Genomic DNA, 57,671 nt, shown 5'->3' with positions numbered 1-57,671 from the left:
GCCCATGCCTGCGGCATCACCATCGCCGCCGCCAGGCCGTCGAGTACACAGGGTGACCATTCCTATGCGTATCGTTTTCCCGTGCCCCTCACGCCTCCCCAAGACGACGGCTGGATCGCTTTCGTCGACGAGTCCGAGTCCAATCCGCAACTCGATCCAGACGTGTACATCCTCGCCGCAGCGCTCGTTCACGGGACGGCTTGCGAGAAGATCAGAGCCTGGATGGGCGGGCTGCGCCTCGACGGACAACGCAAGCTGCACTGGGCCAAGGAATCCGCGAGCAGACGCGACGAGATCATCCACGCCGTCGAATCGCTCGACGTGCTCTATCTGGTCGTGCTGCTGGAAGACATCTCCGGATCGACATCGGAGCGCCGGCGGCGCAGATGCCTTGAGCGCCTCTTATGGGAGTTGATCCAGTCAGGCGTACGCCATGTGGTGCTGGAGGCGCGAGAGCGGACCCAGAACAAGCGCGACCTCGATCTCCTGACCGTGCTCGCTTCCCGCCACAGGATCACGGCGAGACCGCGAGTAGATCACCTTGCGGGTCCGGCGGAGCCCTTGCTGTGGCTGGCGGACGTGCTGGCAGGCGCACTGGTAGCGAGCCGGTGCGGAGATCCGGGCTACTGGGAACGGCTGGCCGTGTCCGTAGAGATGCATCGGCTCTGAAGGATGCCCGAAAAGACGCAAGCCCGGGACCCCACCGTCCGGAGGGACCTTCCCGGGCTCACTTCCAACCGCTTCGCAAAGCGGCGGCCTCGGACGCGATTCTACCCTCCCCGTCCGCAGACAACCGCCGATCGTGAGCAGGCGGCACCGGGCTAGCCCAGGGTGGTGTCGCCGAGGGAGGCGAGGAGGGTGCGCAGGGCGGCGGCGAGGTGATCGCGCTCCTGAGGGTCCAGCGACGCCAGCAGGCGGGCCTCGTTCGCGACGTGCGGCTCAAGCACCTCGTCCACGAGCGCGAGGCCGCGCTCGGTGAGCCTCACCCGGATCGACCGCCGGTCGCCGGAGTCGGGGATCCGTTCGACCAGGCCCCGGGCCGCCATGCGGTCGATGCGGTTGGTGATCGCGCCGGAGGTCACCATGGCCGCCCTGTTCAGCGCTCCCGCCGTCAGCTCGTACGGCGGGCCGGACCGGCGCAACGTCGCGAGCACGTCGAACTCCCAGCGCTCGAGGCCGTACGCGGCGAAGAACTCCTTCAGCTCCCGGTCGAGCAGCCGCGACAGCCGGCTGATCCGGCCCATGATCCCCATGGGCCATACGTCCAGGTCGGGCCGTTCCCGCGCCCACTGCGTCATCAGCAGATCGACGGCATCGTCCATGGCGATCCCTAAGCGGTAAGTATCTCAACGTTAAGTAGTTTGACGTCTATGCGAGTCTCATGCTGTTATTTCAACGTTGAGATTATCAACGAGGAGCAATCTTCATGAGCATGTTCGCCACACGCCGGTCCGGTTCTGCCGGAACGCTGGCCCTCACCGCGCTGACGCCGCTCGCCTGGGGCTCGACGTACGCCGTGACCACGGAGTTCCTGCCGCCCGACCGCCCGATGTTCACCGCGGTGATGAGAGCGCTGCCCGCCGGGCTGGCATTGCTGGTCATCGGCCGCGTGCTGCCGCGCGGCGTGTGGATCTGGCGGGCCGTGGTGCTCGGCGTGTTGAACATCGGGGCGTTCTTCCCGTTGCTGTTCCTGGCGGCGTACCGGCTGCCCGGCGGCGTCGCGGCCGTGCTCGGCGCGATCGGGCCGCTGTTCGCGCTCGTCTTCGCCGCCCTGCTGCTCTCCGAGCGTCCGACCGTACGCAAGGTGCTCGCCGGCCTCCTCGGACTGCTCGGGGTCGGGTTGGTCGTCCTGCGCGCCAATGCGCAACTCGACATGGTCGGCGTGCTCGCCGGGCTGGCCGGGGCCGCGTCCATGTCCGCCGGGACCGTGCTGACCAAGCGCTGGGGCCGTCCCGATGGGGTCGGAGCCCTCGCCCTCACCGGATGGCAGCTCACCGCGGGCGGGCTGCTGCTCGTCCCGGTCGCCCTGCTCATCGAGGGCGCGCCGCCGGCGCTCAGCGGCGAGAACCTGCTCGGCTACGCCTACCTGGGCATCGTCGGCACCGCCCTCGGCTACTGGATCTGGTTCCGCGGGATCTCCCGGCTCCCCGCGACGTCCGTCGCCTTCCTCGCGCTGCTGAGTCCGGTCTCCGCCGCCGTCATCGGCTGGGCGGCCCTCGGTCAGGCCCTCAGCCCGGTGCAGCTGCTCGGCATGGTCCTCGCCCTCGGCGGCACCCTCCTCGGCCAGGCCCCGGCCGGGCCCTCCCGGCGCGCCGCGGCCCCGCCCGAGCCCGTACGGCCCGCGGCCCGGACGGCCTGTCCGTCCCGCTGACACGAACGAGCCCCATACGCGGGGCGACCAGCGGGACGTGGGAGGATTTTCCCGGCCGTGCCATGCGCGAACTGCGCCATGCGCTACCTGTGCCCATGCGCGAACTGTGCCCATGCGCGAACAGAGGACGACCGGAGGACGACCGCGATGCGCGACGAGAAGATCAGCGATTTCCTGTCCCGCCTCGCCGATCGGGTGCCCGCGCCGGGCGGAGGCGCCACCGCGGCCCTGCACGCCGCGCAGGCCGCGGCCCTGCTGGGCATGGTCGCGCGCTACACCACCGGCGAGAAGTACGCCGAGCACGCGGCCGTGATCGAACAGATCACCGGCGAGACCGACGAACTGCGGTCGAGCGCCCTGCGCCTGGCCGAGGACGACGCGGCGGCGTTCACGACGGTCACCGAGGCGTACAAGCTGCCCAAGGACACCGACGAGGCGAAGGCGGCCCGATCGGCCGCCATCGCCGAGGCGCTGGTGGGGGCGGGCAAGGTCCCCGCCGAGGTGGTCGCCGTCGCGAGGAGGGCCGTCGGCATCGCCGAGGAACTGCTGCCCATCGGCAACCGCAACGTCGTCTCCGACATCGCCGCCGCCACCGAGGCCGCCCGGGCCGCGGCGACCACCGCCCGGGTGAACATCGAGATCAACCTCGGGGGGATCAAGGACGAGCGGGTCCGCGCCGAACTGGCCGCGGAGGCGGCCGGGGTGGACGAGGTCGCCGCGCGGGCCGAACGGGTCACCGCCGCCGTCCGCGAGGAGATCGCCAAATGAGCGCCCGCGTCCTGTCCGGCAAGGAGCTCGCGGCGTCGATCCGGTCCGAGGCCGCCGAGCGGGCCGCCGCGCTCGCCGCGGCCGGCACGCCGCCGAAGCTCGCGGTCGTCGTCGCCACGGCGGACGAGTCCAGTGCCTGGTACGTCCGCTCGATCGCCCGCGCCGCCGAGAAGGCCGGCATCACCTGCGACATCGTCGACCTCGGCGCGGAGGCGGTCCCCGGCCTGATCCGCGACAGGCTGGCGGCGCTGAGCGACGACGACACCGTGCACGGGATCATCCTCCAGACCCCGCTCCCGCAGGGAGCGAAGCTGGAGGACCTGGCCGGCGCGATCGCGTTCGAGAAGGACGTCGACGGCGCCAACCCGCTGTCGCTGGGCCGCCTGGCCGCGGGCCTGCCCGCGTTCGCCCCGGCGACCGCCGAGGCCGTCGTGGCGATCCTCGACCACCACGAAATCGACCTGGTCGGCAGCCACGTCGCCGTGGTCGGCCGGTCCACGGTGGTCGGCAAGCCCGCCGCCCATCTCCTGCTGGACAGGAACGCCACCGTGACGGTCTGCCACTCCCGTACGCGGGAGCTGCCCGCCGTCACCTCCGCGGCCGACGTGGTCGTGGCCGCGGTCGGCCGCGCCGGGCTGATCACGGCCGAGCACGTGCGGGCCGGGGCGGTGGTCGTGGACGTCGGCACCAACCCCACCGAGGACGGCGGCCTGGTCGGCGACGTCGACGCGGTCGCGGTGGCGGGCAAGGCCGGGGCGCTCACGCCCGTGCCCGGCGGGGTCGGCCCGGTCACCACCGCGCTGCTGCTGCGGCACACCGTAGATGCCGCCGTGCAGGCCGCCGAACGCGGCTGAGGCACCCGGGACCGTCAGAGCGCCTCGTCCGGCACACCCGCCGCGACGACGGGCGGGGTCGAGCTCGACGGGGTGCGCGCCACCACCGGAGCCTTCCAGGCCACGGTCACCAACGGCGGCACCAGCAGCGCCAGCGTCCAGGTCAGCCCGAGCGCCTCTGCGACGCGGCCGACGAGCGCCGGAGCGAGCAGCATGGCGGAGTACGTCATGGTGGTGAGCCGGGCGACCGCGGCGGTCGCTCCCGCGCCGCCCTCCTCCGTGCCCGCGTGCCCGGCCGCGCTGAAGATCAGCGGCAGCGGCGTCGCCAGCCCGAGACCGGCGAGGGCGAACCCGGCGACCGCGAGGATCGGCGTGGGGGCCACGACCACCGCCGTCAGGCCGGCGGCCGCCAAGGCAGCGCCGCTCCGCACCAGGACACGTGCCGGGTGCCGGGCGGACAGCCGGTCGCCCACCAGCCGTCCTGCCGTCTGCCAGGCGGTGAAGGCGACGAGGCCCAGCGAGGCCGTGCCCAGCGAGGCGCCGAGGTCCTCGTGCAGGAACACCCCGCTCCAGGTGATGACGGCCCCTTCGCAGGCCAGCACCGCCGCGCCCATCGCGCCGAGGAGCAGGACGCGGCGCGCCCAGCCCGCTCGCCGTCCGCGCCGTCCGGCTCCGTCGTCCGTACGCGCGGGCGAGGGCCCCGCGGAAGGCTCCTCGGCGGGCAGTCGCCCGCCCACCACCAGGACGACGGCCGTCACGGCCGCTCCCAGGATCAGGTAGTGCGTGGTGAGGGACATGCCCGCCTGCGCCGCGGCCCCACCGGTGAGCGACCCGGCCACGGAGCCGATGCTCCAGGCCGCGTGGCAGCCGTTCATGATGGGACGGTGCGCCGCCCGTTCGACCATCACCGCCTGCGCGTTCATCGCCGTGTCGAGCAGCCCGTTCGCGGCGCCGACGAGGAGCATGGCCGCGGCCAGGTGGACGGGCCCGCCGGCGAGGCCCACCCCGAGCAGGGCGAGGGGAAGCGCGACCGCGGCGATCCGCACGACCCACGCACTGCCGATCCGCGCCGCGAGGCGCCCGGCGACCTGCGTGGCGGCGAGCGCCGCCACGCCGACCAGGGCGGTCAGGAGCCCGAGCAGCCCGGCCGTCAGAGCGTGCTCCGTCTTCAGCGACGGTGTGCGGACCGCGAACGCGGCGATCAGGGCGCCGTTCACGGCGAACACCGCCGTCACCGCCGCGCGTGCCCGTCGCACGGCTCTGCCCTCCCGGCCCTCTCGTCGTCGCTCCCGACCGGCGTCCCGGGCCACCTCGGACATGCGTCCCGCCTTCCCGTACGGCGCCTCCCGACGGGCGCCTCCCGGAAGGACGACGGCGCGGAGGCGGATTTTCGACATCCGGGCGGGATCGGATGTCGATTTCGGCGACGCACCGCGTCGTAGAGGAGAGCGGCCGCGCGGGGCGGCCCGTGTCCGGAGGAGGAAGCCGTTGAAATACCTGCTGTTGATCTGCGCCGAGGAGTCGGTCGAAGTCACCCCCGAGCAGGCCGATCCCGAGCCGTGGATCGAGGAGACGGAGCGCCGCGGAGTGCGGCTCGACGGGCATCGCCTGTGCCCGGTCGGCGACGCCACGACGGTGCGAGCCGGACTGGTGACCCAGGGGCCGTTCGCCGAGACCAAGGAGCAGATCGCCGGCTTCGACATCATCGAGTGCGCCGACCTGGACGAGGCCATCGAGATCGCCCAGAAGCATCCCGTGGCGTCGTTCGGCTCGATCGAGGTGAGGCCGTTCTGGCCGGAATGAGCGGCGCCGACGTCACCCGGGTCGTCGAGGAGGCGTTCCGAGAGGAGTGGGGCCGCGTCGTCGCCACGCTCATCCGGCTGACCGGCGACTGGGACCTGGCAGAGGAGTGCGCCCAGGACGCCTTCGCCCAGGCACTCGCCCGCTGGCCCCGGGACGGCGTGCCGCGCCGTCCCGGGGCGTGGCTCACCACGGCGGCCCGCAACCGGGCGCTGGACCGGCTCCGCCGGGCCACGTCCGAGACGGCACGCCTCCGCTCGATCGCGGCCACGCCGGCTGCCCCCGATCCGGAGCCGGTGGAGGAGGACCACGTGCCCGACGACCGGTTGCGCCTGATGTTCACCTGCTGTCACCCGGCCCTGCCGCTGGAGGCGCAGGTCGCCCTCACCCTCCGTACGCTCGCAGGGCTGACCACGGCCGAGATCGCCGCGGCGTTCATGGTGCCGGAGACGACCATGGCGCAGCGGCTGGTCAGGGCCAAGAAGAAGATCCGCAACGCCGGCATCCCCTACCGGGTGCCGCCCGCGCACCTGCTGGCCGAGCGGACTGCGGGGGTGCTCGGCGTGCTGTACGTCCTGTTCACCGAGGGATACTCGGCCAGCGGCGGGCCGAGCCCCGCCCGGCCGGAGCTGACCGCCGAGGCCATCCGGCTGGCCCGGGTGCTCGCCGGGCTGATGCCGGGCGAGCCCGAGGCGCAGGGGCTGCTCGCGCTGATGCTGCTGCAGGACTCGCGGCGCGCGGCCCGGTTCGACGCGGCGGGCGACATCGTCACCCTGGAGTTCCAGGATCGCGCGCAGTGGGACCACGACGAGATCGAGGAGGGGCTGCGGCTGCTGGACGACGCGCTGGCGCGCCGCCGCCCCGGGCCCTACCAGGTGCAGGCGGCCATCGCCGCCTGTCACGCCACCGCCCTCGACCCGGACGACACCGACTGGCCGCAGATCGCCGGTCTTTACGCACAGCTCGTACGGCTGGCGCCGTCTCCGGTGGTCGAGCTGAACCGGGCGGTGGCCGTGGCGATGGCCGACGGCCCCCTCGCAGGTCTGCGACTGGTCGACGAACTGCGGGCGGGCGACGCGCTGGCCGGGCACCACCTGCTCGCCGCGACCCGTGCCGACCTGCTGCGCAGGCTGGGCCGTACGGCGGACGCGGCGCAGGCCTACGAGGAGGCCCTGGCGCTCGCGCCGACCGACGCGGAGCGCCGCTACCTCGCCCGCAGACGTGCCGAGACCGGTGGGACCTGACAGGCGGCGCGGTCGTGCGGCCCCTGCCTGCCGGGCACCTGCCGCCGGCGGAACACCACCGAACCTCCTGTGCGAGATGCGTCCGTGGGCGCTACCGCAGTTGGTCGCGGCGGCGGGTCAGGGAGACGATCTCGGCGGTGTTACCCGCCAGGTCGATGGCTTTGTCGTAGGCCGCGCGCGACTCCCGGCCACGGCCCAGCCGGCGCAGCAGGTCGGCGCGGGTGGCGTGGTAGGCGTGATAGCCGGCCAGCCTGGGCTCGAGACGGTCGACGGCCGCCAGTGCCACCTCAGGGCCGTCGATCTCGGCGACCGCGATGGCCCGGTTGAGGGCGATGATCGGCGAGGAGTCGAGGCGGACGAGCTGGTCGTAGAGGGCGAGGACCTGCGACCAGTCGGTGTCGCGCATGTCGCGGGCGGAGGTGTGCACGGCGTTGATCGCCGCGAGGATCTGGTAGCGACCCGGAGCCACCCCGGCGGCGGCAGCGGCGAGGCGCTCGCGCACCAGCCGGTGCCCCTCGGCGATCAGCTCCGCGTCCCAGGCCCCACGGTCCTGCTCGACGAGCGTGACCAGTTCGCCGCCGGCCGAGACCCGGGCGGGGCGGCGGGCCTCGGTCAGGAGCATCAGCGCCAGCAGCCCGGCCACCTCACCGTCGTCCGGCAGGAGGGCACGGATCAGGCGAGTGAGCCGGATCGCCTCGGCGGTCAGCTCGTGCCGTACGGGATCGGTGTCGGGGCCGGTGGCCAGGTAGCCCTCGTTGAAGACGAGGTAGAGGACGGCGAGGACGCCGGAGACGCGCGCCGGGAGATCCTCCGCCGACGGCACCCGATAGGGAATGCGCGCCGCCTTGATCTTGGCCTTCGCGCGGGTGATCCGCTGCCCCATGGCGCTCTCGGCCACCAGGAAGGCGCGGGCGATCTCGGGCATGGTCAGGCCGGCGACCATGCGCAGCGTCAGCGCCACGCGGGTCTCCATCGCCAACGCCGGGTGACAGCAGGTGAAGATCAGCCGCAGCCGGTCGTCGTCGATGGCGCCGACAGGCTCGGGCGGGTCATCGCCGTACGACATCTGAGCCTCCTTCTGCTTGTCGTCGCGTTTGTTCTCGCGCCGGATCCGGTCGATGGCTCTGTGGTTGGCGGTGGTGGTCAGCCAGGCGCCGGGGTTGGGGGGCACGCCGTCGGCCGGCCACCGCTGCACGGCGGTCGCGAACGCCTCGGCGGCCGCCTCCTCGGCGATGTCGAGGTCACCGAAGCGCCTGGTCAGGGAGGCGACCACCCGGGCCCACTCCTCGTGGTGGGCCCGGGTGATCGCCTCGCGGACGTCGACGTCGTTCACAGGAACGGCCGCACCTCGATCTTCCGGTCGCAGACCTTCGACGCCTCGGCGGCGAGCTTGAGCGCCACATCCAGGTCGGGGGCCTCCCACACCCAGACGCCGGCGAGGTACTCCTTCGACTCCAGGAAGGGCCCGTCGGTGACCATCGCCTCCCCGCCCCGGTTGTCGATGACCGTGGCCGCGTCGGTGTCCGCGAGTCCGCCCGCGAAAACCCAGTAGCCCTCGGCGATCAGTCGTTCGTTGAACGCGCTGATGGCAGGCTGCCTGTCCGTGCTGCCGGGATTGCTCTTGTCGTCGATCACGGAAACCAGGTAGCGCATCTGAAGATCATCTCCTGCGGTGTAGGACCAGCGTGGTTCGGTGGTCAGGGACTTCACGCCGTCGGCGCGTACTGCGGGCGCCCGGCCGGCCGGTAGACCTGGATCGTCACGCCCTTGGAGTCGACGCGCGACTCGACCAGGTCGAGCGCGAGATCCGGGCCGGCGTCGGGGAACAGCCGCGCGCCCTGGCCGACGACCACCGGGACGATGATCAGAGTCATCTCGTCGACCAGATCGTTCTCCAGCAGCCACCGGGTCAGGATGCCACTGCCGTGCACCTGCAACTCACCCCCCGGCCGGGCCTTCAGTTCTCGTACGGCGGCCGCGACGTCTCCGGACAGGACGGTCGTGTCCGACCACGCCGGATCGGTGAGCGTGGTCGACGCCACGTACTTGGCCCGTGTGTTCAACGCTTCCACGACGCCCTCCCAGCCAGGGGCATCCCGGACCGTCAAGGTCCCCCACGAGCCGGCGAACAGCTCGTAGGTCCGCCGGCCGAACAGGAACGCCTCGGCGCGCCGGTAGGTCTGGTTGATGAACGCGTGGGTCTCGTCGTCGCCCTTGCCCAGGGCCCATCCGCCGCGCTCGAATCCGTTCCTGCGGTCCTCGTCCGACACGCCGCCGTTCCCCTGCGTCACTCCATCGACGGTTACCTGGGTCACGGTCGTCAGCTTCATGATCGCGGTTCCTCTGCCTTGGCGCCGCCCCTTGTGGGCGGCCTCACCCCTGCTACGAACGCCACCGCCGCGATCCGACACCGCCTCCCGGATTTCTTCGAAAAGCTTTCTCTCCTCGGCCCCGGGGGATTCAGAGCAGGTCGTCGGGGAGTGGGACCCCCTCCTTGGCGGCGATCTCGCGGACGGCCGCTTCGCAGGCGGACCAGCGCCGTCCGTCCTTCGTGCGTACGACGTTGCGGGGCGGCTGCGGGCACGGCTGGTTGCCGGGGGTGTGCCATGTGCAACGCCGCGCGGACGCGCTTGCGGGGTTCAGGTCGCCGGGGAAGGGCTCGAAGCGCTCAGCGGACATGGCGGAAGCGTAAAACCCGATCTCCGCGGCGGGAAGATCCGTCGTTCATGGGGTGGTCATTGCGGCGTCATGCCGTGGACGGAAGATCGGTTTAGAGATTGTCTACCTTCAGGCCCGTTATTGCTTGGAGGTACAGAATGCGCAAATTTGCGCACATTGTCGCCGTGGCAGCGGTCGTCGCCGCGGGCTCCGTGGCCGTCGGCGGGACGGCATGGGCCGAGACGCCCCCCGGTGACAGGCCGGCCGAACCACCCGGCTACCAGACCACCGTCCCCGGCGAGTCGGTCGAGGCGGCCCGCACCGACCGTGTGATCGCCCCCGGCGTCGTGCTGACGTCGTTCGACACCTTCGGCCGTACGGGCTGGACCCGCGCCCACGTGCTCAACGCCGACCTGGCGGACGACCGGGTGGACGTGGGCATGGTCGGCGGCACGCTGACCGAGACGCGGGCGCTGTCGAAGTCGGCGGACGCCGCGGGAGCCGTGGCCGCGGTCAACGGGGACTACTACGACATCAACCAGACCAACGCGGTCATCGGCCCCGAGGTCAGGGACGGCCAGGTGCGCAAGGCGACCGCCCAGCCCGCCACGGTCGCCTCGGTGGGCGAGGACAAGATCGCCCGGCTCGCGAGCACGCTGCTGGAGAGCACGGTGACGGTGGGCGGCACGGACCGTCCGGTCGCCTCGCTCAATTCGGCGTCCCTGCCCGCGAACGCCGTCTCGGTCTTCACCGACCAGTGGGGGCCGGGCCTGCGCACGCTGATCGGCCACGGCACGCCCGTCACCGAGCTGGTCGTCTCCGGCGGCGCCGTCACGGCGGTGAACGACGCGGTCACCACGACCTCGGTGCCCGCCGGAGGCCTGGTGGTCGTGGGCGTGGGGAGCGCGGCGGCCCCGCTCGCCACCGCCAAGGCCGGCGACCCGGTGACGCTCACCACCGGCCTGCGCACCGACTCCCCCGCGAAGCTGCGCACCGCGCTGGGCAGCGGAGCGGTCCTCGTGCGGGACGGCCAGGCCGTCGACTTCCCGCCCTCGACGGGCAACGACGCGCCGAAGCCGCGTACCGCGATCGGCTGGCGCGACGGAGGCAGGCGGCTCCTGCTCGTGACCGTCGACGGCTCGGCCAACTTCTCGGCCGGTCTGAGCTTCGACGAGACGGCCAAGCTCCTCGTGCGGCTCGGCGCCGACGAGGCGTTCATGCTCGACGGCGGCGGCTCGTCCGATCTCGTCGCCCGCACGCCCGGCGACCCCGGGGTGAGCGTGGTCAACACCCCGTCGGACGGTGGTGAGCGGCCCATCCCCAGCGGAGTCGGGCTGTTCGCCGCGAAGGGATCGGGATTGCTCAAGGGCATCGCGGTGCGGACGAGCGCGCCGCGCGTCTTCCCCGGGCTCACCGTCGGCGTCTCCGCCGCCGGGTACGACGAGTCGTACGCCCCGGTCGCCCTCGACGGCGGCAAGGGCGACCCCGTCCGTTGGAACGCCGGGAAGCTCGGCACCGTGCGCGACGGCGTGCTGCACGCCGAGCGTTCCGGGGAGGGCGAGATCGAGGCCCGCTCGGGGCGGGCGCACGGCGCGGCGGACGTCCGCGTGCTCGGCGATCTGTCCGCCGTCGCGTTCACCACCACGAGCCTGACCCTGGACGCCGGCGGCTCGGCCGTCGTGGGGGTCGCCGGCACCGACGCCGACGGCTTCGACGCGCCGATCGCCGCCCGCGACGTCGACCTGGACTACGACACGGCCGTGGTGAAGGTGGAGCCGCGCGACGACGGGTCGTTCACGGTCACCGGGCTGGAGGCGGCCGACGGCCGCGGCGCCGTGATCACCGCGACCGTCCAGGGCAAGGTCGCGCACCTGCCCGTCGCCGTCGGGCTGAAGCGCGGGTCGCTGGCCGAGTTCGACGGCGGCGAGCCCTGGGGCGTCTCGACGGCCAAGGCCACCGCGTCGGTGGCGGGCGTCGACGCCGCGGACCGTCCCGGCGCGGCGGCAGGCAACCAGGCCCTCGCGCTCACCTACGACTTCACCGGCACCTCCGGCACCTCGGCGGCGTACGCGGTGGCCAAGCCCGGGCCGCTCACCCTGCCGACCGGCACCAGGCGGCTCGGGCTGTGGGTGTACGGCGACGGCCGCGGGCACTGGCTGCGGGCCACGCTGCGGTCGCAGGGCACGACGAACGTCCCCTTCACCTTCGCCACCGTCGTCGACTGGACCGGATGGAAGTGGGTCGAGGGCGCCCTGCCCACCGGCTTCACCGAGCCGATCACGCTGCTCAACGTGTACGTGGTCGAGACGTCCAACCTCGCCAAGGACGCGGGACAGCTCAGGTTCGACGGGCTCACCGCGCTGGTCGGGCAGGATCTCGCCACCGGCGACACCCGGACCCCCGATCCGTTCGTCCTTGAGCAGGCCGACATCGACCGTTCGCGCTGGCGGTTCGCGATCATGTCCGACCTGCACGTGGGCGCGGCCGGGGGCACGACGTCGTTCGCGGCGCAGCAGGCGGCCGCCGCGCTGAAGCAGGCCGTCGCCGCGAAGCCCGACTTCATCGTGATCAACGGCGACTTCGTGGACAACAACACTCCGGCCGACTTCGCACTCGCCCAGGAGATCCTCAAGGCCAACGTGCCGGCGGACCTGCCGGTCTACTGGACGCCGGGCAACCACGAGTCCGGGGCCACGGCGACGGGGACCCTGGACAACTTCCTCGCCACCGGGCGGCCGGCCCACCAGGCGTTCGACCACAAGGGCACCCGCTTCGTCCTGCTCAACACCACGCTGGGCGGGCTGCGGACGTCCGACTGGTCGCAGGTGCCGGAGCTGCGGCAGGACCTGGACGCCGCGGCGAAGGACAGGTCCGTGAAGTCCGTCGCGGTCGTCTTCCACCACCCCCTCCGCGACCCCTCGGGGGCGGGCGCGTCCCAGTTCTCCGACCAGCGTGAGGCGGACCTCGTCGAGAAGTGGCTCGCCGACTGGCGGGAGTCGTCGGGCAAGCCGGTGGCGTTGTTCACCGGCCACGCCCACACCGCCGCCGCGACCAGGTCGGACGGCGTGCTGGAGGTCACCACGCCGCCGGTGGGCAAGACGCCCTACAGTTCGCCGGACAAGGGCGGGTTCTTCGGGTGGGAACTCGTCGGCGTCGATCCCCGGCCCGGCGAGGTCGAGGCGGGCCGTCCCAGCCCGGAGACCCGTGACTGGGTCGTGGCGCGGACGAACCCGCTGATCGACAAGATCTCCCTGTCGGTGCCCGGCACGCTCGCCCCGGGCGCCTCGGCGGAGGTCTCGGCGACGGGCAGCACCAGCGGCGCGAACCTGACGCTCCCGCTGGCGTACCCGGCCAGCGTGACCTGGAGCGGCGACCGCGCCCTCGCGGTGGCCGAGTCGGCCGCGGACGCGAAGAAGGCGGCACACCGCCACGGCGTCGTCGCGGTGCTCGACCTGTCCACGCACACGCTCACCGGTGTACGGCCCGGCCAGGCCACCCTCACGGTCACGTCGGGAGGGCAGACCGCCTCGGCCACGGTCACCGTGGCCCAGCAGGCCCGATAGGAGGAGCTCAGTAGGCCCGATGAGAGCGGCGGGCCGGTCTCCCTCATCGAGAGCGACCGGCCCGCCGTTCCCGCATCCACGGCCGCGGCAGGCGTGGCAGCGATCCGCGGCGATGGCCGCGGCTCGCCCATCCGCTACATTTCGCTCTGCTGTCGCAAGAACGGACTCCCCATGAACGTCGTCCTGTGGGTCATCGCCGGCCTGCTCACCCTCGCCTTCCTCGTCGCCGGGGTGATGAAGCTCGCCCAGCCGAAGGACCGGCTGGCCCTGTCCGGCATGGCCTGGACCGAGGACTTCCCCGCGGGCGCGGTCAAGGGCCTCGGCGCTCTCGAGGTGCTGATCGCCTTCGGCCTCGTCCTGCCCGCCGTCACGGGCATCGCCCCGGTGCTGACGCCGCTCGCCGCGCTCGGCATCGCCCTGCTCATGGCCGGAGCGGTCGTCGTCCACGTCCGTCGCGCGGAATCCCAGGTCATCGTCGTCAACCTGGTGATCCTGGTGCTGGCCGCCGCGGTCGCCTGGGGCCGCTTCGGCCCGTACGCCTTCTAACCCCTGCTTCCTGACCCGTGCTTCCTAGCCCCTGCTTCGCGACCCGAAGGTTCTGCGCAGCAGGGCGCCCGACAGGAGGCGGAGGGCGAAGGGGAGGTCGTCGACCAAGTAGCGGCGGGCGAGCCGCTGGGGCTCGCTGATCAGGCGGAACAGCCATTCGAGCCCGTGGTCGCCCATCCAGCCCGGGGCCCGGCGCACCGAACCTGCGGCGAACGCGATGGCCGCACCGCACCCCACGAACCAGGCGCCCGGCAGGTCGGCCCGCAGCTCCGCGACGAGCCGGTCCTGCCGGGGGAACCCGAGACCCACGAAGACCAGGGATGGCCGCGCGGCGACGAGCCGCCCCCGCACCTCCGCCAGCGCCGCCGGGCTGGACTCGAACCCGTACGGCGGCGCATGGACGCCCGCCACGACCAGACCCGGATGCCGCCCGCACAGCGCGTCCCGCGCCGCCTCGGCGACGCCGGGCGGTCCCCCGATCAGGTAGACGGGCAGGCCGCGGGCCGCGGCCGCCCCGGTCAGCGACCAGATCAGGTCGGCTCCCGTCACCCGTTCCGGCAGCGGACGCCCGAGCAGGCGCGACGCCCAGACCAGCGGCATGCCGTCGGCCACGGCGAGTTCGACCGCGTCGATCAGCGCGCGCAGGGAGGGGTCGCGGGCGGCGGCACGGCAGATGTCGACGTTCGGCGTGACGACGTGTCCGCCCGTGCCACGCTCCAGCGCGGCCATCACCCGCGCGACCACCTGTGCCTCGGTGAGCCGGTCGAGCAGCACTCCGCCCACCCGAACCCTGTCCCTCCGAGCCCTGTCCACGCGAACCCTGTCCACGCGAGCCCTGCCCGCCCGCGCCAGGGCCGCCTGTGCCGCGGCCACCTGGGTTCCGGCCGCCTCGGACCACAGCCACACCGGCGTCGCCGGGTTCACGGCCGCCGTACGCGCCGGCGAGGGCTCGGCCATCAGATGCCGTGGCCGTGACGGTGGAGGGCGTGCAGCACGGCGCGCGGGCTGACCAGCCCTCCGGCGACCGCCAGCGCCACCGCTGCCCTCGGCTCACCCGGCCTGGCGGAGAAGGCGCGCAGCGACCAGCGGGCGGCCTCGCGCCGCCGGCCGAGGGCCGCGTGGCAGAAGGCGAGCTGCCCGTAGACACGGGCCGCGCCCCGCGGTTCCGCCGCCAGCCCGGGATGCCGGGCGAGCATCCACTCCAGCCCCGCGATCCGGTCGGCCCAGCGTCCCACGTAGTGCGAAGAGCCCCAGCGCACCCGCACGAGCGGCCGGTCGACGTGGACGATCGGATGCCGCCAGGCGGCCCGCAGCGCGAGGTCCCAGTCCTCGTTCTGACCGGACGGCGCGCTCTCGTCCACCCATGTCCAGCCCCGGCGGAACAGGAACGTCGAGGAATGCACCATCATCATGCGCGAGCGGGTGAGGTGCCGATGGGTCACCCGGCCGGTGCCGGCCAGCCGCGGCACCCTGCGGTCGCCGTACTCGACCTCGACGGCGCAACTCGCGAAGCCGGCGTCGGGCTCCTCCACCAGCGCGGCGATCTGGGCGGCCAGCTTGCCGGGCAGCCAGAGGTCGTCGTCGTCGCAGAAGGCGACGAAGTCCGTGCCGAGCACCGAGATCCCGGTGTTGCGCGCGCCCGGCAGGCCGGCGGCCCGCCGGTTGCCCAGCACGCGGACGCTCCGGACCGCTCCCCCGGCCGCCGATCCGGCCTCCGAATCGGCAAGGCCAGACACCTGCTGGGCGACGAGGGAGGCGGGCACACCGTCGGCCACGACCACCACCTCGACGGGGCCGGCGTACTCCTGGGCGAGCACTCCGGTCAGCGCGGCCCGCAGCGGGCCGGGCCGGTCGCCCCGCGTGGGGACGACCACGCCGACGGACGGCCTCATCGCCGGGTTCCCGGGCGGTAGGCGAGGCGATAGCCGTAGAAGAGAAGAAGGGGGAGGGTGATCGCGGTGACCAGCCACCGCTGGGGCCGGGGCAGGGGCGCCGGACGGTGGCGTATCTCGATCGGCCCCACCGAGAAACGCATCGGGTTGCCGGAGACGGTGTGCGCGACGCCGAGCAGCGCGTGGCGGTCGTCCAGGAAGGCGAGCCCGCCGGTGGGAAGCCCGAGCCGCGCGGCCAGGCGCCCCAGGGTCGCGTGCGGATCGCGCACCAGGTCCTCGTGACGCACCCGGACGACCTCCACGCCCTTGCGGCGCAGCACTTCGAAGGCCAGGTTCTGGGCCAGCCAGTGGACGGCGGTGCGCGCGGGCGTCCAGCGGGTCATCGGCCGCCCGTCCTCGGGCCTGCGCACCCTGCGCCGCCACGACGCGGCCACCGCCCGCGGATCGCGCACCACGTGCACGACCCGCATATCCATGATCGCCGCCAGGCAGTACGCCAGGGAGGCGTGCTTGCTGGAGTCGACGACGACCCGGGCGTCGGCCACCTCCGCCGCCGCCGCGTAGATGCGCGCGTACGACCGGACGTACTCGGCCAGTTCGGCCTCACGTGTCGCGAGCCCGAGGGCGAGGACGGGCACGCGGCGGGTCCGGTCGACGCGGGCGCGCAGGCCGGGCAGCCACCCTGCCTGGCTCTGCCGCCACTGTCCGAACGCGCGGGCGCCCACCTTCGTCCAGAACGGGCACTGGGAGAACCGCTGCCCGCAGCCGCACGGCTCGTCGGCGCGTACGCCGCGGTCCCACAGGTGGACGACCTCGCCGAGCGGCGCCACGCCGGGCACCTCGCCGAGGAGGCGTTCGAGCAGGGTGCTACCGCTGCGTCCCAGGCCGCCCACGAAGATCACCGGCTGAGCGTCGGCCACGTGTCCTCCACGGATGGATGCGAAACGTGACGACCCTAGCGCGGAGCGTAATGCGACGGCCTCCAATCGCCAAAGGATCTACGAGCCCGCCTGCGGCAGAACGGGACGGCCGGGGGCGGGTGAAGCCTCAGGAGGAGCGCAGCTCGACGCAGCACTCCCCCGCGGTCGGCCCACGGTCTCCACGGGGGCCTGCAGGGCGGGCACGGGCAGCGCCGCCCCATGAGCTGGAGCGCTGCCTTGTGCCTCGCCCTCGCAGGCCGCCTGAGCGGGACCTCCCAGGTCCTTGCGGAAGCCCCGGTCAGCGGGCGTCGACGATCATCCCGGCGCCGACGGTGCCGTTGGTGGCCTCGTCGATCAGGATGAAGCCGCCGGTGAGGCGGTTGCGGGCGTAGTCGTCCACGAACAACGGCTGGGTCGTCCGCAGTGACACCCGGCCGATCTCGTTCAGGCCGAGAGCGGTGGCCGACTCGTCCCGGTGCAGGGTGTTGACGTCGAGCCGGTAGTGCAGGTCCCGCACGAGGGCCCGGGCCGTACGGGTGGTGTGCTTGATGATCAGCTTGGAGCGCGGCTGGAGCTTCAGGCCGTCGGCCATCCAGCAGATCATCGCGTCGATCTCCTGGGCGGCCTGCGGCTGGTTGTTCGGCCGGCAGATCATGTCGCCCCGGGAGATGTCGATGTCGTCGCCCAGGCGCAGCGTGACCGACATCGGCGCGAACGCCTCCTCCACCGGGCCGTCGAAGGTGTCGATCCCGGTGATCGTCGTGGTCAGGCCGGAGGGCAGGTGCAGCACCTCGTCGCCCGGCTTGAGCACGCCGCCCGCGACCTGCCCGGCGTATCCCCGGTAGTCGTGCAGCTCCTGGCTGGTCGCGCTGTGCGGGCGGATGACGTACTGCACAGGGAAGCGCACGTCGACCAGGTTGCGGTCGGAGGCGATGTGCACGTTCTCCAGGTGGTGCAGCAGCGAGGAGCCCTCGTACCACGGCATGTTCTCGGAACGGGAGACCACGTTGTCGCCGTGCAGCGCCGAGATCGGGATGAACGTGAGGTCGGACGCGTTCAGCTTGCTGGCGAACGCGGTGAACTCCTCGCGGATCTCCTCGAACCGGGCCTCGGAGTAGTCGACGAGGTCCATCTTGTTGACCGCGAGCACCAGGTGCGGCACCCGCAGCAGCGTGGTCAGGAAGGCGTGCCGCCGCGACTGCTCCAGCACGCCCTTGCGCGCGTCGATCAGGATGATCGCCAGGTCGGCCGTGGAGGCGCCGGTGACCATGTTCCGGGTGTACTGGATGTGCCCGGGGGTGTCGGCGATGATGAACTTCCGCTTGGGCGTGGCGAAGTAGCGGTAGGCCACGTCGATCGTGATGCCCTGCTCGCGCTCGGCCCGCAGGCCGTCGGTGAGCAGCGACAGGTCGGTGTACTCCGTGCCCCGGTCGCGGGAGGTGCGCTCGACCGCTTCGAGCTGGTCTTCGAAGATCGCCTTGGAGTCGAACAGCAGCCGCCCGATCAGCGTCGACTTGCCGTCGTCGACGCTGCCCGCCGTCGCGAAACGAAGGATGTCCATCAGAAGTAGCCTTCCTTCTTGCGATCTTCCATGGCGGCCTCGGAGGCCCGGTCGTCGGCGCGGGTGGCGCCGCGCTCGGTGATCCGGGTGGCGGCGATCTCGTCGATGATCTGGTCGATCGTGGTGGCGGTCGAGGCGACCGCGCCGGTGCAGGTCATGTCGCCGACCGTGCGGTAGCGGACGACGGCCTCGAACGTCGGCTCGTCGTCGCCCCGCTGGACCACCTCGGAGTCGGCCAGCAGCATGCCGTCGCGCTCGAAGACCGTCCGGCTGTGGGAGAAGTAGATCGACGGGATCTCGATGCCCTCACGCCGGATGTAGTGCCACACGTCCAGCTCGGTCCAGTTCGACAGCGGGAACACGCGGATGTGCTCGCCCCTGCTGATCTTGGTGTTGTAGAGGTTCCAGAGCTCGGGGCGCTGGTTCTTCGGGTCCCACTGGCCGAACTCGTCGCGGAAGGAGAACACCCGCTCCTTGGCCCGGGCCTTCTCCTCGTCGCGCCGGGCCCCGCCGAACACCGCGTCGAACTCGTGCTCCTCGATGGCGTCCAGCAGCGTCGTGGTCTGCAGCCGGTTGCGGGAGGCCCGCCGCCCGGTCTGCTCGACCACCCGCCCGGCGTCGATCGACGCCTGGACCGACGCGACCACCAGCCGCGCGCCCAGCTCGGCGACCCGCCGGTCGCGGAACTCGATGACCTCCGGGAAGTTGTGCCCGGTGTCGACGTGCATCAAGGGGAAGGGGATCGGCGCCGGCCAGAAGGCCTTCTCGGCGACCCGCAGCATGACGATCGAGTCCTTGCCGCCGGAGAAGAGCAGACACGGGCGCTCGAACTCGGCCGCGACCTCACGCATGATGTGGATCGCCTCGGCCTCGAGCACGTCGAGCTGCGACGTGGTGTAGTCACGCTGAAGCATGGGGACTTCCTTTACGGAGTCTGGCGATGCAGGTCACGGATTCCGGCGAGCAACGTTGGCGCCAGATCCGGTAGGGAGACCAGGATATCCGGCAGCCAGGGGTCCCCCTGGTTGTAGGTCAGGGGTGAGCCGTCGATCCTGCTCGCGTGGGCCCCCGCCGCGACCGCCACCGCGACCGGCGCGGCCGAGTCCCACTCGTACTGGCCCCCGGCGTGCACGTACGCCTCGACCTCTCCGGTGAGGACCGCGGCGATCTTGGCACCGGCCGAGCCGATGGGGACGAGTTCCCCGCCGTGGCGGGCGGCCAGCTCACGGACGAACTCGGGCGGACGGGTGCGGCTGACCGCGATGCGGAACGGCTCGCGCACCTTCTCCGGCAGCTCGGGCGGCGCCGTCGTCGTCAGCGTGCGCCCCTGGGCGGGCAGGGCGACCGCTCCGGCGGTGAGGGCGCCGCGTTCCCACAGGGCCACGTGGACGGCCCAGTCGGCGCGTCCCTGCTCGGAGAACTCACGGGTGCCGTCGAGGGGGTCGACGATCCAGACGCGCTCGGCCGACAGCCGCCGGGGGTCCATCCGCTCCTCGCGGGTCGCCTCCTCCGACAGCACGGCGTCGTCCGGCCGCAGCCGCCTCAGGGCGTCCATGAGGAACTCGTGGGACGCACGGTCCCCGGCGTCCTTCAGCGCCCGGCCGTCCTCGAACCCGAGACGGGCGCGCAGCTCCAGGAGCCGCTCCCCCGCCTCCGTCGCCAGCTCACCGGCGAGGGAATGGTCGTCCCGCATCGTCATTTCTCAGTACGCTCCCGCCCCGCGTGCGACCGCAGACCACGTCTTCCATAAGATCTGCAGATCCAGCATGAGAGACCAGTTCTCGACATAACGCAGGTCCAACCGTACCGATTCCTCCCAGGAGAGGTCAGACCGGCCGTTAACCTGCCAGAGCCCGGTCAGCCCGGGCCGGACCACGAGCCTGCGGCGCACGTCGTCGCCATACCTCGCGACCTCCTCGGGCAGCGGCGGGCGCGGCCCGACGAGCGACATGTCACCCCGCAGCACGTTGATGAGCTGCGGCAGCTCGTCGAGCGAGTAACGCCGTAGCGCGGCGCCGAGCGGAGTCACCCGCGGATCCCTGCGCACCTTGAACAGCACGCCGTCGACGTCGCTGACCAGCTCGATCTTGCGGGCCTCCGCGTCCCGCCGCATCGTGCGGAACTTCAGGATCGTGAACTCCACGCCGTCCCTGCCGACCCGCCGCTGACGGAACAGGACGGGCCCCGGGCCTGTCGCCCGCACGGCCACGGCGACGACGGCCAGCAGCGGGGCGAGCACGACCAGCGCGGCGGCGGCGACCAGCCGGTCGAACACGCCCTTGACCAGCCGGCGCCCTCCCGCCAGCTCGGGATGCTCCACATGCAGCAGCGGGAGCCCGGCGACGGGACGGATCGCGATCCGCGGGCCGGCCACCTCCATCAGCGCGGGCGCCACCACGAGGTCGGTGCGCGTCCGCTCCAGCCGCCAGGCCAGCCTGCGCAGCGCCGTGCCGTCGAGCTCGGGGCAGGCGAGCACCGCCACCGTGTCCGCCCGGACCTGCTCGACCACCAGCGGCACGTCGGTGAAGTCGCCCAGCACCGGCACGTCCGCGACCCGGCCGGCGGCGCCGGCGGGCACGCACGCGGCCACCACCTCCATCCCGTGGTAGCGCTCCCTACGGAAGGTGCCGACCAGCTCGGCGATCGCCGCCCGGTGGCCCACCACCACGACCCTGCGCATGCAGCCCTCGCCCCTGGCGCGCCTGCGGTGCAGCCGCCGCCGCAGGCCGTACCTCGCCCCGAGGGTGAGCACGGTGGCGAGCGGCAGCGCGATCAGCACGTAGCCGCGGGCGATCTCGGTCTTCGACGCGTACGCCGCGATCGCGACACCGGCGATCAACGTGAAGCCGCCCCGCGCGACCCGGCGGAACTCCTCGGCCCCCACGCCGATCAAGCGCGGCTCGTACGCCCGGCTCAGAACCAGGATCACCGCCCAGACGGCGGGCAGCGCGGCGCTCGCGATCACATAGGGCATCACGTACGGAGTAACCTCGCCGAACCGGATCACCACGGCGGTGACCCCCGCGAGAAGGGCGCCCACGATGTCGCAGACGGCCGCGGTGAGCCGATATCGGACGGCCCACTCGGGAGGCCGCGGCATCGGATGGGCGGGCGAGTCCCGGGACGTGCCGACGGCGACCGAGGACGTGTCACCGTCCAGCACCATCGCCCCCCGTAATCCTGTCAATACCGACGGTGATGAAATGCTAGCGGCCTCACCCCGGAGTCTCAGGGAGATTCGTTGAAAGCCGAAACGTACATATCGGTTGATGTCGAGGCGGACGGCCCGATTCCGGGGCCGTACTCGATGGTCAGCTTCGGCATGACCGTGGCCGGCCGCATGACCGGGCGGCGGTTCGAGCGGACCGACCCGGAGTCCCTGACGTTCTACGCGGAGTTACGGCCGATCAGCGACGACTGGGTGGCGGAGGCGCTGGCGGTGAGCGGCCTCGACCGGGCGACGCTGCTGCGTGAGGGACGCGACCCGGCCGAGGCGATGACGGAGGCGGCGGCCTGGGTGCGCGAGGTGTGCGGCGACGACCTGCCGGTGCTCGCGGCCTTCCCGCTGTCGTACGACTGGATGTGGATGTACTGGTACTTCCTCCGCTTCACCGGACAGTCGCCCTTCGGCCACTCCCGGTGCATCGACATCAAGACGCTGTACGCCGCCAAGGCCGTGGTGCCGGTGGCCTGGGCGACCAAGCGCCAGATGCCGCGCGAGGTGCGGGCGCGGCGCCCGCACACCCACAACGCGCTCGACGACGCCATCGAGCAGGCGGAGCTGTTGCAGAACCTCATGCTGTGGCCGGGCGCCGCCCGCGAGCGCGATGCGAGCGGCGTCGGCGGCGCGGCCTCGCCGGATCTCAGCGGGGAGGCTTCGCCGGATTGAGGTCGGCGGCGTGGAAGCGGTTCTGCGTCGCCTCCAGACCGGCGGTCATCAGCGACTCCACCATGTCGGCCGCCCGGTCCACGAGGAACGGCAGGTCCTTGCGCTCGGCCGTGGCGAAGTCGCGCAGCACGAACGTCGCCGGGTCCATGCGGCCCGGCGGGCGGCCGATGCCGAACCTGATCCGCGGGTAGTCGCGCGTGCCGAGCGACTTCGTGATCGACTTCAGGCCGTTGTGGCCGTTGTCCCCGCCGCCCGTCTTCGCGCGCAGCGCGCCGTACGGGATGTCCAGCTCGTCGTGGACCACGATCACCCGGTCGGGGGTGACCTTGTAGAAGTCGGCCAGCGCCTTGACCGGGCCGCCCGACAGGTTCATGAACGACAGCGGCTTGGCCAGCACGACCGGGAGCGCGGCCAGGCGGCCCTCGACCACCTCGGCCCGCGACCTGTGCGCCTTGAACCGCCCGCCCACCCGGGCCGCCAGCTCGTCGAGCACCATGAAGCCCACGTTGTGCCGGTTACCGGCGTACTCCGGACCGGGGTTGCCCAAGCCCGCCACCAGCCACCGCTGCGCGGACGTGTCGGACATCGCTGTCTCCTCCGCTGTCTTTCCCCACATGGAAGAGTCCTCCACAGGACACCCTGTGGAGGACTCTCTCACGAACAGGTCCTACTCGGCGGCCTCGGCGCTCTCGCCCTCGGCGGCCTCGCCCTCCTCGGGCAGCTCGGCGACCGGGGCGCCGATCACCTGCAGCACCAGCGCCTCGGGGTCGCCGGCGAGCGTCGTGCCGTTCGGCAGCTTCAGGTCGCTCGCGTGCACCGCGAAGCCGGCGTCCTTGCCGTCCACGTCCACCTCGACGCCGGTCGGGATGTGGGTCGCCTCGGTCTCGACCGAGATCGTGACGAGCTGCTGCTCGACGATGGCGCTGCCGATCGGGTCGCCGGCGACGGTGACCGGGATCTCGACGGTGACCTTCTCGCCACGCTTGACCAGCAGCAGGTCGACGTGCTCAAGGAAGCCCTTGATCGGGTCGCGCTGGACGCCCTTGGGCAGCGCGATCTCGTCCACGCCCTCGCCGTGCAGGCGGATGAGCACGTTGGGCGTGCGCAGCGCGAGCAGCAGTTCGTGGCCGGGGAGGGTCAGGTGCTTGGGGTCGGTGCCGTGGCCGTAGAGGACGGCGGGGACCTTGTTCGCCCGGCGGATCTTGCGGGCGGCGCCCTTGCCGAACTCGTTGCGAAGCTCGGCGGCGATACGTACTTCGGACACGGCACATCTCCTAGGGATGACTCGGTCGGCGGATTGACGCGCTCCCCCTCACCCGCCCTAGCGGAAGGCGTTACGAGCGCAACCCCACCACCCTACCGTGCCTCCTGCCGGAGGCATGCCACGAGCGCTTCCCGGCGTCGCCCGGCGGGGCGCTTACATCCGCTGGTCGTCACCGGAGGCGGCCAGTCCGCCATCGGTCACGAACGTCACCAAATTTCTCCATTGAATGGAAGTTTCCCCATCATGTAGGTTTTTGCCGTGGAGGAGTCGCGACGTGCACGGAAGAAGCGGCTGACCAGGCAGCGGATCATCTCGGCGGCGATCCGGCTGTTCGAGCAGCAGGGGTACGACGAGACCACGGTGGCGGAGATCGCCGAGGCGGCGGATGTCGATACCAAGACGTTCTTCAACTACTTCCGCACCAAGGCTGAGGTGCTGTTCAACGAGCTCGACCTGGAGCTCGACGTACTGCTCGCCGCGATCGCGGGCCGCCGGCCCGAGGAAAGCCCCGGTCAGGTGTTGCGGAGGGCGGTGCAGGAGTACGCCACCCACCGCCGGCCCAACGTTCCCCGCAGGGAGCCCGCAGAGCTGTCGGCGGCGGCCCGGCTGGCCCTGACGACGCCGACGCTGCAGGCCAAGGGGCTGCATCTCCTGCTGGACATGCAGCAGCGGATCGCGGCCGAGTTGTTGAAGGCGTTCCCGGGCGCGCTGGATCCGGTCACCGCGGCGGCGATGACCGGAGCCGTGCTCGGCGCCATCCAGCAGGCCAGTGTGACGAGCGCGCAGCTCGGCCGGTCGCAGGACCAGTTGTGGGAGGCCGCCGCACACGCCCTCGACGTCGCCACGTACGGCCTGCTCTCGGCACCACAACGATTCGACGGGCAGTAACGAGACCGGGGAAGGATCTGAGCAGCATGAGGGAAAGTCGCCGACAGCTCGCCCGCGACGCGCGGCGGGCAGTGCGGGAAGCGCCCGAAGGAATCGCCCGAAGACAGCGTGCCCGCCTGGCCGATCTGGTGGCTTACGCACGCGCGAACTCGCCGTACTACCGGGAGCTGTATCGGGAACTGCCGGAGCGGGTCGACGACCCGGCCTTGCTCCCGGTCACCGACAAAAAGAAGCTGATGGCCCGGTTCGACGACTGGGTCACCGACCGTGAGGTGACCCTGGAGAAGGTGGAGACCTTCGTGGCGGACCCCGGCCTCGTGGGACACCGGTTCCTGAACAGGTACCTCGTGGCCACCACCTCCGGTACCAGCGGCGTGCGCGGCCTCTTCCTACTGGACGAGCGGAGCACGAGCATGGAAACCGCCCTCGGGTCGCGGGCCGCCGGCATGGTGGGCGCCGGCGACGCGATCCGCATACTCGCCCGCGGCGGCCGGACGGCCATCGCCACCGCACCCGGCGGTCACTTCTACACCGTGGCTGGAACGGCCCGGTTCCAGCTGGACCACCCGCGGCTCGGCCGCAGGATGCGGGTCTTCTCCATCCGCCGGCCGGTGCCGGAACTTGTCGACGAGCTCAACCGGTTCAACCCCGCCGTCCTCAGCGGCTTCCTCGGCATGCTGACGGTACTGGCCGGTGAGCAGGAAGCCGGCCGCCTGCGTATCCGCCCCGCATTGGTCATCCCGGGCGGCGAGACGTTGACCATGGACCTCAGAAGGCGGCTCGCCGCCGTGTTCGGCGCCAAGGTCCGCGCCGCGTACGCCGCCACCGAGTGCGGCTTCCTCTCCGTCGGCTGCGCACACGGCTGGTATCACGTCAACAGTGACTGGGCCGTTCTGGAGCCCGTCGACGCCGACCACCGGCCGACTCCGCCAGGCGAACTGTCGCACACGGTCCTGCTCAGCAACCTCGCCAACCGGGTCCAGCCGTTCCTGCGCTACGACCTGGGCGACAGCGTCCTGCTGCGGCCCGACCCGTGCCCGTGCGGCAGCGTGTTCCCCGCCGTCAAGGTGCAGGGCCGCGCCGCCGACCTGCTCAGGTTTCCCACCGCCCACGGCGAGCCCGTCACCATGTCACCAATGCTCTTCGGTACCTTGCTGGACCGCCTCTCCGGCATCGGGCAGTTCCAACTCGTCCAGACCGCGCCCAGCACCCTGCGCGTGCGCCTGCGGCCCACAGACGGCGCCGACGCCGACCCGGTATGGCAGTCCGTACGCGGTGAGATCACCCGCCTGCTCACCGAGCACAGCGTCGCCGACATCACCCTCGAACGCGCCGGCGAACCGCCACAGCAGGAACCCGGCGGCAAGTTCCGCCGGGTCATCCCACTGACCGAGCCGTAAGGACTCCCTCACGATCCCCGAACACCGTGCGCGCCGCTCGCATGGTCGACGTCTCCCGCGGCGGTCCGGTGGCCGTTACACTGGCCGCGTGATTCGTACGTTGTGTCAGGGCTGGTGGCGCTCCACATAGGAGCGGCCATTACACACGCGTACGACCGGGCCGTTCGGATGGACGGCCCTTTTTCGTGCTCCCTGGACGAGGGGTCGCCGTCGGAACGGCGGACCACCTGCCAAGGGAGAACCACATGACCACGATCCTCGACACCACTGCGGACGACGACGAGCTCGGCGTACCGGCCGCCCGGCGCCGCAGCGCCGAGCTGGAGAGACAGATCCATGAGCGGCCCGGGCGGTTCCGGGCGCTGACCGGGGACCGCCCGACCGGCCGGCTGCATCTGGGGCACTATTTCGGCACCCTGCACAACCGCGTCCGCCTCCAGGACCTGGGCGTGGACATGATGGTGCTGATCGCGGACTACCAGGTCCTGACCGACCGCGACGTCGCCGACCGGCTCGCGGAGCACGTGGAGGACCTGGTGCTCGACTACCTGGCCGTGGGCATCGACCCGGACCGGGCCACCGTCTTCACGCACAGCGCGGTCCCCGCGCTGAACCAGCTGCTGCTGCCGTTCCTCAGCCTGGTCTCGGTCTCCGAGCTGGGCCGCAACCCCACGGTCAAGGACGAGATCGCCCACTCGAGTCAGTCGGCGGTCAGCGGGCTGATGTTCACCTATCCGGTCCACCAGGCCGCCGACATCCTGTTCTGCAAGGCCGGCCTCGTCCCGGTCGGGCAGGACCAGCTGCCTCATCTGGAGGTCGCCCGCACCGTCGCACGCCGCTTCAACAGCCGCTACGGTCCGGTGTTCCCCGAGCCGGAGGCTCTGCTGTCCGCGGCCCCGCTGCTGCTCGGCACCGACGGAGGCAAGATGAGCAAGAGCCGGGGCAACGCCATCGCCCTGGCCGCGACCGCCGACGAGACCGCCCGGATGATCCGCGGCGCCAAGACCGACGCGGACCGCCACATCACGTACGACCCGGTGGCCCGGCCCGAGGTCTCCAGCCTGGTCCTTCTGGCCGCGCTGTGCCTGGACCGCGACCCACGCGAGGTGGCCGAGGAGATCGGCGGCCGGGGAGCGGCCGCGCTGAAGGCCGTCGTCACCGACGCGGTCAACGACCACTTCGCGCCCATCCGGGCGCGGCGCGCCGAGCTGGCCCTGGACCGCGCCCACGTCCGCCGGGTGCTTCGCGACGGCAACGAGTGGGCCAACGCCATCGCCGACGACACCCTCAAGGAGGTGCGGGAGGCGATGAAGGCCCTCTACTGAAGGACGCGCGCGGGCCCCCGGACGGCCGTCCGGCCAGACCGGGGGCCCGCGCCGCTCAGCTGTCGCCCTCGAAGAGGCTGGTGACGGAGCCGTCGGTGAAGACCTCGGTGATCGCGCGGGCGATCAGCGGGGCGATCGACAGGACCGTGAGGCTGTCGAACCTCTTCTCCTCCGGGATGGGCAGCGTGTTGGTCACGACCACCTCGGAGATGCGGGAGTTCTTCAGACGATCCACGGCCGGGTCGGAGAAGATGGCGTGCGTGGCGGCCACGATGACGTCGGTCGCGCCGTGCTCGTACAGCGCGTCGGCCGCCTTGCAGATCGAGCCGCCCGTGTCGATCATGTCGTCGATCAGCACGCAGGTCCTGCCGCGCACCTTGCCGACCACCTCGTGCACCTTCACCTGGTTGGCCACGTCGAGGTCGCGCCGCTTGTGGATGAACGCCACCGGCGTGCCCAGGCTGTCGGACCAGCGCTCGGCCAGCCGTACGCGGCCGGTGTCGGGGGAGACGATCGTGGTGGTCTCCGGGTCGAGCTTGCCGCGTAGGTAGTTGATCAATACCGGCAGCGCGAACAGGTGGTCCACAGGACCGTCGAAGAAGCCCTGGATCTGCGAGGTGTGCAGGTCGATGGACATCATCCGGTCGGCGCCCGCCTGCTTGAACAGGTCGGCCATCAGCCTGGCGGTGATCGGCTCGCGGCCGCGGCCCTTCTTGTCCTGCCGGCTGTAGCCGTAGAACGGCATGATCACGGTGACCCGCTTGGCGGAGGCCCGCTTGAGGGCGTCCACCATGATCAGCTGCTCCATGATCCACTGGTTGATCGGCGCGGTGTGGCTCTGCATGACGAAGGCGTCGCAGCCGCGCACGGACTCCAGGTATCGCACGTAGATCTCGCCGTTGGCGAAGTCACGCAACGCCGTCGGCGTGATCTCGACGCCGAGGGCGTTCGCGACCTCGTCGGCCAGTTCGGGGTGGGACCGGCCGGAGAAGAACATGAGGTTCCGCTCACCGGTCGTCTTCTTGCCGCTCATGCCGCGCTCCTCGCGTGTCGAGCCTGTTCGCCGTACCGGACCTGGTATTTCTGAGGCCGGGCCGGCCGTAACGCCGTTCCCTCGCCTCGCCCGGGGCCCGAAAACCCCTTCGCCCGGTCGATGTGGTCGGTCACGGTGTCCTCCTGGCCTGGCCCTTCGGCGCTACGCGGTCAGACCGCGCCTCGTACTCTTACCTGTCCCCGTACGGCCCGCGGGGAGGCGGGCCGCAGGTGGTCCTAACCGCCGGCCCTGATCACCGGCCCTGATCAACGGCAGGGTCCCCGCCGTTCGCCGCGGCCGCGTCGCGGGCTTCGATCGCCCGCCGGGCCGCCTCCGCAGACTTGGTGCCGGCGCGGCGGCGCGTCACCCAGCCCTCGACGTTGCGCTGTTTGCCGCGGGCGACGGCCATCGCCCCGGGCGGCACGTCGGACGTGATCACGGATCCGGCGGCCGTGTACGCCCCGTCGCCGATCGTGACCGGGGCGACGAGCATGTTGTCGCTGCCCACGCGCACGTGGTCGCCCACGACCGTGTGATGCTTGGAGACGCCGTCGTAGTTGACGAAGACGCAGGCGGCGCCGATGTTCGAGCCGACCCCGATGGTCGCGTCGCCGACGTACGTCAGGTGCGGCACCTTGGAGCCCTCGCCGATCCGCGCGTTCTTGGTCTCGACGAACGCGCCGATCTTGCCCTTGACGCCGAGCACGGTGCCGGGACGCAGGTAGGCGAAGGGACCCACCGCGGCGCCGGGACCGATCTCCGCGCCGTCGGCGACGGTGTTGCGCACGACGGCCTCCTCGCCGACGACCGTGTCGGTCAGCGTGCTGCCCGGCCCGACCTCGGCTCCCGCCCCGATCCTGGTGGCGCCCTTGAGCTGGGTGGCGGGGTGGATCACGGCATCGGGCTCCATCTCGACCCCGGCGTCGACCCAGGTGCTGGCCGGGTCGACGACGGTCACCCCGGCGCGCATGTGCGCCTGCAGGATGCGGTCGTTGAGCACCCGCCGCACGAAGGCGAGCTGGACGCGGTCGTTGACGCCCTCGACCTCGGCGTGGTCGGCGGCCACGTGCGCGCCCACCCGGTGGCCGTCCTCGCGGAGGATGGCCAGCACGTCGGTCAGGTACTCCTCGCCCTGCGCGTTGGCGGCGCCGATCCGCTTCAGGCCGTCGGCCAGGAGCGCGCCGTCGAAGGCGTACACACCCGAGTTCATCTCGGCGATCGCACGCTGCTCCGGGGTCGCGTCCTTCTCCTCGACGATCTCCAGCACCGCGCCGTCCTCGGCACGCACGATCCGGCCGTAGCCGGTCGGGTCGGGGACGACGGCGGTCAGCACCGTGACGGCGTTGCCGTCGGCGGCGTGCCGTTCGAGCAGGGCCGCCAGGGTCTCGGTGCGCAGCAGCGGCGTGTCGCCGTACGTCACCAGGACGGTGCCGTCGATCGGGCCCTCGGCTTCGAGCGCGGTGCGCACGGCGTGGCCGGTGCCGTTCTGCTTGTCCTGGACGACCGTGCGGGCGTCCGCGGAGGTCGTCGCGAGATGGGCGCCGACCTGCTCGCGCGCGTGCCCGATGACCACGATGAGCCGCTCGGGCGACAGGCCGCGCGCGGCGGCGAGCATGTGGTCGACGAGCGCTCGGCCGCAGACCTCGTGCAGGACCTTGGGGGTTTTCGATTTCATCCGGGTGCCCTCGCCGGCGGCGAGGACGATCACGGCTGCCGGGCGCGGCACACTCACGGACTGAGGCTCCCTCGGCGTCGCGGCTTACTACACGAATCGTGACTGTACAAATCGGGTGCGGCTTCCCACGCGTCCACTACCCAGGAACCGCACGGTCACCCGCTCGACAAGGTGAGCTTACCTGCCGTACCCCGGGAGGGAACCAGCGCCCCTGGGGCTCGAACGGCCGAATGAACAGGCTCCCGGGGGAGGATTCGAACCTCCGTTGACAGAACCAAAATCTGTAGTCTTGCCCCTAGACGACCCGGGAAGGGCACGAAGTGCCGTTTTGCCGGATTCCGGCAGCCGCCGGAATCCGCACTCAGGATACAGAGCCGTCCCCCTGACGCGCGCCCCCAAAATTCAGCGCCCTCGGCCCGGCCCGCTCCGTACGACCGCTCCGGCCGGCCCCGCACCGGAACCGGGGCCCCGCGTTCCCCGTCACACACGGAAGCCGCGGAGCCGGCCGGGCCGGGAATCATCGAAGGAGGCGGAAGAACGCCCGGATGTCCTCGACGAGCAGGTCGGGCGCCTCCATGGCGGCGAAGTGGCCGCCGCGGTCGAACTCCGACCAGTGCACGACGTTGTGTTCGCGCTCGGCGATCCGCCGGACCCCGGCGTCGCCGGGGAAGACGGCGACGCCGTGCGGCAGCGCCGAGTATTCGGCCACCGCTCCCCAGCCCTTCTGCCCTTCCTTGTACAGACGGGCGGCCGAGGCGGCGGTCTCCGTGAACCAGTAGATGCTCACGTCGGTGAGCATCTGGTCGAGGTCCACCGCGTCCTCGGGCAGTTCGTGGTGCGGGTCGGTCCACTCCTTGAACTTCTCCACGATCCACGCCAGCTGCGCCGCGGGCGAGTCGTGCAGCCCGAACGCGAGGGTCTGCGGCCGGGTCGCCTGGATGATCGCGTAGCCGGCCCGGTCCTGGTCCTGGTATTGGCCGAGACGGGCGAGCTCGGCGTGGGTGAGCCCCTCGAACTCGGCCGGGTCGCCGGTCGGGAACCCGAGCGCGCCGTTGACGTGCACGCCGACGACGTTCTGAGGCGCGGTGCGGCCGAGCATCGGCGAGATGACCGAACCGCTGTCACCGCCCTGTGCGCCGTATCGCCGGTAGCCGAGCCGGTCCATCAACTCCGCCCACGCGCGCGCGACCCGCTCCAGGTCCCAGCCGGTCTCGGTGGTGGGACCGGAGAAGCCGAACCCGGGGATCGACGGGGCCACGACGTGGAAGGCGTCGGACGGGTCGCCGCCGTGTGCCGCCGGGTCGGCGAGCGGGCCGATGACCTTCAGGAACTCGGCGACCGAGCCCGGCCAGCCATGCGTGACGATCAGCGGCAGCGCGTCGGGTTCGGGCGAGCGGACGTGCAGGAAGTGGACGTCCTGCCCGTCGATCCGGGTCGTGAACTGCGGATGCGCGTTCAGCCGCGCCTCGGCGGCACGCCAGTCGAAACCGGTGCGCCAATACTCGGCCAGCTTCTTCGCGTAGCCGACCGGAACGCCGTAGGACCAGCCCACTCCGTGCAGCTCGTCCGGCCAGCGGGTCGCCGCCAGCCGGCCGTGCAGGTCGTCCAGCTGCGCCTGCGGGATGTCGATCCGGAACGGGGTGATTCGCCTGTCGTCGTGGTTCATGTCGCCGACAATAGGAAGGAGTTAGGACAGATCCCGTCCTAGGATGGCCGTCGTGTTGGAGACGTCGGCGCGGCTGCTGCGGCTGCTGTCGCTGCTGCAGACCCCCAGGGAGTGGCCGGGCGCCGAGCTGGCCGAGCGGCTCGGCGTCTCGCACCGCACGATCCGCCGCGACATCGACCGGCTACGCGAACTCGGCTACGTCGTCCACGCCACCGCGGGCACGCCCGGCTACCGGCTCGGCGCCGGCGCCGGGCTTCCGCCGCTGCTGCTCGACGACGAGGAGGCGGTCGCCGTCGCCATCGGGCTCGGCACCGCCGCCGTCTCCGGCGTCACGGGCATCCAGGAGACCTCGCTCCGCGCCCTCGCCAAGCTCGAACAGGTCCTCCCGTCCCGGCTCCGGCACCGCGTCGGCGACCTGCGGTCGGTCACGGTTCCTCTGGCGGACCGGGCCGCCGCCGTGGACCCGGCCGTGCTCACCGCGATCGCCGCGGCCGTACGCCACCGGGAGAGCCTGCGGTTCGACTACCGTTCCCACGACGGCGCCGAGGATCGCCGCACCGCCGAGCCGTACCGGCTGGTGAACTCGGGCCGCCGCTGGTATCTGGTGGCGTGGGACACCGGCCGGGGCGGCTGGCGCACGTTCCGCGTCGACCGGCTGCGCCTGCACGCCCCGAACGGGCCACGCTTCACGCCCCGCGAGCCGCCCGGCGCCGACCTCGTCCGCTACGTCTCCGAGCGGATCTCCGTCGACCCCTACCGCTACCGCGGCCGGTTCACGGTGCACGCCCCGGCCGGCGTCGTCGCCGCCCGGATGCCGCCGACGATGGCGGTGGTCGAGCCGGCCCGCGACGGCGCGTGCGTCCTCACGGCGGGATCGAACTCCCTCGACGAGCTGGCCACGTGGGTCGCGCACCTCGGTGTCCCCTTCGAGGTGCACGAACCGCCCGAACTCGTCGAGCACATCCGCGCGCTCGGCGCCCGCCTCGTCGACGCGGCCCGGCGTCACCCGCCCGCCTGACACGCGCACGCATGGCTCGGAGTACGGCGAATTCGGACGTTATCAAGAGGACATTCCGGGCAGATCGCCGTCGACGCCGCGGCATCGGCGACGCGGCCGGAAGTGAGCATGAGGCACTACCAGATGGCCGACCGTTGGTGCAAGGCGTGGATTCGCCACCAGATGTGGCCCGGAGCGTCACCTTCCACACATTCGCTCTTAGGGATTCCTAACTTACGATGGCGTAGGTTACGGTTGCGTAGCCAGAAATTCTTCCCCACCTCGTGAGGTAGCCCATGACCGTCCTGACCGAACGTCCCTCACCACAGCCGAAGCCGGAGTTCGAGCCGGAAGGCAAGAGCAAAGCCGATCTGGTCGTCTTCGCGCTCGTTGTCGGTCTTCCGATCCTCGCGGTCATCGCCGCGGTGCCGTTCGCCTGGGGATGGGGCCTGGGCTGGACGGACGTCGCGATCGCCGCCGTGTTCTACGTCGTGTCCGGCTTGGGGGTCACGGTCGGGTTCCACCGCTATTTCACCCACGGCTCGTTCAAGGCCAACCGGCCTCTGAAGATCGCCCTCGGGATCGCCGGCAGCCTCTCGCTGGAGATGTCGGTGCTGGACTGGGTGGCCGCCCACCGCAAGCACCACAAGTTCTCCGACAAGGAGGGCGACCCGCACTCGCCGTGGCGGTTCGGCCCCGGCTTCAAGTCGATGTGCAAGGGCCTGCTGTACGCGCACGTGGGCTGGCTCTTCGAGGTCGAGCGCGTCAACCGCGCCAAGTACGCCCCGGACCTGCTCAAGGACCCGGACATCATGAAGCTGCACCGGTGGTTCCCGACGCTGGCGATCACCTCCCTGCTGCTCCCGCCGGTCCTGGGCGGCCTCATCACCTGGTCGTGGCAGGGCGCGCTGACCGCGTTCTTCTGGGGCACGCTGATGCGGATCGGGCTGCTGCACCACGTGACCTGGTCGATCAACTCCATCTGCCACGTGTTCGGCGAGGAGGTGTTCGAGTCGCGTGACAAGTCCCGCAACGTCTGGTGGCTGGCCATCCCGTCGTTCGGTGAGTCGTGGCACAACCTGCACCACTCCGACCCCACCTGCGCCCGGCACGGTGCGCTCAAGGGCCAGATCGACCTCAGCGCGGGCCTCATCCGCTGGTTCGAGAAGGCCGGATGGGCCTACGACGTGCGTTGGCCGACCCCGGAGCGGCTGGCGGCGAAGCGACTTGCCTGACGATTCAGTCAGCGCTGACGGCAGGGCCGCTCTACGGAACACGGCGGCCCTGTCCCTCACACCGACGCCCCCCGCATCGGCGCCCTCTGCTCCGGTGGCGCCCTCCACATCCGCCCTTCCGGCGCCCGCCGGCACCGGCACCCTTACGGCCCCCGCCTCCGCGGTGGCCGTACCGGCGCTTCCGGCGGCTTCTCCCCTGAAGACGGCAACCGGCCCGAGCCGGGTCCGGGCCGCCACACCCGCCATGATGGAACCCGTGAGCGAGTCCTCCCGATCCCGAAGACGCATGACCGGCGCGGAGCGGCGCGAGCAGCTGATCCAGGTCGGCCGCGCCCTGTTCGCGGACAAGGGCTTCGACGGCACCTCGGTGGAGGAGATCGCGGCCAGCGCCAAGGTGTCCAAGCCCGTGGTGTACGAGCACTTCGGCGGCAAGGAGGGCATCTACGCCGTCGTCATCGACCGGGAGATGCAGCGCCTGCTCAGCCTGGTCACCCAGGCTCTGTCGGCCTCGCACGCCCGCATCAAGCTGGAGCGGGCCGCGCTCGCCCTCCTTCAGTACATCGAGGAGAGCAGCGAGGGCTTCCGCATCCTGGTCCGCGACTCCCACGCCGCCTCGGGCACGGGCACCTTCGCCAGCCTGATCAGCGACATCGCCAGCCAGGTGGAGGACGTGCTGGCGGACGAGTTCAAGGAACGCGGCTACGACCCCAAGCTCGCGCCGATGTACGCCCAGATGCTCGTGGGGATGACCGCTCTCACCGGCCAGTGGTGGCTCGAGGTGCGCAAACCGCGCCGCGAGGAGGTCGCCGCCCACCTGGTGAACCTGTCCTGGAACGGCCTGACCGGCCTCGACGCCAATCCCGCGCTCACCGCCGCGACACGCGGCCTGGTCCTGTCCCCCGCCGCGGAGACCCGTACGGCGAGACCCGCCGAGCGCGAGTCGAAGGACCAGGAGAAGCTCCGCCGCGAGCAGGAGAAGGTACGCGAGCGGGAGCAGCGCGAACGCGCCAAGCAGCTCGAACGCCAGCAGCGCGAGCTGGAGAAGGCACAGGAGCGGGAGCAGCGCGAACGCGCCAAGGAGCTCGAACGGCAGATGAAGGAGCAGGACAAGCTCCGCCGCGAGCAGGAGAAGGCGCAGGAGCGAGAGCAGCGCGAACGCGCCAAGGAACTCGAACGCCGCCAGCGCGAGCGGGCCAAGGAACTGGAACGCCTGCAGCGCGAGCGGGCGAAGGGATTCGACCGGCCGCAGCAGCACGGGGAGATCTGACCGTCCGGCCGGCGGCGCGTGGGAGCTCGCCGGGGCAGTGCGTGGTAGCCGCTCGTGGCGGCGGCCGGAGACGCGCGGAAAGGCGGCCCGCGGGAGGGGCTCGCAGGGGGCGGCTCGTGGCGGCGGCCCGGCGACACGCGCGAGACGCGTCGATCAGGGAGAACGCGGCCTGCCGAAACCGGTCTGACGCTTTCGTTGCGGTGAAGTTAACGTTCCGTTCAACGAGTTGGGGCATATTTCGTTATATGTCCGCCCAAAGCTCCCCCGCCCATGAGCCGGAAGAGGCCGACCTCCCCGCCCGCGCCCCGCTGCCCAACGATCGATTCCTCAACCGGGAGGAGAGCTGGCTTCAGTTCAACGAGCGCGTCCTTGAGCTGGCGGAGGACTCCTCGGTGCCGCTGCTCGAACGCGTCAGGTTCCTCGCCATCTTCGCGAGCAACCTGGACGAGTTCTTCCGGGTGCGGGTGGCCGGGCTCAAACGGCGGATGGCGACCGGCCTGCTGCTGCGGACGACGGGCGGACTGAAGCCGAGCGAGGCGCTCTCGCGGATCGCGACGGTCGCCGACGAGCTCGCGCGCAGGCACGCGGCGGTCTTCCACGAGCGCATCTGCCCGGAGCTCGCCGAGGAGGGCATCGCGATCGTCCGCTGGGACGACCTCGCCAGGGACGAGCGGACGGCGCTGCGCAAACTCTTCCGTGAGCGGATCCGGCCGGTCCTGACGCCGCTGGCCGTCGATCCCGCCCACCCGTTCCCGTACATCTCGGGTCTTTCGCTGAACCTGGCCGTGACCGTGCGGAACCCGGAGGACGGCCACACGGTGTTCGCGCGGGTGAAGGTCCCCTCGCAGCTCCCGCGGTTCGTGACGGCCTCGCCTAACCGGTTCGTCCCGCTGGAGGACGTGATCGCGGCCCACCTGGGCGAGCTGTTCAAGGGCATGCAGATCGTGCAGCACCACGTCTTCCGGGTGACCAGGAACGAGGACCTGGAGGTCGACGAGGACGTCACGGAGAACCTCATGAAGGCGCTGGAGCGCGAGCTGCTGCGCCGCCGGTTCGGGCCGCCGGTGCGGCTGGAGGTCGAGGACACCATCACCCCCCAGGTGCTGGAACTGCTCGTGGACGAGCTCGGCGTGTCCGACAACGAGATCTACCGCCTGCCCGGGCCGCTCGACTTGACCGGGCTGCACGCCATCGCCGACCTCGACCGCCCGGAGCTGCACTACCGGCCGTTCGTCCCGGCGGAGGCGATCAGCGCCGAGGACGACCTGTTCGCCGTCCTGCGCGAGCGCGACATCCTCGTCCACCACCCGTACGACTCGTTCGCGACGAGCGTGCAGCGGTTCGTGGAGGAGGCGGCGGCCGACCCGGACGTGCTGGCCATCAAGCAGACCCTCTACCGCACCAGCGGCGACTCGCCGATCGTGGACGCGCTGATCGACGCGGCCGAGGCGGGCAAGCAGGTCGTGGTCGTGGTGGAGATCAAGGCGAGGTTCGACGAGCACGCGAACATCTCCTGGGCGCGCAAGCTGGAGACGGCCGGGTGCCACGTGGTCTACGGCGTGCTCGGCCTCAAGACGCACTGCAAGCTGTCGATGGTGGTCCGCCAGGAGGCGGGCGGGGAGCTGCGGCGCTACTGCCACATCGGCACCGGCAACTACAACCCGAAGACGGCCCGGCAGTACGAGGACTTCGGCCTGCTCACCGCCGACCCGCAGGTGGGCGAGGACGTCACCGACCTGTTCATCCACCTGACCGGCTACTCCCACCAGTCGGAGTATCGCCGGCTGCTGGTCGCGCCCGACTCGCTGCGCCAGGGCCTGCTCGCCCGGATCGAGCAGGAGATCGCCCACCGCGCAGCGGGCCGCGCGGCCCGGATCCGGATCAAGACCAACTCGATGGTGGACGAGCCGATCATCGACGCGCTGTATCGCGCCTCGCAGGCGGGAGTGCCGGTGGACTTGTGGGTTCGTGGCATCTGCACGCTCCGCCCAGGCGTGCCCGGCCTGTCGGAGAACATCCGCGTACGCAGCGTGCTGGGCCGCTTCCTCGAACACTCCCGGGTGTACGAGTTCGGCGGAGGGCGGCGGCCGGAGATCTGGATCGGCAGCGCCGACCTGATGCGCCGCAACCTGGACCGGCGGGTCGAGGCGCTGGTCAAGGTCACCAGCCCGCAGCAGCGCAGGTATCTGTCCGATCTGCTCGACCTGGCGTTCCGGGACACCACCACCGCCTGGACGCTGCACTCCGACGGCAAGTGGCTGCGTCATCGGGGCGAGGTCGACATCCAGCACCACCTGATCGCCGGGAGGCGCTGGCGGACCGTGGACGACGTGACGGAGTGACGGCCGAGGGCATGGTCAGGGGTATGGCCAAGGGCATGATCAGGGCGGCCGGGGCGGTCGTCTGGCGGGGGAACGAGGACGACCCGGAGGTCGCCCTCGTGCACCGCCCGGCGTACGACGACTGGAGCCTGCCCAAGGGGAAGCTCAAGCACGGCGAGCATGTGATCGCGGGGGCCCTGCGCGAGGTGCGGGAGGAGACCGGCCTGCGGGTCGTGCTCGGCCGCGCGCTCCCGCCCGTGCACTACATGCACGACGGCCGGCTCAAGCGGGTGGACTACTGGCTCGCCCACGCTCCCGACGACCAGGGTGCGGCCGATGGCGACGAGGTCGACGAGGTGGCGTGGCTGCCGATCGAGGAGGCGCGGCGGCGCCTGACCTACGCCTGGGACCGCAGCCTGCTGCGCGCCGTCGTCGCCGCTCCCCTCGTCACCACGCCGCTGATCCTGCTGCGGCACGCGCTGGCGGGCTCCCGGCAGGAGTGGAAGGGCGACGACGACCGGCGCCCGCTTGACGAGCGCGGCCGCGCCCAGGCCGAGGTCCTGGCCACGGTGCTGGGGGCCTATCGCCCGGCCGTCCTGGTCAGCTCGCACAGCAGGCGCTGCACGCAGACGCTCAAGCCGTACGCCGAGCGGCACGGGCTGGAGATGCGCGAGGAGACGGCGCTGTCGGAGAGCGGCTACGACCCGCGCGAGGCGGAACGGATCGTGCGCGATCTGCTGGCCGTGCCCAAGCCCGCGGTGCTGTGCAGCCACGGCAAGGTCCTGCCCGAGTTGCTGGGCATGGCCGGCGAGGCGCTGCGCGGCGTGCGGACCGCCGACCACACCCTCGCCAAGGGCGGCTTCGCCCTACTCCACCGCGCCACCGACAGCGTCGTGAGCCTGGAGCGGCACGCGACCTAAGAGCAGCAGCGCGGTGCGCGACCTGAGAGCGGCAGCGCGGTATGCGGGATCAGTTGCCTGCCGTGTGCTCCTCGCCTTCCTGGACGGTCCAGCGCACGTTGTGGGGCAGGAGGGAGTGCAGGAAGGCGGCGGGATCGTAGGCCTGGGCGGGAGCCAGCACCCCGGGCTTGGCCGAGTCGGCGATCAGGCGGCGGACGCTCTCGACGGCGATCACTGCGGTGGTGCCGTAGGTGTCCGGGCCTTCCACCACGCCGCGGGCTCGGCGGCCATCGAGCGCGACGGCGTCGATCAGGTAGGTGAAGCGCTGGGTGGCACGGGCTTGTTCGGCGGGCCCCTCGGGCAGGCCGCTGATGATCGATGGGTCGATGGGAACGCTCAGCCGGGCGGCGAGCGCGGCCTCGGCCAGCCCTTCGACATGCCGGACCTGGACGTGGTGGGGGATGGTCACGACCTCCGGCAGGGGGAACTTCGCCACCGGAACCGCCTGCGCGCTCCTGGGCAGAATGATTGAGGTCTTCCGCGGGGGGAGGCCTACCCGCCAGTCGCCGTCGTGATAGACCAAGCCACCGACCATGATGATGTCGATGCTTTCGACCACTGAGCGGAGTGATCCACGGGATGGTCCGCCGCCGCCGGCGATGAGGTGGATGCTGCTGATCTCCTCCAGCGGTCCCAGGCGCTCGGCGAGAAGGGCCGCGATCAGATCTCCCGGAACGCAGGCGTCGTTCGCGGCGGGCAGCACAGTGACCCCGGCGGCCTGCGCCTGCACCCCGAAGGTGTCGAAGATGGCCTTGATATAGGGCTGCTCGCCGGCGGTGTCGACGTAGTGGCGGCTCGCGGCGATCGCGGCCCGGACCACCGCGGCCCCGGTCGGGGCGAAGGGGCCGGCGCAGTTGACGACCGCGTCGGCCGTACCGAAGGCGGCGACCAGGGCGTCATGGTCGTCGACAGGGGCCACGCGTACGTCCGGGCTGGACAGGTCGACCGCGGCGGCGGCGTGCTGCAGGCGCACGGCGTCGCGGCCGACGAGCACGACGGTCAGGCCGCGCCGGATGGCCTCGGCCAGGACAAGCTTGCCTTGGTAACCACTAGCGCCATAGACGGCGATCTTCACCTGGATCTCCCTTGTGCAGGATCGTTGCTGGTTCGCAGCTACCGTAGATATGGAAATCGAGACTTCCAATACGCCGAAAGCTCAGCTGTTTGCTTTATCGTCTTCGTGCATGGATGTCTTGTCCGATGTGATCACCACTATGCGCACCGGCCTACCTCACTCGGCCCGCATCGACCGCAGCGCCCCGTTCGGCCGCAGGTTCCCCTCCAGCGACGCAGCGGGATTTCACGTGGTCCTGCAGGGCACTGCCTGGCTGATCCCAGACGACGGTGATCCCGTCTCCCTCGGGCCGGGAGATGTGGTGTTCCTGCCCGGTGGTGTCGGGCACGGACTGGCCGACAGCCCCTCCACCCCGCTTGTCGACGCGCCGGCGTCGTTGGCGGAACTGCGATCCGAGGAGCTGCTATCCGAGGAGCTGCGGTCCGCTTCACAGGAGACCCAAGTGCCGGGCGCCGCCCCGGTCACGGTCATGCTGTGCGGGGCCTACCTGCTCGACCGCTCACGCACGCATCCACTCCTGCAAGAGTTGCCCGACGTCGTCCATCTGCCGACCCAGGTCGGCCGCCGCTTGCAACTGCGCGCGGCACTCGATCTCCTCGGCGGAGAGCTGGAAAGCGTCCGTCCCGGCAGCGATGCCATGGTGCCCGCGCTGCTGGACGTGCTCCTGCTGCACATCCTTCGCGCCTGGTTCGACGAGCACAGAGACACCCCTACCGGCTGGACCGCCGCCTTGAACGATCCGCCCGTCGCGGCCGCCCTGCGCGCCATGCACGGCGAGCCGCAACGACAGTGGAGCGTCCAGGAGCTGGCCGGGCATGCGGGGCTGTCTCGGGCGGCCTTCGCCCGGCGATTCACCACGCTGGTCGGCCAGCCGCCGCTGGCCTACCTCACGTGGTGGCGCATGACCATCGCCGCCAGGCTCCTGCGTGCTTCCGACATGCCCGCGAACGCGGTGGCAGGCAAGGTGGGCTACACCTCCGAATACGCATTCGCCCACGCCTTCAAACGCGCCTACGGCCGGCCCCCGGGCGCATACCGCCGACAGGGTCGTCACCATCACGCGGCTACGAGCTGACAGGGTCAGGCGAGGCGGGACCAGACGGCGGGGAACTCCTCCTGAGCCCGGGCCGCCTCGGCGTCCTCGATGCCCGCCAGCACGCCGTAGGTGAAGGTGTCCTCCCCGGCCTGCCGCGCCCTTTCCGCCTCCTCCAGCAGCACGCCCTGGGCGACGACGCCGTCCTGGTGCCGTCCGAGCACCTCCTGCACCTGCTTGGCGCGCTCGGCCGCGCCGGACATGCCGGCGGCCTCCGCCGTGTATCGGGCGCGCTTGGCGGCCTTGCGCACCTCGTGCATGGCCCTCTCCCGTTCCTCGCCCTCCTCCAGGCGCCGCGCCGCTTCGTAGGCGTCGGTCACCCGCCGCCAGTTCCTGTCCACGATCTTCGGCAGGGCCTTGTCCGCGTGCTTGGCCGCCATGGCCGTCAGCGGCGGGTCGGCGGCCAGCGCGTCGAGGGCGTCGAGCAGCGCGAAGTAGCGATCCTCGCCGAGCGCGCGCCGGATGCGCTCGTACGCGTCGTGCTCCCTGGCCAGCAGGTCGTCGCCCAGCCTGCGGCGCGCGTCGGCGGTGACGAATCGGGGGTCGAGACCGTCGAGACGGGTGGCGAAGCGGGCCCGGATGACCTCCAGGTCACGAGCCTCGCCCAGCACCTCGCCGAGCCACTTGAGCTCCTCCTGGAGGTCCTCGGTGCCGGCGACGATCCGCTTGAACGCCTTGAGCGCGCTACGCAGACGGCGGCAGGCGACTCTGGCCTTGTGGACGGCGTCCTCCTCGGCCAGCCGCACGTGCGGGTCCCGCGCGATCAGCGCGTCGGCCTGAGCGCGGAGGTAGGCGACGACGGCCTCTCCTGCCGAACCGGGCTCGGGCCGGGTCCTCGGCGGGGCCGCGGGTATGCGGTCTCCCAGGACGCGCGCGAGTTTGCTCGCGCTGTCCGCGGGAGCGGCGCCCGCCTTGCGCAGCCGCTTGGCCACCTTCTTGAGGAGGTCGCGCTCGCCCTCCTTGAGCTCGGCCTCGACCTCGCGCCAGCGCCGCACCACCGGCTCGCCGCCGAGCACCGTGCCCTTCACGCGGTCGTCGGCGATCTCCACGAGCACCGCGCCGCCTGGACCGAGCAGCCGGGTGATTCCCCGGCGGGTCTCCAGCTGGGCCACCGGCGTGAGCGGGGCGCCCCGCGTGTACGCGAGGACGAGGCTCGCCAGCTCGGCGGGCACCACCTTGGCGCTGCGGGTGAGCGGCCGGGTGATCTCCTGACGGGCGCCCTTGGCCTTGGGCAGCTTGAGGTGCCAGCCCTCGTCGTCTCCGCCGCGCCGCCGGCGCAGGGTGACGCCCCGGGCCGCCAGCCGCAGGTCGGGGGTGTCGAAGTAGACCGCGGTCAGCCGGTGGGAGAGCGGCTCGGACACCCCCGCACATCCCGGCATGCCGCCGAGGTCGGGCAGGGCGAAGCCCTCCGGAACGTCGAACTTGTCCTCGATCTCCAGCGCCGCCGTTTTTGAAAGCACCGTTCCCCCCGAATGGTCCGGTTGGCGGTCATACTGCCACGCCAAGGTGAACAGACCTCACAGATGCGCGGCCACGAAGATCCGCCGGAACGGGAACAGCGTGCCGTACGGCCTGGGCGGGTAGACGGCCCGCAGGGCCCGGGCGCAGTCGGCGAGGAAATCGGCGTGGCGCTCAGGCGGCAGCCGGTCGAGCATGGGCCTCAGGGCCGTGCCCTTGATCCAGCCGAGCACCGGGTCCTCCCCAGGCAGGACGTGCACGTAGGTCGTCTCCCACGCGTCCACCGTGAAGCCGAGGCCGGCGAGCAGGTCCACGTAGTCGGCGGGATCCCCGACCGGCACGCGCCGCGGCACGTCGCCCAACTCCTCCCGCCAGGTCGTACGGCACAGCTCGCGCAGGACGGCGTGGCTCGGCGCGTCGTAGTTGCCGGGCACCTGGAAGGCGAGCCAGCCGCCCTCGGTCAGGTGGCTCTTCCACCGGCGCAGCAGGTCGCGGTGCTCCGGGATCCACTGCAGGAGCGCGTTCGAGACGATCACGTCGACCGGGCGCGGCGGGCGCCAGTCGCGGACATCGGCCACCTCGAACGTCGGCCCGGGCGGCGCCTTGGCGATCATCGCGGGCGAGGAGTCGACGCCGTGCACCCGGGCGCCAGGCCAGCGATCACACAGGGTCGCCGTGAGCTCTCCGGTGCCACAGCCGAGATCGACGACATACTCGGGCGACCTGGCGCCCACCCGGGCGACGAGCTCGTAGAAGGGACGGCCGCGCTCGGCCGCGTACCGCTCGTAGACCTCCGGATCCCAGATGTCCGTGCCCATGTCTGCCTCCTCCTTATCTTGACGTCGAGATAAATCGATATCGCGGGAGATATCTCGATGTCAAGAGAAGCTAGACTCGGCCCATGACCTTCTCGAGGCCCGTCGAGGACGAGGTGGACCGGCTGGTCGCGGCCTGGAAGCAGGAGCGCCCGGACCTGGACGTGACGCCTCTCGAGGTGCTGAGCCGGGTCTCCCGGTTGAGCCGGCACCTGGAGCGCGAGCGCCGCGCGGCCTTCGCGTCGCACGACATGGAGTCGTGGGAGTTCGACGTGCTGACGGCCCTGCGCCGCGCGGGCGAGCCGTACGAGTTGAGCCCGGGGGCGCTGCTGCGCGCCACCCTGGTGACCTCGGGCACGATGACGAACCGCATCGACAGGCTGGCCGCCGCCGGGCTGGTCACCCGGCGCCCCGACCCGGAGGACCGGCGCGGCGTGCTGGTGCGGCTGACCCCGGCCGGGATGCACCGCGTGGACGCCGCCTTCGCCGACCTGCTGCGGCGCGAACGCGAACTGCTCGCGGGCCTCGAACAACACGAACAGCAGGCCCTCGCCGCCCTGCTACGCACACTTCTGGTCCCCTTCGACGCCTCCGACGCGACCGCCCACTGATCCGGCAGAACCCGATCACTCCGTTCGGCGCGAAGGCGGAAACGACTGGATCTTGGCGGAATTTGAGGTGGACAAACGCCCCCATCAGGCCAAGGCCTGCCCATCTCTGCCATTTGTCGCTTTTGACGCTTTCGACGGCCCATTCGACGCCGCGTCAATGCGCTGTTGACTCATTCACAATCGGCATGGATATGCCCATATAAGTGTGATTTTCGTCACAGCAACCTCTTGGATCGGTCCAGTCCCGATCACGCCCCGAGACGGGCGGACGGTCTGTGATCAGCAGAGACGGGACCCACGCCCTCACGGCGGTGCCGCCATCGCGCCGAGGCGAAGACCCTGCGGGCACGGAGAGGAAACTCTGAAATTTCTGTTTTCAGAGGCTTTCTCGTTATAACTTCCCACCGTTCCTTCACTGACGCATGGGGCGCAAGTGACGCCTCACGACAGACCAGGGAGATCCACTTGAAGCGCACTCTCGCTCTCGGCGGGGTCGCGGCCGGCCTGCTGGCCTCCGCGGCGATCGCCGCCCCGGCTCACGCCGACCAGATCCCGTCCATCAACCTCGCCAAGACCAACTTCGCCGCGAAGGAAATCGCCGCGTTCTGGTTCGGTGAGGCGCGGGCCAACCTGATCAACGCCACGCCGTACGGCGTGGAGACCAAGATCGCCGCCAAGCACGTGTCGACCGGCGGTGTGTCGGCCAGCGACAAGGCCGGCGTCGTGGGCTCCAGCGGCGACCAGAAGGCCGCCACCGGCAACCTGAAGAACGTGAACCTGCCGAAGACCACCGGCAAGGTGTTCTTCATCGGTGCCGACCACAGGCCGCACTGGTGCTCGGCGACCTCGGTGCAGTCGCAGTACAAGAACCTGGTGGCGACCGCGGGTCACTGCGTGTACGACACCAAGTCCAACGCGACCACCCTGGACAAGTGGGTCTTCATCCCCGGCTACTACGAGGGCAAGACCCCCTGGGGCATTTACGTCGGTAAGACCGCTTACACGCACTACGACTACAGCGTGTACGAGGACGGCGACCGCGACTACGCGTTCGTCACGGTCTACAACGGCGTCCAGGTCACGGACGTGAGCTACGACAGGTACGGCCGCGACGACCACCACGGTCGTGACGACCACCACGGCCGCAACGACCACGACGGCAGGTGGGACGACCGCGACGGCAAGTACCGTGGCGGGCGTGACCACGACGACCGCGACTGGCACGTGGGGCCCGTCTCCGTCCGGCAGTTCCAGGCCCTGAACAGGGGCAGGGACCTCACCGGCAACGGCCCCTGGGCCAAGGGCACGGGCGTCGAGACCCACGAGATCAGCGAGCGCGCCTACCACAGCCGCTCGGACTCGTACGTCAGCCGTGACGGCAAGACCCTCTTCTTCCGCAAGAAGGTCTGGGACCGCGACGACCACAACGGTCCGAAGAACGACGAGAAGGCGCTCGCGCCGAACGTCGCGCCCAGCGGCCAGAACAACGGCGACCGGCGCCCGCAGCCGCAGCCGACCACCACCGTCACGACGACCGCGACCGCGACCGCCACCGTTACGGCGACCGCCACGGTCACGACGACTGCGACCGCGACCGTCACGGCGACCGCCACGGTCACCGCGACTCCCACCCGCAGGCCGACGGGCAAGCCCGACTGGTGCGACGACGACCGTGGCCCCCGCTTCTCCGGCGACAACGACCGCTGGGGCGGCGGCAAGGACCGTTGCGACGACAACGACCACCGGTCGTACAAGTACTACGCCAGGACGTTCTGGGCGAAGACCCGCGACGACCACAGGCCGCACGGCACGCTGAAGATCACCCTGAAGGACGTCGGCGCCCTCGGGTCCAACGTCGGTGGTCAGGGCCTGGCCTACAACCAGAAGATCGGCACCTCGGTCTTCATGTTCGGCTACCCGAGCGGGTCCCACCCGGACGGCAACTACGCCTTCACCGGCAAGACCCTCAAGTGGGCCTACGGCAAGACCTTCAAGGCGAGCGCCGCGGCCGTCAAGGGCGAGGAGCTCGTCGGCATCAAGTCGTCGTTCACCGGTGAGGGCGCCATCGGCTCGTCCTGGCTGTACCGCTACAGCAACACCAAGCGGCTCGGCTACCTCAACGGTGTGACCATCGGTGTCGCCGACACCGACGGCAACGGCCGCATCGACACCAGCATCTCGCCGTACTTCGACGGTGAGACGCTGGCCGTCTACAAGACCGCCGCGGCCAACTGGTCCGGCAAGATCGTCTGAGTCTCCGACTCCTGACGTTCAGGAGGGCCCGGCTGTCCGCAGCCGGGCCCTTTCCTTTTCCATCGAGCGCCCTGCCGATCGACGACGAGAGCGGGCCGCCGACCGCGGTCTGGTCTCGGTGGTCAGGTCATGTCGAAGCCGAGATCGGGGCAGAGCGGGGATCTCGCTTATCGCAGGTTTTGGTCACGAGCCGGACGGTCAGGCCGTCGGCGACGACCCGGAAGCCTCTGACAGCCACGCCCGCCGGCAGAGGTTCGGCGCCACGGTCGAGGCCACAGCGGCGAGTGCCGTCAGCTCTCCATCACGCCGAGCAGCAGGCGCCGATCCATTCCGGCGACGAGCGCCGAAAGCAGCGGCGACGTGACCAGACGCGCTCGGACCGGTACCGGGCCGTCAAGCCTCTCTCAGGCCGAGCAGCCGATGGACGTCGCCGGCCGCCTGTCCAGCGAGCCCGACATCGACGCCGCCGTGGAGCCGCTGTTCCACCGCCTTCGGGCTGCGGCCAGGGGAACGCGCCGGCCACGACCCCGCGCGTCTGGCCGTCACGATCGACGTCCTGATCCAGGCCATGGCGTCCGCCTCCACACGACTTTCCTGACCACCGGCACCAAGCCCACCGGGAACGCCTCGACTGGTAGAGCCGCGTGGAGGGGCCGGTCTCCGGGCGCGGGCCGTCGGTGGAGTGAGTGGATGGCGTCCAGACGTCTACGGCTTGCCACGCCATGCTTCCCGCGATGCTCCCCTGCGCGACCGCGATCCGGCGATTGATCGCTTACAGCGAGTTCGCGGGACGGCGCGCGAACTTATCTGGCACATCGCCATTACGGAACGTACATCCCCGGGTCAGGGCTGCCTTCGCGACGACGCCGATACGGCCCGGTAAAAGGCCACCTGAATAAAGGGCCGGCGAGGCAAGGAGAATGCAACTGGTCAGGACAATTACCACTGACTGCGCGTTGAAGTCTAATGCGGAAACCACGCGAGCAAACGAGATGAGAAGCCGCCGGACAAACGGATCGTGAGTCAATATCCAGACTCCCCTGGGAGCTTCCTCGCCAACCTCCTTGATGGCACCGAATCAGCGACCACAAAGCAGTCGGATGGCTCTCTTCTCGCTTCTTCCGCAGGGAGACTCATGGTTGCGGGAGTCACCGAGGACATCCGCTCGGTGGAAGCCAGGCGCCAACGGATGGCATGTCTACCTGCGGAAAGCCTGCCGACCTCCGTCGCCGAAGCTCCCGCCCAGCGGGATCGGCGCTCGTTGTCTCACGTTCTCAGTGACGGACGCACAATCGTCGCCCGCAGTCTGCGGGCAACTCCCTGAAATCGCGATCCACATCACCCATCAGTCATTCGGAGAATGCGCATCGCGAGCGATGTGGCGATTCCACACGTGGCACTGCCGACATCCCGTGCACTCATCTCCGGCCACCCAGAAACGCGCGGTAAATACAGGAGATCCGATCAGGCGGATTACCGGACGGTAGCCCCCTCCACAGGAGGACTCAGGAACCCTTCAGGAAGGGCTCTCACCGTCCGGCGGTCACCGCGTCGCGACGGCGTTCGGTCACGGCGGACCCGGAGCCGGCCGAGGCGACGCCAGGCAGTCCCGGGGTGGTCGCACCACGGTCACCCCGGTAACGACGTGCCCCTTCACGCTTTTCCTTGATCCTTTTCCTGCATCCCACAGGCGGTCACACGGACCACGGTCCAGGCGAAAGGGCACACTCCGACGCAATCTCTCGGGCATCCGGTTTCACTCAAACCTGTGATTTACATCACATTACACGGTGGTCGATCCGGTGCAGAGCGTGACGAATATCGCCCCACACATTACATGATCAGCTCATTTTCAGCTTCCGTTCAGGAAGCGACTGAAGGCATCGAGGTTGGAGGCAATGCGCGAACCAACCAATTCCACTTACGTCACTCCAATTGGTCGTATAGCTTTCTCCCCGTTCCTCACTGACGGATGGGGCGCAAGTGACGCCTCACGACAGACCAGGAGAAAGTTATGAAGCGCACTCTCGCTCTGGGCGGGGTCGCGGCCGGCCTGCTGGCCTCCGCGGCGATCGCTGCCCCGGCTCACGCCGACGAGATCCCGGCCGTCAACCTGGCCAACACCAACTTCGCGGCTCAGCAGGTCGCGGCGTTCTGGTTCGGTCAGCACAAGGCCAACCTGATCAGCGCCACGCCGTACGCGGTGGAGACCACGGTCCCCACCAAGCACGTGTCGACCGGCGGTGTGTCGGCCAGCGACAAGGCCGGCGTGGTGGGCTCGAGCGGCGACCAGAAGGCCGCCACCGGCAACCTGAAGAACGTGAACCTGCCGAAGACCACCGGCAAGGTGTTCTTCCTCGGCGCCGACGGCAAGCCGCACTGGTGCTCGGCCACCTCCGTTCAGGGCCAGTACAAGAACCTGGTGGCGACCGCGGGTCACTGCGTCTACGACACCAAGTCCAACGCGACCACCCTGGACAAGTGGGTCTTCATCCCCGGCTACTACGAGGGCAAGACCCCCTGGGGCATCTACGTCGGTAAGACCGCTTACACGCACTACGACTACAGCGTGTACGAGGACGGCGACCGCGACTACGCGTTCGTCACGGTCTACAACGGCGTCATCCCCACCGAGGGTGGCACCAGCGGCGGCAAGTACGAGTCCCGGGTCTACCGCAGCAAGCGGGCGGCCGAGTGGGCGAAGAAGAGGCTCGAGAACGACAAGACCACCGGCTACTCCAAGCTCCAGGTCATCGAGATCAACGAGCTCTCGAAGTACGGCAAGGAGCAGGCGGTCAGCGTCGCCGACTTCGCCGCTTGGAACAAGGGCAAGGACCTGAAGGGCAACGGCCCCTGGGCCGAGGGCACGAACGCGTCCGCGCCCGTGGAGATCGCGAAGGACGACTACCGTTCCTGGAGGGACTCCTACGTCAGCCGGGACGGGTCGACCCTGTTCTGGCGGGTGAAGGCCCAGGCCCCGACCGCTGCCTCCACCGCGTCCGCGAGTGCCGCCCCCAGCGCGTCCGCAGCCCCGGCCGCCGCCGCCGCTCCCGGGTACAAGTACTTCAAGCGGACGTTCGCCGCGAAGGTCCTCACCGGTTACAAGGTCGTCGGGTTCGGTCTGTCGATCGGCCTCAAGGACGTCGGCACCCTCGGGTCCAACGTCGGTGGCCAGGGCCTCGCCTACAACCAGAAGATCGGCACGGGCATCTTCGAGTTCGGTTACCCGAGCGGGTCGCACCCGGACGGCAACTACGCCTTCTCCGGCAAGACCCAGAAGTGGGCCTACGGCAAGACCTTCAAGGCGGCCGCTGCGTCCATCAAGGCCCAGGAGCTGGTGGGCATCAAGTCCTCCTTCACCGGCGAGGGCTCCATCGGTTCCGCGTGGCTGTACCGCTACAGCAACACCAAGCGGCTCGGCTACCTCAACGGTGTGACCATCGCGGTCTCCGACACCGACGGCAACAACCGCATCGACACCAACGTTTCGCCGTACTTCGACGGTGAGACGCTGGCCGTCTACAAGCAGGCTGCCGCCAACTGGTCCGGCAAGATCGTCTGATCTTCCCTCCGGTAAAGCAGAGTCAAGGAAAGGGCCCGGCCTCCAGCCGGGCCCTTTTCCCGTTTCAGGACAGCACCAGGCTCATCTGGCCAGGGATCGTCACAGCGAGCGAATCGACGCTTTCCGGTGCGATCGTCTGTCAATCGTCGCCCAACGGATCAACGACGCCAGCGGACGATCAACCCACGCATCTCACAGGGCCGGCCGCCGTGGGGTCGGAAGCTTTTCTCAATGAGCCGGCGAGGTTCGGGCCACCCCTCACTCGACCCCTTGGCCGACGGTCACGAACGTTGCCGTTCGTCCCATTCGGCGGTCTGCGTCCAGAGGACTGACAATCTCCACTCCGCCCGCACGGTGACCGCTTTGACGGGATTGCCCACTCTTCCGGTTTCCCTCGAAACTGTGATTTACATCACAGCAACGGTTCAACCCGTGCAACGCGGAGCGTAGCGGATGCCGTTCGACACCTTTGACGATCAGCCAAAACGGTCCGCCACCCCTGATGTGCAGCGTCCGAGTGCGGCACTCCCCTTCGGGATCACGGTCACGAACCCACTTACGCCACCCCATTTCCTCCTATAACTTTCTCCTCGTTCCTCACTGACGGATGGGGCGCAGGTGACGCCTCACGACAGACCAGGAGAAATCCAATGAAGCGCACTCTCGCTCTCGGCGGGATCGCGGCCGGCCTGCTGGCCTCCGCTGCGATCGCTGCCCCGGCTCACGCCGACTCCGTTCCGAGCGTGAACCTGGCCAACACGAACTTCGCGGCCCAGCAGGTCGCGGCGTTCTGGTTCGGTCAGGCCAAGGCCAACCTGATCAACGCGACGCCGTACGCGGTGGAGACCACGGTCCCCACCAAGCACGTGTCGACCGGCGGGGTTTCCGCTGACGACAAGGCCGGCGTCGTGGGCTCCAGCGGCGACCAGAAGGCTGCCACCGGCAACCTGAAGAACATCAACCTGCCGAAGACCACCGGCAAGGTGTTCTTCATCGGTGCCGACCACAAGCCGCACTGGTGCTCGGCCACCTCGGTCCAGGGCCAGTACAAGAACCTGGTCGCGACCGCGGGTCACTGCGTCTACGACACCAAGTCGAACGCGACCACCCTGGACAAGTGGGTCTTCATCCCCGGCTACTACGAGGGCAAGACCCCCTGGGGCATCTACGTCGGTAAGACCGCTTACACGCACTACGACTACAGCGTGTACGAGGACGGCGACCGCGACTACGCGTTCGTCACGGTCTACAACGGCGTCGTCCCCACCGAGAACGGCACCCACGGCCGCTTCGTGTCGAAGACCTTCGCCACGAAGAAGGAGGCCTGGGACTACAAGTCCAAGCTGCAGTCCGACAAGACCACTGGCTGGTCCAAGCTCGACATCGAGCCGGTCTTCGGCGACGCGAACCAGGGCAACGGCGACGGCCACCACGGGCGCCGCCACCACGACAGCCCGAGCGCTGCCCCGACCGAGCAGGCGCTGCAGGCCCCCGCGGGGATCACGGTTCCCCAGGGCAAGCGGTTCCTGGGCTGGCGGGTCGTCGGCTTCAAGCTGTCGATCGGCCTCAAGGACGTCGGCACCCTCGGGTCCAACGTCGGTGGTCAGGGCCTGGCCTACAACCAGAAGATCGGCACGGGCATCTTCGAGTTCGGTTACCCGAGCGGGTCGCACCCGGACGGCAACTACGCCTTCTCCGGCAAGACCCAGAAGTGGGCCTACGGCAAGACCTTCAAGGCGGCCGCTGCGTCCATCAAGGCCGAGGAGCTGGTGGGCATCAAGTCCTCCTTCACCGGCGAGGGCTCCATCGGTTCCGCGTGGCTGTACCGCTACAGCAACGCCAAGCGGCTCGGCTACCTCAACGGTGTGACCATCGCGGTCTCCGACACCGACGGCAACAACCGCATCGACACCAACGTTTCGCCGTACTTCGACGGTGAGACGCTGGCCGTCTACAAGACCGCTGCCGCCAACTGGTCCGGCAAGATCGTCTGATCTTCCGCCCGGTAAAGCAGAGTCAAGGAAAGGGCCCGGCCTCCAGCCGGGCCCTTTTCTGTTGCCCGAAAGCCCGGCGCGTTGCCCGAATCTCCCCTAATAGGGCAATAAGTTCGAGCCGTCACCATTCGACCTGTAACACGCGAATGTCGTCGTTCATCCCGTTCTTCAGGGCTGCAGTGGGATGGTCAACAGCCGCCCCTCCGCCCCAGGCGCGACCGCTCGACGTGATCACACGCCTCTTTGGTTTCCTCTAAATCTGTGATTTGCGTCACAGTGACTGTTATATCGGTCCAATGCGGAGCGTAACGGAAACGCCTGGGACGCCTTCATGATCAGCCAAAACGGTCGGCTCGGCTCAGACCCATGCCGTCCGAGTGCGACGCTCCCCCCAAAGCTTGATCGCAAACCCTCTTACGCCACCTCATTTCCTCCTATAACTTCTCCTCATTCCTCACTGACGGATGGGGCGCAAGTGACGCCTCACGACAGACCAGGAGAAAGTTATGAAGCGCACTCTCGCTCTGGGCGGGATCGCGGCCGGCCTGCTGGCCTCCGCTGCGATCGCGGCCCCGGCTCACGCCGACTCGGTTCCGGCCGTGAACCTGGCCAACACGAACCTCGCGGCCCAGCAGGTCGCGGCGTTCTGGTACGGCCAGGCCAAGGCCAACCTGATCAACGCCACCCCGTACGCGGTGGAGACCACGGTCCCCACCAAGCACGTGTCGACCGGCGGGGTTTCCGCTGACGACAAGGCCGGCGTCGTGGGCTCCAGCGGCGACCAGAAGGCCGCCACCGGCACCCTGAAGAACATCAACCTGCCGAAGACCACCGGCAAGGTGTTCTTCCTCGGCGCCGACGGCAAGCCGCACTGGTGCTCGGCCACCTCCGTTCAGGGCCAGTACAAGAACCTGGTGGCGACCGCGGGTCACTGCGTCTACGACACCAAGTCCAACGCCACGACCCTCGACAAGTGGGTCTTCATCCCCGGCTACTACGAGGGCAAGACCCCCTGGGGCATCTACGTCGGTAAGACCGCTTACACGCACTACGACTACAGCGTGTACGAGGACGGCGACCGCGACTTCGCGTTCGTCACGGTCTACAACGGCGTGCTGCCGACCGAGGTTCGGGGCACCGGCCACGGCTTCTATGGCATCTACGAGGACTACTTCAAGGCCGCCAAGGTCAAGAAGGCCATCGAGGCCAAGAAGGAGACCGGCTGGTCGGACCTGAAGATCGAGCCCTTCGTCGACACGAAGAGCGGCCCGACCGGCAAGGGCAAGCTGGGCGACAGGCGGAACTTCGGTTCCGAGTGGGTCCAGGTTGACCAGGCCGGGATCCTCGCGGCTTCCAAGATTGCGGACGGCGATCTCGGCGACAAGGCCCCTGAGGCCTTCCCCGCCGGCACCGGTGTCAAGGTCGACCCCAGCAACAAGGCTGAGTTCGACGCTGCCACCAAGGCCGCTCCGCAGGGCAAGGCCGGCAACAGCAGCGCGACGGACGGCTGGGCTTGGAGCAAGGACCTGAAGGTCCTGTACCTCAAGCGCGGCGAGACCTACACCAAGCGCACGTTCTTCGTGAACTACGACGTTGACTACAAGCTCGTGGGCAAGAAGCTGTCGATCGGCCTCAAGGACGTCGGCACCCTGGGCTCGAACGTCGGTGGTCAGGGTCTGGCCTACAACCAGAAGATCGGCACGGGCATCTTCGTGTTCGGTTACCCGAGCGGCTCGCACCCGGACGGCAACTACGCCTTCTCCGGCAAGACCCAGAAGTGGGCCTACGGCAAGACCTTCAAGGCGGCTGCGCCGTCGATGAAGGCCGAGGAGCTGGTGGGCATCAAGTCCTCCTTCACCGGCGAGGGCTCCATCGGTTCGTCCTGGCTGTACCGCTACAGCAACACCAAGCGGCTCGGTTACCTGAACGGTGTGACCATCGCGGTCTCCGACACCGACGGCAACAACCGCATCGACACCAGCGTCTCCCCGTACTTCGACGGTGAGACCCTGGCCGTCTACAAGCAGGCTGCCGCCAACTGGTCCGGCAAGATCGTCTGATCTTCCCCCCGGTAAAGCACAGTCAAGGAAAGGGCCCGGCCTCTGGCCGGGCCCTTTTCTGTTGCCCGAAACAGCCTCACCCGTGCTTCGCAGCGCGGCGGTCATGCCCTCGACCGCGGCCGTCCGCCCCGATTCCCTTCTCCCCGCTCCACGGCCGCCATATGGCCGCAGAGGACGCCAGACGCCCGGATCGGCGCACACATGCCCTACGCGAGCCGCGTTCCGCCTCCCAGACCGACAGGAACGGCCGGCGACCTTCCGGCCCCATCGGGCCGCCCGCAGACCGCCGATCGCGCATTTTTGGGACGCCCGGAACGACCCGCCGACGAGCCGCCGAGAGCGTGGGCACGTTCCACTGAAGGCCCTTTTGACGTTGGACCCCCGCTCCCGGTTTCATCCGGTCGATGTGATTTACATCACAAACAGCCCTATCTTGAGGCGGTCACGCCCCGTGACAACGGGCGTCCGGCACCACTCGTGATCAGCACAGATGCCGCGTAGACCCATCAATCACCGCGAAGCACGCAAGCCCGAAGCCAGTGGGCAGACGTCGTGGTTCGACTTACACCACACCAACTTCTCCTATAACTTTCTGACCGTTCCTTTACTGACGTATGGGGCGCAGGAGTCGCCTCACGACAGACCAGGGAGAGAAAGTTGAAGCGCACCCTCGCATTCGGTGGCATCGCGGCCGGCCTGCTGGCCTCCGCGGCCATCGCCGCCCCGGCTCACGCCGACTCGGTTCCGAGCGTGAACCTGGCGAACACCAACCTCGCCGCTCAGCAGGTCGCCCAGTACTGGTTCGGTGAGGCGAAGGCCAACCTGGTCAACGCCACGCCGTACACCGCGGAGACCACGGTTTCCGCCAAGCACGTGTCGACCGGCGGCGCCTCCGCCGACGACAAGGCCGGCGTCGTCGGCTCCAGCGGTGACCAGAAGGCCTCCACCGGCACGTCGAAGAACGTGAACCTGCCGAAGACCACCGGCAAGGTGTTCTTCACCGGCGCCGACGGCAAGCCGCACTGGTGCTCGGCGACCGCTCTGCAGTCGCAGTACAAGAACGTCGTGGCGACCGCGGGTCACTGCGTCTACGACACCAAGTCGAACGCGACCACGCTGGACAACTGGGTCTTCGTCCCCGGTTACTACCAGGGCAAGACCCCGTGGGGCATCTACGTCGGCAAGACCGCGTACACGCACTACGACTACAGCGTGTACGAGGACGGCGACCGCGACTACGCGTTCGTGACCGTCTACAACGGTGTCGTCCCCACCGACGGCGGCACCAGCGGCGGCAAGTACGAGTCGCCGACCTACAAGTACAAGTGGCAGGCCGACCGGGCGCTGCGGAAGCTCCAGGCCGACAAGACCACGGGCTACTCCAGGCTCCAGGTCGTGCCGGTCTACGAGGGCGGCTCGAACAACGGCGGCAGCAACAACCGGTGGGACCACCACCGCCCGTCGCCGACCCCGTCGCCCACCGCGAAGATCATCGGCTACAAGGTCGTCGGTGCGAAGCTGTCGATCGGCCTCAAGGACGTCGGCACCCTCGGGTCCAACGTCGGTGGTCAGGGCCTGGCCTACAACCAGAAGATCGGCACCGCCGTCTTCGAGTTCGGTTACCCGAGCGGGTCGCACCCGGACGGCAACTACGCCTTCACCGGCAAGACCCTCAAGTGGGCCTACGGCAAGACCTTCAAGGCGACCGCGCCGTCGATGAAGGCCGAGGAGCTCGTCGGCATCAAGTCCTCCTTCACCGGTGAGGGCGCCATCGGCTCGTCCTGGCTCTACCGCTACAGCAGCGCCAAGCGGCTCGGCTACCTCAACGGTGTGACCATCGCGGTCTCCGACACCGACGGGAACGGCCGGATCGACACCAGCGTCTCCCCGTACTTCGACGGTGAGACCCTGGCCGTCTACAAGACCGCTCAGGCCAACTGGTCGGGCAAGATCGTCTGATCTTTCCCCCAGTCAGTGAGGTAAGAAAAGGGCCCGGCCTCCAGCCGGGTCCTTTTTCTTTCGCATATCGCGGACGGCGACGAGAAAAGGAACGGCGTCGTCAATTCATCCTGCCCTTCTTTCCTTCCCGGGCCGCTCGGCCGACTGAGCGGAGGCATCCGGCCCGGGCGTCCCCGGCGGCTCTCCCTCCGTACGGCCAGCGAGGATCCCTCGCCCGTCAGGGCCCGGATGGGGCCCGTCCGGCCACACGGCCTCCATGGAAGCCCGCTGCCGCCGCACCGGAAATTCACGGTGAAAGCGCCGGCGGCATCGGCGTGCAATGGCATATCGCATTGAAGATCACGAGGTGATACCCATCGGTTCGCCTCTCTTACGCCCTCAGCTATCAATCCGGTAGTTTTTGCACATCCTTTACTGACGAATGAGGCGAAGTCACGCCTCACGACAGACCATGGAGAGCACGTGAAGCGCACCCTCGCGTTCGGCGGCGTCGCGGCCGGCCTGCTGGCCACCGCCCTCGTCGCCTCCCCCGCGCACGCGGACCACTTCAAGCCCAAGGCCAAGCCGCTGGCCGAGACCAACTTCGCCGCCAAGCAGGTGGCCGCCTTCTGGTTCGGTCAGAAGATGGCGAACCTCGTCAACGCCACGCCGTACGGTGCCGAGACCAAGGTCGCCGTCAAGCACGTCTCGACGATGCCCAAGTCGGTGACCGACGTGAAGCCCGGCGTCGTCTCGTCGAGCGGCGAGAAGAAGGCCACCGGCACGTCGAAGAACGTCAACCTGCCCCGCACCACGGGCAAGGTGTTCTTCATCGGCGCCGACCACAAGCCGCACTGGTGCACCGCGACCGCCCTGCAGTCGCTGCACAAGAACCTGGTGGCCACGGCCGGTCACTGTGTCTACGACACGGTGAAGGACAAGGACCTGATGGACAAGTGGGTCTTCGTCCCGGGTTACTACAACGGCAAGACGCCGTACGGCATCTACGTCGGCAAGATGGCGTTCACCCACTTCGACTTCACCACCTACGGCGACGGTGACTTCGACTACGCCTTCGTCGCGGTCTACAACGGCGTCCTTCCCACGGACGGCGGCACCAGCGGAGGCAAGTACGAGTCCCGGCTCTACAAGAGCAAGTGGGACGCCTACAAGGCCAAGGACCAGCTCGCGAAGGACAAGACCACGGCCTACTCCGACCTCAAGGTCGTGCCGGTCTACGCGGGCCCGAAGCCGGGCGACAAGTCGCCGAGCCCCAGCCCGTCGGCTTCGCCTTCGGCCGCGCCCTCGCCCGGCAAGACCCTCCTGGGCTACAAGGTCGTCGGCCTGAAGCTGTCGATCGGCCTGAAGGACGTCGGCAAGCTGGGCGACAACGTCGGCGGCCAGGGCCTGGCCTACAACCAGAAGGTGGGCCAGCCGACCTACGTGTTCGGCTACCCGAGCGGGTCGCACCCGGACGGCAACTACGCCTTCTCCGGCAAGACCCTCAAGTACAGCTACGGCAAGACCTTCCCCGCCACGGCTTCGGCCCTGAAGGGCGAGGCCCTCCAGGGCATCAAGTCGTCGTTCACGGGCGAGGGCGCTTCCGGCTCCGCGTGGCTGTACAAGTACAACAACTCGACGCGGTTCGGCTACCTGAACGGCGTCACCATCGGCGTCTCCGACACCGACGGCAACAACCGGTACGACACCAGCGTCTCGCCGTACTTCGACGGTGAGACCCTGGCCGTTTACAAGGCCGCGGCCGCCACCCCCTCGGCCAACATCGTCTGACGCCTCGTGAGGCCCAGCTGAGCAAGGGCCCGGCCGCGTACGGCCGGGCCCTTCTCCCGTTTTCCGGCTCCTTCGTGTCCGTACGGCTCCCCTGCGCGCTCTCCCGGCCGCCGGGTGCCCCACGCTCGGGCGAGATCAGACGTGATCACATCACCGCACGGTTCCATCTCACGAATGTGATTTACCTCACATTCATCGCTTAAACGATCAGTAACGCAGAGTGATCGCAATCTCGCGAAATCAGCATCTCATCAGCAGAAACACAGCAAGCTTTCAGGTTCGGATCCGACCTTGATCATCTCGGGTGCGTGGACGGAGCGGTTTTCGGCGCTACTTTCCGCCTGACTCCTCCGATAACTTTCTTACCGTCCCTTTACTGACGTGTGGGCGTATTTTGTGCCCCCGACAGACCAAGGAGAACAACCCTTGAAGCGCACCCTCGCATTCGGTGGCGTAGCCGCGGGCCTGCTGGCCTCCGCGATCGTCGCCGCCCCCGCACACGCGGATTCCGTACCGCACGACACCCTGGCCAGCTCCAACTTCGCCGCCAAGCAGGTCGCCGCCTTCTGGTTCGGCGAGCGTATGGCCAACCTCCGCAACGCCAAGCCGTACAACGTGGAGACGCGAGTCTCGGCCAAGCACGTGTCGACCGGCGGGGCGTCCGCGGACAGCAAGCCCGGCGTCGTCGGGTCCAGCGGCGACAAGAAGGCGACCACCAGCACGAAGAACGTCAACCTGCCCCGCACCACGGGCAAGGTGTTCTTCATCGGCGCCGACCACAAGCCGCACTGGTGCACCGCGACCGCGGTCCAGTCGCACTACAAGAACCTGGTGGCGACCGCCGGCCATTGCGTGTACGACACCAAGAGCAACAAGGCGACCCTCGACAAGTGGGTCTTCGTCCCCGGTTACTACCAGGGCAAGACCCCGTGGGGCATCTACGTCG

Annotated in this window: 46 protein-coding genes, 1 tRNA gene and 1 pseudogene; 26 read left to right on the top strand and 22 right to left on the bottom strand. The window is 70.0% G+C overall.

All coding sequences use genetic code 11. The features are described 5' to 3' along the window. Nucleotides 1-81 precede the first annotated feature (81 nt). Entirely contained in the window at nucleotides 82-669 is a 588-nt protein-coding gene (locus FLW16_RS35970; protein WP_142565086.1) for a hypothetical protein, read from the top strand. A gap of 152 nt (nucleotides 670-821) precedes the next feature. Here FLW16_RS35970 and FLW16_RS35965 read toward each other — a convergent pair whose 3' ends face one another. Then, nucleotides 822-1,322, bottom strand: coding sequence for a MarR family winged helix-turn-helix transcriptional regulator (locus tag FLW16_RS35965; protein ID WP_142565084.1), 501 nt, complete (start codon nucleotides 1,320-1,322; stop codon nucleotides 822-824). 104 nt (nucleotides 1,323-1,426) lie between these two features. Between FLW16_RS35965 and FLW16_RS35960 the strand changes: the two genes are divergently transcribed. The 3 genes from FLW16_RS35960 (at nucleotide 1,427) to FLW16_RS35950 (ending at nucleotide 3,993) form a co-directional block, all read left to right on the top strand. Beyond that, a complete protein-coding gene (locus FLW16_RS35960) occupies nucleotides 1,427-2,371 on the top strand; it encodes an EamA family transporter (RefSeq protein ID WP_142565082.1) in 945 nt (314 codons plus the stop codon). Between the two features lie 147 nt (nucleotides 2,372-2,518). Beyond that, nucleotides 2,519-3,139, top strand: coding sequence for a cyclodeaminase/cyclohydrolase family protein (locus FLW16_RS35955; protein ID WP_142565080.1), 621 nt, complete (start codon nucleotides 2,519-2,521; stop codon nucleotides 3,137-3,139). Continuing rightward, the gene (locus tag FLW16_RS35950) at nucleotides 3,136-3,993 is read left to right on the top strand and encodes a bifunctional 5,10-methylenetetrahydrofolate dehydrogenase/5,10-methenyltetrahydrofolate cyclohydrolase (protein ID WP_142565079.1); all 858 of its coding nucleotides are present in this window, start codon (nucleotides 3,136-3,138) and stop codon (nucleotides 3,991-3,993) included. Before FLW16_RS35955 ends, FLW16_RS35950 begins: the two co-directional genes overlap by 4 nt. 14 nt (nucleotides 3,994-4,007) lie before the next feature. On the opposite strand, the gene FLW16_RS35945 is transcribed toward FLW16_RS35950, so the two are convergent. Beyond that, the gene (locus FLW16_RS35945; RefSeq protein WP_185949737.1) at nucleotides 4,008-5,291 is read right to left on the bottom strand and encodes an MFS transporter; all 1,284 of its coding nucleotides are present in this window, start codon (nucleotides 5,289-5,291) and stop codon (nucleotides 4,008-4,010) included. A gap of 169 nt (nucleotides 5,292-5,460) precedes the next feature. On the opposite strand from FLW16_RS35945, the gene FLW16_RS45635 reads away from it, so the two are divergent. Both FLW16_RS45635 and FLW16_RS35935 read left to right on the top strand, forming a co-directional pair. After that, a complete protein-coding gene (locus FLW16_RS45635; RefSeq protein ID WP_260615959.1) occupies nucleotides 5,461-5,775 on the top strand; it encodes a YciI family protein in 315 nt (104 codons plus the stop codon). After that, nucleotides 5,772-7,016 (top strand): RNA polymerase sigma factor, encoded by a 1,245-nt coding sequence (locus FLW16_RS35935; RefSeq protein WP_142565073.1) that lies wholly within the window; start codon nucleotides 5,772-5,774, stop codon nucleotides 7,014-7,016. The genes FLW16_RS45635 and FLW16_RS35935 overlap by 4 nt, the downstream gene beginning before the upstream one ends. 91 nt (nucleotides 7,017-7,107) lie before the next feature. On the opposite strand, the gene FLW16_RS35930 is transcribed toward FLW16_RS35935, so the two are convergent. The 4 genes from FLW16_RS35930 to FLW16_RS35915 form a co-directional block, all read right to left on the bottom strand. Further along, entirely contained in the window at nucleotides 7,108-8,349 is a 1,242-nt protein-coding gene (locus FLW16_RS35930; protein ID WP_142565072.1) for an RNA polymerase sigma factor, read from the bottom strand. After that, nucleotides 8,346-8,669 (bottom strand): YciI family protein, encoded by a 324-nt coding sequence (locus FLW16_RS35925; RefSeq protein ID WP_142565070.1) that lies wholly within the window; start codon nucleotides 8,667-8,669, stop codon nucleotides 8,346-8,348. Before FLW16_RS35925 ends, FLW16_RS35930 begins: the two co-directional genes overlap by 4 nt. A gap of 53 nt (nucleotides 8,670-8,722) precedes the next feature. After that, nucleotides 8,723-9,346 carry a dihydrofolate reductase family protein gene (locus FLW16_RS35920; RefSeq protein ID WP_142565068.1) on the bottom strand — a complete coding sequence of 208 codons (624 nt, stop codon included), beginning with the start codon at nucleotides 9,344-9,346 and terminating at the stop codon, nucleotides 8,723-8,725. A gap of 130 nt (nucleotides 9,347-9,476) precedes the next feature. Beyond that, nucleotides 9,477-9,695, bottom strand: a complete 219-nt coding sequence (locus FLW16_RS35915) for a hypothetical protein (protein ID WP_142565066.1) — start codon at nucleotides 9,693-9,695, stop codon at nucleotides 9,477-9,479. Nucleotides 9,696-9,859: 164 nt separating this feature from the next. On the opposite strand from FLW16_RS35915, the gene FLW16_RS35910 reads away from it, so the two are divergent. Both FLW16_RS35910 and FLW16_RS35905 read left to right on the top strand, forming a co-directional pair. After that, complete coding sequence (locus tag FLW16_RS35910) at nucleotides 9,860-13,237, top strand: phosphodiester glycosidase family protein (protein ID WP_185949736.1); 3,378 nt, start codon at nucleotides 9,860-9,862, stop codon at nucleotides 13,235-13,237. A 171-nt stretch (nucleotides 13,238-13,408) separates the two neighbouring features. Next, a complete protein-coding gene (locus FLW16_RS35905; RefSeq protein WP_142565063.1) occupies nucleotides 13,409-13,783 on the top strand; it encodes a DoxX family protein in 375 nt (124 codons plus the stop codon). A gap of 24 nt (nucleotides 13,784-13,807) precedes the next feature. Here FLW16_RS35905 and FLW16_RS35900 read toward each other — a convergent pair whose 3' ends face one another. The 7 genes from FLW16_RS35900 to FLW16_RS35870 all read right to left on the bottom strand — a co-directional run bounded on the left by FLW16_RS35900 (nucleotide 13,808) and on the right by FLW16_RS35870 (nucleotide 21,322). Next, complete coding sequence (locus FLW16_RS35900) at nucleotides 13,808-14,740, bottom strand: WecB/TagA/CpsF family glycosyltransferase (protein ID WP_142565062.1); 933 nt, start codon at nucleotides 14,738-14,740, stop codon at nucleotides 13,808-13,810. Further along, the gene (locus FLW16_RS35895; protein ID WP_142565060.1) at nucleotides 14,740-15,675 is read right to left on the bottom strand and encodes a glycosyltransferase family 2 protein; all 936 of its coding nucleotides are present in this window, start codon (nucleotides 15,673-15,675) and stop codon (nucleotides 14,740-14,742) included. The genes FLW16_RS35900 and FLW16_RS35895 overlap by 1 nt, the downstream gene beginning before the upstream one ends. After that, nucleotides 15,672-16,595 (bottom strand): sulfotransferase, encoded by a 924-nt coding sequence (locus tag FLW16_RS35890; protein ID WP_260615957.1) that lies wholly within the window; start codon nucleotides 16,593-16,595, stop codon nucleotides 15,672-15,674. The genes FLW16_RS35895 and FLW16_RS35890 overlap by 4 nt, the downstream gene beginning before the upstream one ends. A gap of 298 nt (nucleotides 16,596-16,893) precedes the next feature. After that, nucleotides 16,894-18,156 carry a sulfate adenylyltransferase subunit CysN gene (gene cysN / locus FLW16_RS35885; RefSeq protein WP_139577274.1) on the bottom strand — a complete coding sequence of 421 codons (1,263 nt, stop codon included), beginning with the start codon at nucleotides 18,154-18,156 and terminating at the stop codon, nucleotides 16,894-16,896. Beyond that, nucleotides 18,156-19,070 carry a sulfate adenylyltransferase subunit CysD gene (gene cysD, locus FLW16_RS35880; protein WP_142565059.1) on the bottom strand — a complete coding sequence of 305 codons (915 nt, stop codon included), beginning with the start codon at nucleotides 19,068-19,070 and terminating at the stop codon, nucleotides 18,156-18,158. Before cysD ends, cysN begins: the two co-directional genes overlap by 1 nt. A gap of 11 nt (nucleotides 19,071-19,081) precedes the next feature. Further along, entirely contained in the window at nucleotides 19,082-19,855 is a 774-nt protein-coding gene (locus tag FLW16_RS35875) for a 3'(2'),5'-bisphosphate nucleotidase CysQ (RefSeq protein ID WP_142565057.1), read from the bottom strand. A 3-nt stretch (nucleotides 19,856-19,858) separates the two neighbouring features. After that, nucleotides 19,859-21,322, bottom strand: coding sequence for a sugar transferase (locus FLW16_RS35870; RefSeq protein ID WP_260615955.1), 1,464 nt, complete (start codon nucleotides 21,320-21,322; stop codon nucleotides 19,859-19,861). Nucleotides 21,323-21,397: 75 nt separating this feature from the next. On the opposite strand from FLW16_RS35870, the gene FLW16_RS35865 reads away from it, so the two are divergent. Beyond that, complete coding sequence (locus FLW16_RS35865) at nucleotides 21,398-22,045, top strand: exonuclease (RefSeq protein ID WP_221891450.1); 648 nt, start codon at nucleotides 21,398-21,400, stop codon at nucleotides 22,043-22,045. Here the strand turns inward: FLW16_RS35865 and pth are convergent. Both pth and FLW16_RS35855 read right to left on the bottom strand, forming a co-directional pair. After that, entirely contained in the window at nucleotides 22,020-22,631 is a 612-nt protein-coding gene (gene pth / locus FLW16_RS35860) for an aminoacyl-tRNA hydrolase (protein WP_142565055.1), read from the bottom strand. The genes FLW16_RS35865 and pth overlap by 26 nt on opposite strands. Nucleotides 22,632-22,712: 81 nt before the next feature. Then, nucleotides 22,713-23,309 (bottom strand): 50S ribosomal protein L25/general stress protein Ctc, encoded by a 597-nt coding sequence (locus tag FLW16_RS35855; RefSeq protein WP_142565053.1) that lies wholly within the window; start codon nucleotides 23,307-23,309, stop codon nucleotides 22,713-22,715. 258 nt (nucleotides 23,310-23,567) lie between these two features. Between FLW16_RS35855 and FLW16_RS35850 the strand changes: the two genes are divergently transcribed. The 3 genes from FLW16_RS35850 to trpS all read left to right on the top strand — a co-directional run bounded on the left by FLW16_RS35850 (nucleotide 23,568) and on the right by trpS (nucleotide 26,922). Continuing rightward, on the top strand, nucleotides 23,568-24,197 hold the full coding sequence (locus tag FLW16_RS35850; RefSeq protein WP_221891449.1) for a TetR/AcrR family transcriptional regulator: 630 nt from the start codon (nucleotides 23,568-23,570) through the stop codon (nucleotides 24,195-24,197). Between the two features lie 128 nt (nucleotides 24,198-24,325). Beyond that, entirely contained in the window at nucleotides 24,326-25,597 is a 1,272-nt protein-coding gene (locus FLW16_RS35845; RefSeq protein ID WP_221891448.1) for a hypothetical protein, read from the top strand. Between the two features lie 245 nt (nucleotides 25,598-25,842). Next, the gene (gene trpS / locus FLW16_RS35840) at nucleotides 25,843-26,922 is read left to right on the top strand and encodes a tryptophan--tRNA ligase (protein WP_142565049.1); all 1,080 of its coding nucleotides are present in this window, start codon (nucleotides 25,843-25,845) and stop codon (nucleotides 26,920-26,922) included. A 55-nt stretch (nucleotides 26,923-26,977) separates the two neighbouring features. Here trpS and FLW16_RS35835 read toward each other — a convergent pair whose 3' ends face one another. The 4 genes from FLW16_RS35835 to FLW16_RS35820 form a co-directional block, all read right to left on the bottom strand. After that, complete coding sequence (locus tag FLW16_RS35835) at nucleotides 26,978-27,955, bottom strand: ribose-phosphate diphosphokinase (protein WP_142565047.1); 978 nt, start codon at nucleotides 27,953-27,955, stop codon at nucleotides 26,978-26,980. Between the two features lie 253 nt (nucleotides 27,956-28,208). Then, nucleotides 28,209-29,687 (bottom strand): bifunctional UDP-N-acetylglucosamine diphosphorylase/glucosamine-1-phosphate N-acetyltransferase GlmU, encoded by a 1,479-nt coding sequence (gene glmU / locus FLW16_RS35830; protein WP_142565045.1) that lies wholly within the window; start codon nucleotides 29,685-29,687, stop codon nucleotides 28,209-28,211. A 182-nt stretch (nucleotides 29,688-29,869) separates the two neighbouring features. Next, nucleotides 29,870-29,940 (bottom strand) — tRNA-Gln (locus tag FLW16_RS35825). A gap of 207 nt (nucleotides 29,941-30,147) precedes the next feature. Further along, complete coding sequence (locus FLW16_RS35820) at nucleotides 30,148-31,296, bottom strand: epoxide hydrolase family protein (RefSeq protein ID WP_142565043.1); 1,149 nt, start codon at nucleotides 31,294-31,296, stop codon at nucleotides 30,148-30,150. Nucleotides 31,297-31,348: 52 nt separating this feature from the next. Between FLW16_RS35820 and FLW16_RS35815 the strand changes: the two genes are divergently transcribed. The 5 genes from FLW16_RS35815 (at nucleotide 31,349) to FLW16_RS35795 (ending at nucleotide 38,036) form a co-directional block, all read left to right on the top strand. After that, complete coding sequence (locus tag FLW16_RS35815) at nucleotides 31,349-32,314, top strand: YafY family protein (protein ID WP_142565040.1); 966 nt, start codon at nucleotides 31,349-31,351, stop codon at nucleotides 32,312-32,314. A gap of 275 nt (nucleotides 32,315-32,589) precedes the next feature. Next, complete coding sequence (locus FLW16_RS35810; RefSeq protein ID WP_142565038.1) at nucleotides 32,590-33,528, top strand: acyl-CoA desaturase; 939 nt, start codon at nucleotides 32,590-32,592, stop codon at nucleotides 33,526-33,528. A 247-nt stretch (nucleotides 33,529-33,775) separates the two neighbouring features. Then, a complete protein-coding gene (locus FLW16_RS35805; protein WP_142565158.1) occupies nucleotides 33,776-34,795 on the top strand; it encodes a TetR/AcrR family transcriptional regulator in 1,020 nt (339 codons plus the stop codon). 245 nt (nucleotides 34,796-35,040) lie between these two features. Continuing rightward, nucleotides 35,041-37,137: an RNA degradosome polyphosphate kinase gene (locus FLW16_RS35800; protein ID WP_142565036.1), complete on the top strand. Its 2,097-nt coding sequence runs from the start codon at nucleotides 35,041-35,043 to the stop codon at nucleotides 37,135-37,137. A gap of 23 nt (nucleotides 37,138-37,160) precedes the next feature. After that, complete coding sequence (locus FLW16_RS35795; protein WP_260615952.1) at nucleotides 37,161-38,036, top strand: NUDIX hydrolase; 876 nt, start codon at nucleotides 37,161-37,163, stop codon at nucleotides 38,034-38,036. Nucleotides 38,037-38,085: 49 nt separating this feature from the next. Here the strand turns inward: FLW16_RS35795 and FLW16_RS35790 are convergent, their stop codons facing one another. Next, complete coding sequence (locus tag FLW16_RS35790) at nucleotides 38,086-39,150, bottom strand: trans-acting enoyl reductase family protein (protein WP_142565034.1); 1,065 nt, start codon at nucleotides 39,148-39,150, stop codon at nucleotides 38,086-38,088. A gap of 49 nt (nucleotides 39,151-39,199) precedes the next feature. Between FLW16_RS35790 and FLW16_RS35785 the strand changes: the two genes are divergently transcribed. Then, complete coding sequence (locus FLW16_RS35785) at nucleotides 39,200-40,225, top strand: AraC family transcriptional regulator (RefSeq protein WP_260615951.1); 1,026 nt, start codon at nucleotides 39,200-39,202, stop codon at nucleotides 40,223-40,225. A gap of 5 nt (nucleotides 40,226-40,230) precedes the next feature. Here the strand turns inward: FLW16_RS35785 and FLW16_RS35780 are convergent, their stop codons facing one another. Beyond that, on the bottom strand, nucleotides 40,231-41,703 hold the full coding sequence (locus FLW16_RS35780; RefSeq protein WP_260615950.1) for a CYTH and CHAD domain-containing protein: 1,473 nt from the start codon (nucleotides 41,701-41,703) through the stop codon (nucleotides 40,231-40,233). A gap of 57 nt (nucleotides 41,704-41,760) precedes the next feature. Beyond that, a complete protein-coding gene (locus FLW16_RS35775; RefSeq protein WP_185949735.1) occupies nucleotides 41,761-42,519 on the bottom strand; it encodes a trans-aconitate 2-methyltransferase in 759 nt (252 codons plus the stop codon). 83 nt (nucleotides 42,520-42,602) lie between these two features. Here FLW16_RS35775 and FLW16_RS35770 point away from each other — a divergent pair, with 83 nt between their 5' ends. From FLW16_RS35770 to FLW16_RS35710, 8 genes and pseudogenes are all read left to right on the top strand, one after another. After that, nucleotides 42,603-43,127: a MarR family winged helix-turn-helix transcriptional regulator gene (locus FLW16_RS35770; protein WP_142565032.1), complete on the top strand. Its 525-nt coding sequence runs from the start codon at nucleotides 42,603-42,605 to the stop codon at nucleotides 43,125-43,127. Between the two features lie 465 nt (nucleotides 43,128-43,592). Continuing rightward, nucleotides 43,593-45,380, top strand: coding sequence for a serine protease (locus FLW16_RS45630; RefSeq protein WP_260615949.1), 1,788 nt, complete (start codon nucleotides 43,593-43,595; stop codon nucleotides 45,378-45,380). 2,014 nt (nucleotides 45,381-47,394) lie between these two features. Further along, entirely contained in the window at nucleotides 47,395-48,942 is a 1,548-nt protein-coding gene (locus FLW16_RS44110; protein WP_185949734.1) for a serine protease, read from the top strand. A gap of 650 nt (nucleotides 48,943-49,592) precedes the next feature. Next, nucleotides 49,593-50,936: a serine protease gene (locus FLW16_RS35740; RefSeq protein ID WP_142565030.1), complete on the top strand. Its 1,344-nt coding sequence runs from the start codon at nucleotides 49,593-49,595 to the stop codon at nucleotides 50,934-50,936. A gap of 506 nt (nucleotides 50,937-51,442) precedes the next feature. Further along, nucleotides 51,443-52,996 carry a serine protease gene (locus FLW16_RS44105; RefSeq protein ID WP_185949733.1) on the top strand — a complete coding sequence of 518 codons (1,554 nt, stop codon included), beginning with the start codon at nucleotides 51,443-51,445 and terminating at the stop codon, nucleotides 52,994-52,996. A 657-nt stretch (nucleotides 52,997-53,653) separates the two neighbouring features. Next, nucleotides 53,654-54,955, top strand: coding sequence for a serine protease (locus tag FLW16_RS45625; protein ID WP_260615947.1), 1,302 nt, complete (start codon nucleotides 53,654-53,656; stop codon nucleotides 54,953-54,955). 462 nt (nucleotides 54,956-55,417) lie between these two features. Continuing rightward, complete coding sequence (locus tag FLW16_RS45620; protein ID WP_260615946.1) at nucleotides 55,418-56,725, top strand: serine protease; 1,308 nt, start codon at nucleotides 55,418-55,420, stop codon at nucleotides 56,723-56,725. Nucleotides 56,726-57,151: 426 nt separating this feature from the next. Beyond that, a pseudogene (locus FLW16_RS35710) lies at nucleotides 57,152-57,671 on the top strand (hypothetical protein); the annotation flags it as partial.

The sequence above is a fragment of the Microbispora sp. KK1-11 genome (assembly GCF_006874435.1).
GTDB classification, from domain to species: Bacteria; Actinomycetota; Actinomycetes; order Streptosporangiales; family Streptosporangiaceae; genus Microbispora; species Microbispora catharanthi.
Note: the sequence above shows the minus strand (reverse complement) of the source record. Positions and strands in the feature narration are given on the sequence as shown.

Bases quoted from the DNA above. Each gene is read 5' to 3' on its own strand.
- FLW16_RS35800 (WP_142565036.1), top strand. From the start codon at position 35,041: ATGTCCGCCCAAAGCTCCCCCGCCCATGAGCCGGAAGAGGCCGACCTC.
- cysN (WP_139577274.1), bottom strand. From the start codon at position 18,156: ATGGACATCCTTCGTTTCGCGACGGCGGGCAGCGTCGACGACGGCAAG.
- FLW16_RS35820 (WP_142565043.1), bottom strand. From the start codon at position 31,296: ATGAACCACGACGACAGGCGAATCACCCCGTTCCGGATCGACATCCCG.
- FLW16_RS35915 (WP_142565066.1), bottom strand. From the start codon at position 9,695: ATGTCCGCTGAGCGCTTCGAGCCCTTCCCCGGCGACCTGAACCCCGCA.
- cysD (WP_142565059.1), bottom strand. From the start codon at position 19,070: ATGCTTCAGCGTGACTACACCACGTCGCAGCTCGACGTGCTCGAGGCC.
- FLW16_RS44110 (WP_185949734.1), top strand. From the start codon at position 47,395: ATGAAGCGCACTCTCGCTCTGGGCGGGGTCGCGGCCGGCCTGCTGGCC.
- FLW16_RS35960 (WP_142565082.1), top strand. From the start codon at position 1,427: ATGAGCATGTTCGCCACACGCCGGTCCGGTTCTGCCGGAACGCTGGCC.
- FLW16_RS35905 (WP_142565063.1), top strand. From the start codon at position 13,409: ATGAACGTCGTCCTGTGGGTCATCGCCGGCCTGCTCACCCTCGCCTTC.
- FLW16_RS35805 (WP_142565158.1), top strand. From the start codon at position 33,776: ATGGAACCCGTGAGCGAGTCCTCCCGATCCCGAAGACGCATGACCGGC.
- FLW16_RS35935 (WP_142565073.1), top strand. From the start codon at position 5,772: ATGAGCGGCGCCGACGTCACCCGGGTCGTCGAGGAGGCGTTCCGAGAG.
- FLW16_RS35900 (WP_142565062.1), bottom strand. From the start codon at position 14,740: ATGGCCGAGCCCTCGCCGGCGCGTACGGCGGCCGTGAACCCGGCGACG.
- FLW16_RS35775 (WP_185949735.1), bottom strand. From the start codon at position 42,519: ATGGGCACGGACATCTGGGATCCGGAGGTCTACGAGCGGTACGCGGCC.
- FLW16_RS35925 (WP_142565070.1), bottom strand. From the start codon at position 8,669: ATGCGCTACCTGGTTTCCGTGATCGACGACAAGAGCAATCCCGGCAGC.
- pth (WP_142565055.1), bottom strand. From the start codon at position 22,631: ATGTCCGACACGTCCGCGCAGCGGTGGCTGGTGGCGGGCTTGGGCAAC.
- FLW16_RS35785 (WP_260615951.1), top strand. From the start codon at position 39,200: ATGGAAATCGAGACTTCCAATACGCCGAAAGCTCAGCTGTTTGCTTTA.
- FLW16_RS44105 (WP_185949733.1), top strand. From the start codon at position 51,443: ATGAAGCGCACTCTCGCTCTGGGCGGGATCGCGGCCGGCCTGCTGGCC.
- FLW16_RS35945 (WP_185949737.1), bottom strand. From the start codon at position 5,291: ATGTCCGAGGTGGCCCGGGACGCCGGTCGGGAGCGACGACGAGAGGGC.
- FLW16_RS35835 (WP_142565047.1), bottom strand. From the start codon at position 27,955: ATGAGCGGCAAGAAGACGACCGGTGAGCGGAACCTCATGTTCTTCTCC.
- FLW16_RS35965 (WP_142565084.1), bottom strand. From the start codon at position 1,322: ATGGACGATGCCGTCGATCTGCTGATGACGCAGTGGGCGCGGGAACGG.
- FLW16_RS35770 (WP_142565032.1), top strand. From the start codon at position 42,603: ATGACCTTCTCGAGGCCCGTCGAGGACGAGGTGGACCGGCTGGTCGCG.
- FLW16_RS35875 (WP_142565057.1), bottom strand. From the start codon at position 19,855: ATGACGATGCGGGACGACCATTCCCTCGCCGGTGAGCTGGCGACGGAG.
- FLW16_RS35920 (WP_142565068.1), bottom strand. From the start codon at position 9,346: ATGAAGCTGACGACCGTGACCCAGGTAACCGTCGATGGAGTGACGCAG.
- FLW16_RS35895 (WP_142565060.1), bottom strand. From the start codon at position 15,675: ATGAGGCCGTCCGTCGGCGTGGTCGTCCCCACGCGGGGCGACCGGCCC.
- FLW16_RS35955 (WP_142565080.1), top strand. From the start codon at position 2,519: ATGCGCGACGAGAAGATCAGCGATTTCCTGTCCCGCCTCGCCGATCGG.
- FLW16_RS35870 (WP_260615955.1), bottom strand. From the start codon at position 21,322: ATGGTGCTGGACGGTGACACGTCCTCGGTCGCCGTCGGCACGTCCCGG.
- trpS (WP_142565049.1), top strand. From the start codon at position 25,843: ATGACCACGATCCTCGACACCACTGCGGACGACGACGAGCTCGGCGTA.
- FLW16_RS35740 (WP_142565030.1), top strand. From the start codon at position 49,593: ATGAAGCGCACTCTCGCTCTCGGCGGGATCGCGGCCGGCCTGCTGGCC.
- FLW16_RS35950 (WP_142565079.1), top strand. From the start codon at position 3,136: ATGAGCGCCCGCGTCCTGTCCGGCAAGGAGCTCGCGGCGTCGATCCGG.
- FLW16_RS35810 (WP_142565038.1), top strand. From the start codon at position 32,590: ATGACCGTCCTGACCGAACGTCCCTCACCACAGCCGAAGCCGGAGTTC.
- FLW16_RS35795 (WP_260615952.1), top strand. From the start codon at position 37,161: ATGGCCAAGGGCATGATCAGGGCGGCCGGGGCGGTCGTCTGGCGGGGG.